Source organism: Flagellimonas oceanensis, assembly GCF_003992595.1.
Lineage (GTDB): Bacteria > Bacteroidota > Bacteroidia > Flavobacteriales > Flavobacteriaceae > Flagellimonas > Flagellimonas oceanensis.
On sequence record NZ_RZNA01000024.1, the window covers coordinates 57672 to 115342 of the forward strand.

A 57671-nucleotide genomic window follows, 5' to 3' on the forward strand; every position below is an offset into this window, starting at 1 on the left:
CACCTCCAAAAAGAACATAGACCTAAGCCTTTTCGGTACTGGGATAATTGAGTCCATTGGGATTGACAAGACATACAATGCCCAAAATTATGGAGATTTTGGCGGGGCCAACATTAATATCGTTTCCCGAAATTATACAGGTTCTGGGTTTTTGGAGCTTGGAGTTGGTTCAGGAGCAAATACTGCTGCTCTTGGGGCTGATGAGTTCTATTTGTATGATGGGCCCAATTTTACGGGCTTTTACAACAAAGAGATTTCAAACGACCCTTTTAACAATGGTTTTGACACCAGCTGGGACCGTGAAACCAGAAGTACTCCAATAAACTCAAATATTTCCCTTAAAGGAGGTGACTCTTATAATATTGGTGAAAATTCAAGACTTAACTTTTTCGCAGTAGGTTCCTTCAGCAATGGGAATTCCTATAGAGAAGGTTTGAACCAAGGTGCCCCTAACCTTGGGACTGCATTGCCAAACTCCGAGTTTGATTATCAAAAATATAGCTACACGACCGCAACTACCTTGATGGGAAATGTTGGCTTGAGATTAGGTTCTGCCAATGATATAAAATACAACTTCCTAATGCTGAACAACTCTGAACAAAAACATGAAGAGTTCAACGGTATTCTGGATAGGGAAGATGATGCCCCAAATGGTGGTGGTTTCATCCAAAGAAACACATTTGAAAGAACAACCCTAATTGTAAACCAATTGTTGGGTAACCATGACATTAGCGACAGTTTTGAGGTAAACTGGGGCGTAGGGTACAATACTGTGGAAAACTTAATTCCAAACCGTCGCCAGAACATTCTTTTACCCTATACAAACAATGATCCTGAAGGACCTAAATCCTTCCGATTGGTATCCGCGGCTTCTGCTAACCACAGATTCTTTCAAGAATTGACCGAAGATGAAATAGCTGCCAACCTTTCGACAACATTCAAGTTTAAAAAGAATGAGGAAGATGGGTTTGATGGAAAGTTTACCATTGGGTACAACGGACGTTTCAAAAATGTGGATTTTGAAGCTACGCAGTTCAACTATCAGATATTGAATGTTGCCAACCAGCCCTTTGTAGACCCTTACAATATTGATGCATACTTTGATGAGTATGGACCGGATTCAGGTTTCTGGCAGATTAGAACTTTTAGGGGAACCGCATCCACTGAAGGATCTTTGGATCCTCAAACTTATGGCGGCGAACAACAAATCAATGCTGGATTTGTTACTTTGGAATACAAATTCACTCCAAAATTCACCCTTTTTGCTGGAGCAAGAGGAGAACAAATCAATCAAACCATTGAATGGAGCACTGTAATCCAAGGAGATGACAGCAATGAATTGGACACCTTCGAGTTCCTACCATCTTTAGCTCTTAAATACGAGTTGAACGATAAGCAAAACCTAAGGTTTGCAGCAAGTAAAACCTACACCTTGCCTCAATTTAAAGAAAGAGCTCCTTTCTTGTTCCAAGAGGAAATCAACCAAGATACACAAGGTAACCCTGCACTTGAAAACTCAACCAATTACAATGTTGATTTAAGATGGGAGTTGTTCCCTTCTTCAAGTGAGCTGATTTCTTTTGCAGTATTTGGAAAATATATCGAAAACCCTATCAACACTTTCTTGATTGTATCTGCGGCCAACAACTTGAGCTATGCCAATACCGGCGACAGTGCTACGGCATTTGGTGCGGAGATTGAAGCTCGAGTGGATGTATTTGAAAACGAAAGAGAAACAGCAGAAAGCATGTTGACAAACAGACTCTCTGTCGGAGGTAATGTTGCTTATTTGAATTCGAATCAAAAATTGGATTATCAAAAAGTATCCGAGGAAACTGATTTTGCGGCAGCATTTACCAATACCGAAGCTCCTTTGCAAGGTGCCTCTGATTTCATTTTTAATGCAGACGTAAGTTACTACACCGAATTCTCCGACACTAAAAACCTAAGGACCACCTTGGCAGGAAACTATTTTTCCGATCGTATTTATGCCTTGGGAAGTACTGGTAGAGGACACTTGGTAGACAGAGGTTTTGTAACGCTCGACTTTATCAGTGCTCTTGAGTTAGGAGAACACTTCGGAATCGGCATGAGCGTCAAAAACATATTGAATCCTCTAGTGGAGCGTGTCAATGAAAATGCAGAGGGTGATTTGGATATGGAAAACCCTGCTATACCTGGCTTTTTGGAAGGAGGTCCTGTAACAGCCCTTTCCTATAAAAAAGGGGTGGACTTTAGCTTGTCTTTGTCCTACAAATTTTAATACCAATTACACGATAAAAATTAAATGTCAAATCTGAATTTTTTAAATCTAAAACTTATGAAAAAATCACTTTTAAAATTTTTACTAAGCTTTGCTGCTATTGCGTTAATCGCGTCCTGTAGTGGAGATGACAACGGCCCTACGCCTCCCGACGAACCTACATGTAGCGATGGTATCCAAAACGGAGATGAAACCGGAGTGGATTGTGGCGGTTCTTGTGAGCCATGTGAAGCTGCAGCGGTTGAACTATCCGGAGAGGTTACTGAGGATACAGAATTGGACGCTACTGTTGATTACAGCCTTACAGGAAGCTACATTGTTAAAGAAGGTGCTTCTTTGACTATTCCTGCTGGAACCGTAATCAAGGCTTCTGGTGGTACTGCTGCATTTATCGGAGTTGAAAGAGGTGCTCAAATCTTCATCAATGGAGAGGCTGGCAATCCTGTTGTTATGACTTCTGATGCTGCAAGTCCAGCTCAAGGTGACTGGGGTGGATTGGTTATCGCTGGTGATGCTCCTACCAACAAAGGTGTGGATGTAACCACTGAAATAGGTGATCTTACCTATGGTGGTGACAACGCTGCAGATGACTCTGGATCCATTACTTATTTGAGGGTTGAGTACACTGGTGCAACTTTCTCCAACGACAAGGAGTTCAATGGAGTTTCTTTGTTCGGTGTTGGTTCTGAAACAACTTTCGAATACGTTCAATCCTACAACGGTGGTGATGACGGTATCGAATTCTTTGGTGGTACTGTGGATGGAAACTACTTGGTATCTATCGGAAGTGGAGATGATTCCATTGATTTTGCCGATGGTTGGACAGGAACTGGTAGCAACTGGTATATTGCCGGTGGTGCCAAGGCTGGTATCGAAGGTTCCAATAACGGTGATGACGGTGATGCTACTCCTGTGACAACAACAACTTTGAGCAACATTACAGTTGTTGGTCCTGTTACAGAAGGTGCACTATTCTTTAAAGAAGGTGGTGGTAACTTTACAATTGACAACTTTTACGCATCTGACATCGACCTAGGTGTTAATGTTACGGATGGCGATGCTCCTGCCGCTGCACGTATTGAAAATGGCGACCTAACCATTAGCAATATTCAGTTTGCTGATGCTGCAGACGGTTTTGCTGCAACCAACTATGCTGGAGCCAACCAATCTTTCTACACAGAAGGAGTTGCTACAGGTGCTGGCAACGGTGCTGCTTCCCCTGATTGGGCTGCTGGTTGGACCATCGGATTGGAAAACAGTGCTTCAACAACCGAGAACTTGGCTGGTGAAATCACAGGTGATGTAGAGTTGGATGCCTCTATCGAATACTTCCTTACTAGTGGATTTATTGTAAAAGAAGGAGGTTCTTTGACTATTCCTGCTGGAACCGTGATTAAAGCTTCTGGTGGTACTGCTGCATTTATCGGAGTTGAAAGAGGTGCTCAAATCTTCATCAATGGAGAGGCTGGCAACCCTGTTGTGATGACTTCTTCCAGTGAAACTCCTGCTCAAGGTGACTGGGGTGGATTGGTTATCGCTGGTGATGCTCCTACCAACAAAGGTGTGGACGTAACTACAGAGGTAGGTGACCTTACTTACGGTGGTGAAAATTCTGATGATGATTCAGGTTCCATCACTTACTTGAGAGTTGAGTACACTGGTGCAACTTTCTCCAACGACAAAGAGTTCAACGGAGTTTCTTTGTTCGGCGTGGGTGCTGGAACAACTTTCGAATACGTTCAATCCTACAATGGTGGTGATGATGGTATCGAGTTCTTCGGTGGTACTGTGGATGGAAACTACTTGGTATCCATCGGAAGTGGAGATGATTCCATTGATTTTGCCGATGGTTGGACAGGAACTGGTAGCTACTGGTATATTGCCGGTGGTGCCAAAGCTGGTATCGAAGGTTCCAACAATGGTGACAATGGAGAAGCTACTCCAATGACAACTACAACTTTGAGCAATATCACAGTAGTAGGACCAGTTACTGAAGGTGCACTTTTCTTTAAAGAAGGTGGTGGTGTGTTTACAATCACTAACTTCTATACAAGTGGAGTTGACCTAGGTGTTAAAGTTACAGGTACCGATACTGCTGCTGAAGCACGTATTGAAGGTGGTGATTTGTCTATAAACCCAATTCAATTCGATGCAACTGCAATGGGCTTCTTGGCAACTGACTATGCTGGTATCACTCAAGATTTTTATACTGAAGGTGACAACACAGGTGCTGGTAACGGTGCCGCTCAACCTGACTGGGCCGCTGATTGGACAGTTGGAATTGAATAAGAATTAAATACAAACCAAATTTGGTTAAAAGCCTCCGTTAATCCGGGGGCTTTTTTATTTACATACACTTATTATTGGTTTAATATCAATGTAGTCCTTTTCGTATATTTTTATAATGAATTTAAAACATAGCCATTATGAAAAAAATCACGCTTTTGGCATTTTTAGCAGTATCATTTTCTTTTTCACAGACAATCGATTTTAAAAATTTTAAAGTCAACGAACCCTCAGGTCAAAACTTTTCCACTGGAACTAAATTTGATTTTGAATTTGAAATCAAAAGAGACTACACCTATTCAACACATGGATATCATGAAATCAGATTATCTGTTTACAAAGGCAACAATACATTGACCAGTAATAGAGTTTCATACAGTCGTTGGAATCGTGAAGATGACTATGATATTTATTACAGTAGCTATACCTTAAAAACTTGGTATAACTATTCCACACAAGGGTATTCAACAAACCCAGGTCAAACATTCACACTAAAGGTGGAATATGCGGGACTCACTGAAACCTATACCTACACATACCCTAACCCAGATACTGACGGAGATGGCATACCTGACAGCGAGGACGATTGCCCCAACGAGTCTGGTCCAGCTTCCAATGATGGATGTCCAGGAGAACCAGATCTGTCCATCAATTTAAATGGCTCCGTAATTAATAGCGATTGCTTTGGCTGTGATAATTATTTTAGCCAAATTGGAACAGACAGACACTACTTAAATAATCCCAGTGGAATGGCAAATATTGATGTATTAGTCCAAAACCTTGGCAATGCCTCTTCTACTTCCACTACAGTTGGGTATTATATTTCTGCAAATAACACTTTTGAAAGTAATTCAGATACGCGAATAAAAACATCCAACATTGGATCACTCGGTACAAACAGTGGAGATTATTCCTCTGTCACACTTTTTACATACGATTTTAACAGTGTCAGTGGTAATTTTTGGTTGCTGATTCGAGTTGACGATGATGATGACAACGACGAATCCAATGAAAATAATAATGTATTCGCTCTACGTTTTGCAATCAACTAAAAAGACTCAACAAATATAATATAACTCTGTCATAAGAAAACAAAACCCATAACATGAAAACAAAATCCTTCATATCAAATATATTCTCAATAAGCTTAATCATATTGTTTATATCATGCTCAAACGATGAGAGTTCCTTTAATGGGAACCCAGAAACACAACAAAGCATGGTAAAGGCTGATGCAGCCCTAATCGCTCTTGGCGAAAATACCCTTAGAGATAGTTTAAGCTTGGACTTGGTAATTCCAGAAAATGACTATGGTTTATCCAATACTGAGCCATTATTACTATTCCCGTTCTATAAATCCGCTGAAGCGGAATCTAAAACTTGGCTTCGTGTTCCAAATGTGCAGATTGAAAAAAATCTAAAGACTTATTATTCCAGAAGCAATGGTTTGACCCTTGTTCTCCATGCTGAAAAATTTGATAGCTCTATGCCCTACGGAAATAATTTGAAATTCAAGGAACTCAATATCATTGCGGTAAGACCGTCCAAAATATATGGGTTAACACGTAATGAGCTAGATGTAAGGGATTATAACCAAATGATAGACTATTTAGATTTAAAATAATAAAAACCGAGCGTTTGAATATTAAAATGGCGGGTAAGCATATCCGCCATTTTTATTTTATGGTTTCTTGTAATAGGTTGCATTTCATCGAAAAGTAACCCCCTAATCGTCAAATGGTTCAACAATCGCATCACTATTTTTATATATTTGTGGCATACCGTTTGCAACCATTAACGTATGAAGCACTTTTACCTAGTCATTTTTTTATTTGTCTGTTCACTCGGGTTTTCTCAGGAAAGCACCAGTTCCAGTGCGGATATTGACGGGTTTAAGCTCTACCCTAACCCAGTTACCCAAGGTAAGGTCTACATCGAGACTGCGGAAAACTCCCCAAAAAAAATCCTTGTTTTTGATGTATTGGGCACACAAGTGCTCCAAACCACCATTATTGGAAAGGAACTCAACCTCTCTGAACTTACCAAAGGAGTCTACATTCTTCGCGTTTTCGAAAAAAACAAGGTTGCCACTAGAAAGCTCATTGTGAAGTAGTTCACTTCATTTTCAACTGTTTTTCATACACCTAAACCACAGCATTCAACGCTTTACAACCCGTTTTAGTGCTTTCACAACATAAAATGGTCAACTTTCCCCTGTTTATCTACTTTTATATTGCACATATACCCCAAATCAGCTTGTATGAAGAAAATCTACTTTGTTCTACTTATGGCTTTACCATTACTTTCTTTCGGTCAAGACCTAGTGACGGTTAACAATGAGCCGGCACAAGAGCTCAAGGGTTTCAAAATGTACCCCAATCCCGCTTATGGGAGTGAAATTTATATTACCACGGAAACCAATGGAACCAAGGACATTAAGGTATACGATGTTTTTGGCGAAGCTGTACTGACCCAAAGAATCACCACCAACACCTTGGACATATCCCGATTGGTTCCAGGCGTTTATGTGCTTCAAGTAACCGAACGTAAAAAAACAATGACACGAAAACTCGTCGTCAAGTAAAATAAATAACCCCATATTTTTAAAGCCCTTTTCACGAAGGGCTTTTTTATTTTTGGGTACTTTTGGGGTTGAATGAAGCAGATTGATACCCATCGGATTTTCAACATCGCCAATGCTGATGAATTTGATACATCGGCACTGGATGTTTTCAGGTTTCAGTATGAAGGCAATAAGGTTTACCGAGATTTTTGTGATCACTTGAAAAAATCTCCTGAAAATGTTTCGCACCATCTGGAAATCCCCTTTTTGCCCATATCATTTTTTAAAACACACCAAGTGGTTTCAAGCCAACAAGAGCCACAAACCATTTTTACCAGTAGCGGAACCACCCAAAGCACCACGAGCAAACATTTGGTGCCCGACATCCAACTGTACGAAGAAAGTTTCCTTAAAGCATTTGAACTATTCTACGGTAAACCAGAGGAATTCTGTGTGCTGGCGCTATTACCATCTTATTTGGAGCGAGAGGGCTCATCGTTGATCTACATGGTCAACAGTCTTATTGAAAGGTCCCAACATCCCAATAGCGGGTTTTATCTTGACAATCTGGAAGAACTCCATCAAAAATTGCAGGAATTGGAGCAAAAAAACACCCAAACCTTGCTCATCGGGGTATCCTTTGCACTTTTGGACTTGGCCGAACAATTTCCCCTATCCTTAAAAAACACCATTGTAATGGAAACTGGTGGCATGAAAGGGCGTCGCAAAGAGCTTATCCGTGAAGAACTGCACTACATCTTGAAAAAGGGATTGGGTGTTGAGAAAATCCATTCTGAATATGGTATGACGGAACTGTTGTCCCAAGGATATTCCAAAGGAAACGGTATATTTCAAACCCCGCCTTGGATGAAAATCATAACACGTGACACCGAAGACCCCTTGACCATTCAGCCCAATGGAAAAACGGGAGGCATCAACGTAATCGATCTGGCCAACCTGTATTCCTGCTCGTTCATAGCCACACAAGATTTAGGGAAAACCCATCCAAACGGAACTTTTGAGGTGTTGGGCCGTTTTGATGACTCCGATATCAGAGGCTGTAATTTGATGGCGCTGTAAACTACTCCACTACGAGTACAAAATAGTTCTTTTTGCCTCGTTGAAGCAGCACAAATTTATCATTGATCAAGTCTGAAGCAGTTATCAAGTAATCCTCTTTCACTTTTTCCTTGTTCACGGAAATGGAGTTTTGCTTCAATTCCCTTCTGGCTTCCCCATTGGAACCTAAAAACTCCGTTTTGGCCGCCAATGCCCCGATCATATCCAAACCAGGCTCAAGTTCTTCTTTGCCCACCGTTGCTTGGGGAACCCCGTCAAAAACATCCAAAAATGTCTTTTCGTCAAGTTGTTTTAAATCATCCGAAGTGGATTTCCCAAAAAGGATGTTACTAGCTTTAATGGCATTGTCCAAATCCTCTTGGGAATGCACCATCACGGTAACTTCTTCCGCCAATCTCTTTTGCAATGCCCTCATGTGAGGTGCTTCTTTATGTTCAGCTACCAGACCCTCAATCTCCTGCTGGGTCAAAAACGTGAAAATTTTGATGTATTTTTCGGCATCCTCATCAGAAGTGTTCAACCAATATTGGTAAAATTTATAAGGAGAGGTTCGTTCAGCATCCAACCAAACGTTTCCACCTTCGGTTTTTCCAAACTTGGTTCCATCTGCTTTGGTAATCAATGGACAAGTAAGGGCAAAGCCTTTCCCCCCGCCGATTCTTCGGATAAGTTCCGTGCCCGTTGTAATGTTTCCCCACTGGTCGCTACCGCCCATTTGCAACGTACAATCATGGTTTTGGTAGAGGTACAGAAAATCATACCCCTGAACCAACTGATAGGTAAACTCGGTAAAAGACATTCCTTCCTTGGCGTCCGAAGAAAGACGTTTTTTCACGGAATCCTTCGCCATCATATAGTTGACGGTAATGTGCTTCCCAACATCACGGATAAACTCCAAGAACGAAAAGTTCTTCATCCAATCGTAATTATTGACAAGTACCGCAGCATTGTCCTCCCCACTTTCAAAATCCAAAAAACGACTCAATTGCCCTTTTAGGGCATCCTCATTGTGTCGAAGTGTTTTTTCATCCAACAAATTTCGCTCCGCGGATTTGCCCGATGGATCACCGATCATACCCGTTGCACCTCCTACCAAAGCATAGGGCTTGTGGCCAGCCAACTGAAAGTGTTTGAGCATCATAACGCCTACCAAATGGCCAATATGAAGAGAGTCCGCCGTAGGATCGATCCCAACATAAGCGGCTCGCATTTCCTCCATAAGGTGTTCCTCGGCTCCTGGCATCACATCGTGCACCATTCCCCTCCATTGCAGTTCTTGAACAAAATTCTTCGTCATGATCAGTTTTTTGGAATAGCTGCAAATATAAAATGAAGTTGGCATTTCCCTCAATTTTTCCACCACAAATAGGTACTTTTACCTTATGATTTTGGTTACAGGAGGCACTGGACTGATCGGTTCCCATTTACTTTTCCATTTGATCAACAATGGAAAGACCGTCAGAAGCAATTACAGGACCGAAGCGTCCATGGAAAAAGTCCACAAGGTTTTTGGGTATTACACAGACAATCCATCCGTTTTGATGGATAAAATTGATTGGGTAAAAGCCGATATTACCGATGTGGGTGGATTGGATTCCCTTTTTGAAGGTATTGAACTCGTTTACCATTGTGCGGCACTGATTTCATTTGACCCAAAAGATTACAAAACCTTGGAACGCACCAATGTGGAAGGCACGGCCAATATCGTGAACCTATCCCTTAAGCACGGCATAAAAAAACTGTGTTATGTAAGTTCCATTGCGGCCGTTGGTCCCAGCATCAAACAACAAGAAGTGACCGAGGAAAATGAATGGAACGAAGCTAAGGCCAATGTCTATGGAATCGCAAAATATAATGCAGAACTTGAGGTTTGGCGCGGTTCGCAGGAAGGACTGCCCATTGTAATTGTCAACCCTGGTGTGGTCATCGGGCCGGGTTTTTGGAAATCGGGCAGTGGTACCTTTTTCACGTATGCTTCCAAGGAAAAAACATATTTTATTCCAGGGGGCACCGGGTTTGTTACCATCAACGATGTGATTCTTGCTATGACCCAACTGATGGATTCCAGTATCCAAACCGAGCGTTTTATTTTGGTCAACCAAAATATGACCTACGAAGAATTGTTCCAAAAAATTGCTCCAAAACTGGGCGTAAATCCCCCAACCAAAGAGGTATCAAAATTTATGCTTGAGTGCTTTTGGCGTTGGGATTGGGTACGTAGTAATCTGTTTGGCAAAAGAAGGAAATTGTCCAAAGCTGTTGCAAAGGGGCTATATGATCAAACCACATATAGCAGCGAGAAAATAAAATCCGAGCTTGACTTCACATTCGAGGATTTGGACAAAAGCATTGAATTCTGCTGCGACAAATTTATTCAACAGACTTAACATTAATTGAGTCCCTTTTCTCCTTTACTTCCCTGAGGGAATCTTGACGCCTAAGATTTGCTGCGCGAATACTGTCATTTCTGCGTTCACCCCTGGCCTCCATGGTGTCTTTTTTAACCTGTATCCTAGCTTCAACATCTTCATAAATGGATTGGTATTCCAATGGAAGTGAAGCGTAGTACAAATCGCTTTCAGAAAATTGGGTGCTATCTATATCGTATTTTTCATAAAGGAACTCCATGACATCGATGCCTGAATCATTAAACTTGCTCACCGCACCCGATTTGGATGCATTCAAAATGGCAAGATCATATAGAATCTCGGTCATTTTCTCTTTAGCGATCAAGTTTTCAGGTTCCTCTACCACCTTTTCAGCACAGGCCACAAAAAGCATCAAAACCAATACAATTGTTACGATATATTTCATCTCCTAACGGTTAAATGTAAGCCTCTTCGCATTCTTTTCAGCACTGAACGAGCCATTTTCATAGGCCAACAATCCATTTACAAAAGTTCGTTTTACTTCGGAATCAAAAGTAACACCTTCAAAAGGAGACCATTCACATTTATAGAAAAGATTATCTTTTTTAACCTCATTTTTGGAATTGCGGTTGACTTGGACCAAGTCCCCATAATATCCTTCACGAATAAATCCACGACGATCGATATCAAATAATTCTGCAGGGTTGTGGCACATTTTCTCGACCATTTTCTCCAAACTGATGACACCTTCTTTCTCCTTTTGCAACATGGCCAACAAAGCATGCTGCACCAATGGACCGCCCGAAGGGGCTTTGGTGTATGGATTGTCCTTTTCTTCGATGGTATGTGGAGCATGGTCAGTGGCCACTACATCAATGCGGTCATCCAGAAGGGCTTCCCAGAGTCTTTCCCTGTCGTTCTTTGTCTTAACGGCGGGATTCCATTTGATATGTGTTCCTTTTTGAGCATAATCCTCATCTGAGAACCACAAATGATGGATACAGACCTCTGCAGTGATTTTCTTTTCTTCCAACGGAATCTGATTCGTGAACAAATCGGTTTCAATTCCCGTGGACACATGGAACACATGCAGTCTTGCCCCGGTTTTCTTGGCAAGGGCAATTGCTTTTGATGAAGACAGATAGCAGGCCTCTGCACTTCGGATGATGGGGTGCATCGCTATTGGAATATCATCTCCGTACATCTCTTTGTACTTCGCCAAATTGGCCCTTATGGTGCCCTCGTCCTCGCAATGGGCAGAAATGACCATCTCGGTATTACTGAATATTTTTTCCAACACCTCTTCATCATCCACCAACATATTTCCCGTGGATGAGCCCAAGAATAATTTTACGCCCGAACATGCATTCTTGTCCAATCGCTTCAATTCTTCCAAATTATCATTGGTGCCTCCGAAAAGAAAAGAGTAGTTTGCTGAAGAATCCTTGGCGGCAATGGCGAATTTTTCCTCCAATTTTTCAATGGTGGTAGTCTGTGGATTGGTGTTGGGCTGCTCCATGAATGTGGTTATGCCACCAGCGATCGCCGCTCTACTTTCCGTTGCAATGGTGCCTTTGTGGGTCAATCCCGGCTCCCTGAAGTGCACTTGATCGTCAATGACGCCCGGCAACAACAAATCTCCTTCCAAATCAATGACCGTGGCATTGGCATCGGATATATCAGTATCGATTCGGGCAATGAAATCCCCTTCCAGCAACACATCGGATTCAAAAATGCTGCCCTCATTGACTATTTTGGCATTCTTCAACAGAATCTTTGACATAACTAAAAGCTCTTTTTAAAAAATATACTCCTAAACTTCATGGCTATCACTCCAAAAATGGCCTCCCTGATGATGGCGGAATTCATTTTTGACTTTCCATTTACCCTATCTGTAAAAATAATCGAGACTTCCTCGATTTTGAACTTTTTGAGATAGGCCCTGTATTTCATTTCAATCTGGAAGGCATACCCAATAAAACGTACCCTGTCCAGATTGATGGTTTCCAACACTTTCCTTTTGTAGCAAACAAATCCAGCGGTCGGGTCGTGTACTTTCATGCCCGTAATCAATTTCACATAGAACGATGCCCCATAGGAAAGTAAAATCCTGGCCAAAGGCCAGTTGACCACATTCACACCTTTTTTGTAACGAGAGCCCACGGCCACATCAGCTCCATTGAGGCACGCCCGGTGCAATCGGGACAGGTCGGCGGGGCGGTGCGAAAAATCAGCGTCCATCTCAAAAATGTATTCATACCCGTTTTTCAGTGCCCACTTAAACCCGTGGATATACGCAGTTCCCAAGCCAGATTTTTCCTTTCGGACTTCCAAGAAAAGGCGTTCTGGAAATTCTTTTTGTAAGGTTCGCACACAATCCGCGGTACCATCGGGAGAGTTATCATCTACCACAAGTACATGAAAGTCTTTCTTGAGATCGAAAACCGTTTTAACGATTGCCTCAATGTTCTCGATTTCATTGAATGTGGGTATAATGACCAAGCCGTCTGCCATTCGCACTAGATTAGAATGTCAAAAATACGGTTTTCTATCTTGCTTGTGCAAGTTGATCATGGCAAGCTACACCCGTACTTGCCCAATATTTGTAACTTTGCCCATCTAAAATCACATTTTGATGTCTCAAAAGTTTCCTCGGCTTTTCTTTATTCTTTTAGCGGTTCTTTTTGCACTCAATCTTTTACAGGCTTCCTTTACAGAGCTTATCTACGATGAAGCTTATTACTGGTACTATGCCCAAGATATGGCCTGGGGATATTTTGACCATCCGTCCATGGTGGCGTTTTTGATCAAGCTCAGTAGTTTGCTTTTTGATGGCGAACTCGGGGTAAGATTCATGAGCTGTGTTTTATCAGCGGGAACCTATGTTTTGCTATGGCTATTGACCGATAATCCCAAAAAGAAGGATTATGTGATTCATTTTTTTCTCTTGGTGTTCTCTTTTACCTTGATGAATGCCTATGGCTTTCTTACCCTGCCCGATACATCCCTGTTATTTTTTACAGCGCTTTTCCTGTGGTTGTACAAACGTTTCCTGAAGGTTGAAGACACTGTTGCAACCATTGGCCTTGGGTTGGTCATGGCGGCATTGATGTACAGTAAATATCATGCTGTATTGGTGATTCTGTTCGTATTCGCATCCAACTACAAGCTCATTTTCAATAAAAAGGCATGGTTGGCCGTGATTTTGGCCTTGATTTGCTATACTCCACACCTTGTGTGGCTCTATCAAAACGATTTTGTATCTATAACCTTCCATTTGTACGAGCGGCCCAATCAAGCCTACTCTTTTGATGAATTCACACTAGGTTACTTTTTGAACATTGTTGCCATTATTGGTCTTTTGTTTTATTGGATTTATGGCGCGCTCTTCAAGTTCAAGGTCACGGATAAGTTTTCCAAAGCATTGGTTTACTTGGTCTATGGAGTATTGATTTTCTTTTTCATCTCCAGTTTCAATAGAAGGGTTCAGGCACAATGGGCCATAGTGATTACGATTCCACTGGCAATAATCGCTTTTAACCGTTTATTGGAAAACGCCAAAAGTAGAAAATGGATGTACCGAATAGGCATGGTAAGCTTGGTGCTTTTGATGTACGCAAGGGCATGGATGATTTACCAACCTTTATTCCCAATGTTATTTGAAACACATGGCAACAAAGAATGGGTAAACGACCTAAAAACAAAATCCGGTGAAGTGCCTGTCATTTTTGAAAATTCTTACCGTCGATCGTCCATGTACGAATTTTATTCCGATGTTCCTGCTATCTCGCTGAACAACTTCATGTATCGCAAAAACCAATATTCCATTGATGGTTCTGAAGAGCGTGTACGTGGAAAAAAAGTCTTGTATATCTCCAAATACAGAAAAAGTGGCGACATTTCCTATATGCATTTGGACAGCACGGTTTTTCACGGGATCTTTATGGATGATTTTCAATCATACCGAAGATTGAAGTGTATTGTGGACAAACCTGAAACCGGCATCCAGTATTCGTTAAAAGTTTACAATCCATACCCGTTTGATGTGCCTTTGGACCAACTGAAATACACCATTTCATACTCCAATGAGCATAAACAGGTAAAGCAAATGCGCTCCTTGAAAGTGAATCCCGTATCGCGGCAAGAATCTCTCTTGAAATCAAAGGATACCATTAACTATACTTTTGAACTTCCCCTATCCCAAATGGAAAATCCATCGTATTTTAGGATTGGGATTGCAGAGAACAATCTGCCCCCTGGGCTCAACGGCAAACCTATCAAAATAGAGTAATGGAACCCATTGAAAAGACAATCACTTCCTTGGATTGGATGACATTGACGTTATTCATGGCCCTGGTTGTTTTGGCATTGGGGAAATATCTGTACCACAGGAAATTTTTGAACTTCATTATCCTTCCATTCAATGATAAATACATCCTGCTCCACAATAAAAAAGGACAATTCTCGCATTGGTTCCATCTTCTGTTGACTGTGTTCCAACTCATCAATCTGTCGCTGTTCATCTTCCTGGTATCAAAATCTTTTGAACTCATACCATTCGAAAAGAACATTTCCACCTATTTTATCATCTTGGGCGCATTAACGCTATTCGAGCTGGTAAAGTTCTTACTCCAAATGCTCACAGGGATTGTTTTCAATAGCTTGAGCCTAATTGGAGGGCTTGTTTTCAGTAAGGTTTCCTACCTCAATTACAGCAGTATAGCAATGGCCATTGCCAACATATTGTTGATATACATCACAACAGACTCAAAAACAATAATATATGTAGCCATTTCAGTAATAATCCTCATAAATGGCATCGGTGGAATTAAGCTGCTAAAGAACCATCAAAAAGCACTGTTTCCGTATTTTATGTATTTTATTTTGTACCTTTGCACACTCGAAATTGCGCCCTTGGTGTTAATTGGAAGCTATTTAAAAGGTTGAAAACTTATGAAAGTAAAAACAATTTTGGTTTCCCAACCAGAACCCAAAGTCGAAAACTCACCCTACTCAAGACTGATTGAAAAAGAAAAGGTTAAAGTTGATTTTATCCCTTTCATCCATGTAGAAGGGGTAGAGGCCAAAGATGTTAGGCAGCAAAAAATCGACTTGAACAATTTCACAGCGATCATCCTGACCAGTAGAAACGCGGTGGATCATTTCTTTAGAATTGCTGAAGAAATGCGTTTTAAAGTTCCGGATTCCATGAAGTATTTTTGTCAGTCTGAGGCCGTTGCCTACTACCTGCAGAAATATGTGGTTTACAGAAAAAGAAAGATCTATGTTGGGAAAAGAACTTTTAACGAGTTGACCCCGCTGATCAAAAAGTACAAGGATGAAAAATTCCTATTGCCATCCTCTGATTCCTTGAAACCCGTAGTCCCTCAATTGCTGGATGAACTTGGGGTAAACTGGACTCGTGGTATCTTCTACAAAACGGTAATTAGTGACCTTTCTGACCTTAGGAATGTGTATTACGACATTTTGGTTTTCTTTAGCCCATCCGGCATTGAATCCCTTATGAAGAACTTTCCCGATTTTGAACAGAAAAACACCAGAATCGCCGTTTTTGGCAACAGTACGGTCAAAGCAGCGACCAATGCAGGCCTTCGGATAGATATTCAGGCTCCCACGCCAGAAACTCCATCCATGACCATGGCATTGCAGAAGTACATTACCAGCGTAAATAAATAAAAAACGAACTGGTTCAAAAAAACAAAAAGCCCCGTCCATGGACGGGGCTTTACTTTTCTAGAAAGCATATCGCTGTGGTCCTCCCCTTCGGATTTCCTCGCTGGCATATTCCTCGAACTTCTTGAAGTTCTCCCTAAAAGCGTTCGTGAGCTTGAAGGCTGTTTTGTAATAGGCTTCGTCATCGTTCCAGGTCGCCCTTGGACTCAGCACTTTAGTCGGTACTCCTGGACACTCCCTTGGCTGTGCCACTCCGAACACGGAATGGATATGGTATTTTTCGTAATTGTAAAGCCCCAGTTCCCCGCTCAATGCGGCACTGATCATAGCTCTGGTATACTTTAGCTTCATTCGGGTGCCCACTCCGTAGGGGCCTCCGGTCCATCCGGTATTGACCAACCATACGTCCACGCCGGATTCCTTCATCTTTCGGCTCAGCATCTCGGCGTATTTTGCGGGGTGCAAGGGCATGAAGGGTGCCCCAAAACAGGCCGAGAACGAGGGCTGTGGCTCCACCACGCCCGCTTCGGTGCCCGCCACCTTGGCCGTATAGCCCGAAATGAAATGGTAGGCCGCTTGGGCCGGGGTCAACTTGGAAATCGGGGGCAATACCCCGAAGGCATCCGCGGTCAGGAAGAATATGTTCTTCACGTTCTTACCTATTGATGGCTGTTGGATGTTCTCGATATGGTGGATGGGATAGCTTACCCTTGTGTTCTGGGTTATGGAGGTGTCCGTGAAATCAACTTTCCCATTCTCGTCCATTATGACATTTTCCAGAATAGCACCTTTCTTGATGGCCCCGTAGATCTCCGGCTCTTTCTCTTTCGATAGGTCGATTACTTTGGCGTAGCAACCACCCTCGAAGTTGAACACGGTATTGTCGGGCGTCCAGCCATGCTCATCATCCCCGATGAGTTTTCTGTTCAGGTCGGTGGAAAGAGTAGTCTTTCCCGTTCCCGATAGGCCAAAAAATATCGCCGTGTCCCCCGATTCCCCCACATTGGCGGAGCAGTGCATCGGCAGGGTGTTCCTATAGACCGGAAGGATGAAGTTGAGCGCGGAGAATATCCCCTTCTTGATTTCCCCCGTATAGCCCGTGCCTCCGATAAGGGCGATTTTTCTGCTGAAGTTCAGGATGGCGAAATTGTGCTGCCTTGTCCCATCGACTTTGGGGTCGGCCATGAACCCTGGAGCATTTACAACGGTCCACTCAGGGTCAAAGTCCTCCAGTTCCGCTTCAGTTGGGCGGAGGAACATGTTATGGGCGAACATATTGGACCAGGGATATTCGTTGATTACCCTGATATTGAGTTTGTAGTCAGGATCCGCACAGGCATAGGAGTCCCTCACATAAAGTTCCTTTTCGTTGAGGTAGGCGATGACCTTGTCATAGAGTGCATCGAAACTGTCGCTCTCGAAGGGGATGTTGATATCGCCCCACCAGACCTTGTCGGCAGTGATCTCGTCCCTCACGATGAAACGGTCCTTGGGAGACCGGCCTGTGAACTCCCCTGTGTTGACGGCCAGAGCGCCCGATGAGGCCTCCTTGCCCATTCCTTTTTCAATGTTAATGTCCTGAAGCGCTTCAGGGGATAGTTGGTAATGGATGTTGTCGTGGTTTATTCCGTAATCATTTAACGAAATCGTTTTCGTAACTGAAGCAGAATCCTTCATAGTTTTATTTTTATGTTGCTACAAAGCTAGAAATTATTCAGTTTTTGTCCTTTTAAAACCAGCTTAATTGACCTCTTTTTGGGTTAAAATGTGATATCCCAAATAAATCCATGCAGCGATTAGCAAAACACCTCCAATTGGTGTTAAAAAACCGATGACCTTAAAATTGAAGGAGGTTAAACTGTTCAATGCCAACAAATAAATAGAAAAGGAGAACAGTATCACACCTGAAAGCACCAGAGCAAATACTGTTTTCTTGGTCTTTGCTTCCATTCCATTCCATCCTCCCAAAAAAAGAAGGAACAAAGCATGGTAGATTTGGTATCGAACCCCTGTTTCAAAGGTAGCGACCGCTTCGGTATCCACCAGTTTTTCCAATCCATGCGCCCCAAAAGCACCGAGTATGATTGCCAACATACCCATCACTACCCCTATTAATAAAATTGTTCTGTTCATAACTTTATAAAGCTATTTTTTTAAAAATATAACATTTTAATACCTTAGTGACCATTCAATTCAAAAGTAAACAAAACACATGGTCCGTACTATTTTAGTTGTTGGAGCAGGTAAATCAACCTCATACCTACTAGATTATTTTCTTAAAAAGTCAGACGAAGAAAACATACATATCAAGATCGGGGATCTCCACCCCGAGAATATCCCTGATGCTTTTGCAAATCATCCCAACTGTACAGTGTTCGGATTGGATATTTTCAATGAAGAAGAAAGAAAAAAAGCTGTTTGCGAAGCATCCATCGTGGTTTCCATGCTTCCGGCCAGAATGCACATCAATGTTGCCCACGATTGCATCGAGTTTGAAAAGCACTTCATTACCGCTTCCTATGTCAGTGATGAGCTGAGAGCTTTGGATGCTGTGGTAAAAGAAAAAGGATTGGTCTTTATGAACGAGATAGGCCTGGACCCTGGAATCGATCATATGAGCGCCATGGAAGTTATTGATAGAATCAGGGATGCGGGTGGTAAAATGCTATTGTTCGAATCTTTTACCGGTGGCTTGGTCGCACCGGAGAGTGACACCAACTTGTGGAATTATAAATTCACTTGGAACCCGAGAAATGTGGTATTGGCAGGTCAAGGCGGAGCGGCTAAATTCATTCAAGAAGGCACCTATAAATATATTCCTTACCAAAAACTTTTCAGAAGAACCGAGTTTTTGGAAATAGAGGATTACGGATCTTTTGAGGTTTACGCCAATAGGGATTCTTTAAAGTATCGTGAGGCCTATGGTTTGCAGGATGCGCTGACTTTATATCGGGGCACCATGAGAAGAGTCGGTTTTTCCAAAGCATGGCAAATGTTCGTGATTCTAGGAATGACGGATGATAGCTATACGATTGAAAATTCAGAAGGAATGTCGTACCGCGAATTTGTGAATCTATTTTTGCCCTACTCCCCAACGGATTCGGTGGAATTAAAACTGAGGCATTACCTGAAGATTGATCAAGATGATATCATGTGGGGAAAACTGCTTGACCTGAACATTTTTGATGCCACCAAGAAAATCCCATTGAAAAATGCATCACCCGCCCAAATGCTACAATATATCTTAGAGGATAGTTGGACATTGAAAGAGCATGAAAAGGACATGATTGTGATGTACCATAAGTTTGGCTACGAGTTAGAAGGCGAAAAGAAACAAATTGATGCCAATATGGTGGTTATCGGGGAGAACCGAACCTACACCGCCATGTCCAAAACGGTGGGATTACCCGTTGCCATGGCCACATTGCATATTCTGAACGGGAAGATAACCACTCCGGGCGTTCAAATTCCTATTAACAAAGAAGTTTATAAACCCATTCTGGATGAGCTCAAGGCCAACGGCATTCAATTCAAAGAATATGAAAAGCCTTATTTGGGCTATAATCCTGATTCTGTTGCCAGTTAGTCTTTTTTATATTTTCAATATCTTTAGCTTCAAATCAAAATCGAAGTTGTGAAAAACAATAACAATTCAGTTAAGGTTGATGGAATTGACAAGAAAATCCTAAGGTATCTTATGGAGGATGCCCGTAAACCGATTCTTGAAATTGCCAGAAATATAGGTATCTCGGGGGCGGCCATACATCAAAGGTTGCGCAAATTGGAAAGCTCTGGACTTATTGCTGGGTCAAAATTTGTCATCAACCCCAGGGTTTTGGGGTATTCCACCATGGCATATATTGGCATTTATCTGGATAAAGCCATGGCCAATCCAAGAGCAGTAAAGGAATTGGAGCGTATTCCAGAGGTTTTGGAGTGCCATTACACCACGGGAAATTGGTCCATACTCATCAAAGTGCTTTGCAGGGACAACGAACATTTAATGCAGGTGCTCAACAAAAAAATCCAGCAAATCGAAGGGGTCTCACGTACAGAAACCTTTATTTCCTTGAACCAACAAATTGATCGCCAAATACAGATTTGATATTTGTATTCAATCTAAATAAATATTACATTTGACCCATGAATGTAATATTTCAGTCTACATATTACACCCTGTATCAGGCCAACAAGGAACGTTGTTTTTATCTCGATTTCGGACAAAAAACCGTTCGTATGTCCTTGTGCCAGTTATTGTCGCTCCGTCATAAAGTAATGAGCATAGCCATTGAAGATCATTTTGACAGCGAATTGAATACTCATGGTTTTGAGATTTTGATGCTTTGCAACAAAGAGCACCTCTTTATCCTGAACACCCTTGAGTTATTGGACCTTAAAAATCTCGTTGAAAACGGTTTCATGGCGATAGGACTTTCAACCAAACCCATGGTAGTTGGCCAATAGTCCTACTTCCTTTAATCCAGTCTTAATTGATTTCTAAATTATAGGTGTCCATATGTGAAACAGATTAAATTCTGTAACTTTATGGTACAATCACGTTAGAATACACATACTATGAAAGATATTGCAAGACAAAGCATGAGCATTAAAGTGGAATCCATGGATTTGCTCAACGGACAGATAAAAATGGAGGCCCATGCCTCTGCCACCTATTTGGCCATGGCTTCTTGGTGCGAACAAAACGGCTTTTTTACCAGTGCCAAGTTTTTCTTCAAACAGGCAGAGGAGGAACGTGAGCACATGATGAAAATTTTCAACTTTTTGGTGGATACCGGAGGTAACCCCATTTCTCCTGAAGTAACAGGAATCAATCATGACTATTCATCCATTGTCGATGTTTTTGAATCCACTTTGGAACACGAGGTCAAAGTGACGAAATCCATCCACAATATTGTAAAAAAAGCTAGAGAAGCGGGCGATATCGCCACCGAACGTTTCTTGGACTGGTTTGTTATGGAGCAAATTGAAGAAGAGAATACGATTAGGGACATTTTGGATATGATCGAAGTTACCGGCACCGAAGGTGTAGGTCTTCAAATGATCGACAACCAAGTTGCCAATTGGATCGAGTAATCCATTGATGGTATATAAAAAAGGGAGCCAATTGGCTCCCTTTTTTGTTTCATAATTTTATATACTCTTAATCTCTGCCACCAAATACTTGAAGTGCCCAGTACAATAGAGAAGCTAATGCACCCAACGCTGCCACCAGATAGGTTCTCGCTGCCCATTTCAGTGCATCTTCCGCTCCGGAATACTCTTCTTGGGTCACCATATTCTTTTGCTTTAGCCATACCAATGCTCTTTTACTGGCATCGTATTCCACAGGCAGGGTAATAAAACTGAACAAGGTCGCAAAGCCCATCATGATCAATCCGGCCACGGCGATATAAAAACCGATACCACCGGCAACACCAGTTGCAGCCATCAACATAATACCTCCAAACACCACCCAAGTGGACATCCCGGAGGTAACACTTACCACCGGAACCAATTTGGAACGCATGGTCAACCATTCATACGCTTGTGCATGCTGCACCGCATGTCCGCATTCGTGAGCCGCAACCGCTGCTGCAGAAGCATTACGTTGGTTATAGACTCCTTCACTAAGGTTAACCGTTTTGTTTTTGGGATTGTAGTGGTCCGTCAACATGCCGGGAGTGGAAATTACCTTTACATCCCTGATTCCATGGTCATCGAGCATTTTCTGGGCAATTTCTGCACCGCTCATTCCATTTCGCAAATGGACCTTTGAATATTTTTTGAATTTGCTCTTCAATCGGTTGCTCACTAGCCAGCTGACCAGGGCGATTCCACCAATCAATATATAATATGTCATCATAGCCTTATCTCTTTTATATGAATATAAATATACCACATAAAAGCAAAAACCCCGCCAAATTATGGCAGGGCTCTTATACTGTCAAAATGTTAGTTTCTTAAACCAACACTGGCTCTAATTGAAAGGTTTCAGCGATTTCTTTATAAACCACTTCGCCTTCAACTACGTTCAATCCTTTTTCCAAAGACCTATCCAGTTTACAGGCACTTCGCCATCCCATATTGGCCAATTTTAGCACATAGGGCAGTGTTACATTCGTCAAGGCAACAGTAGAAGTATAAGGCACTGCCCCTGGCATATTGGCTACACAGTAATGAACCACGTCATCTATAATATAAATGGGGTCCTCATGGGTTGTTGGCTTGGTGGTTTCCACGCATCCGCCTTGATCTACCGCTACATCTACAATAACGGTTCCTGGATGCATATCCTTGAGCATGTCCCTAGTAATCAAATTAGGGGCTTTTGCTCCTTTCAAAAGAACTCCACCGATAATTAAATCATTTGTTTTTATATGTTTTCTGATATTGAACTCATTGGAAAAACCAGTTACCACATGGCTCGGCATAATGTCGTTCACATATCTGAGACGTTTCATGTTCACATCCAAAATAGTTACTTGGGCACCCAATCCTGCTGCCATTTTAGCAGCCTGAATACCTACCGTACCCGCTCCAAGGACCAAAACCCGTCCTGGCGATACTCCGGGAACTCCTCCCAACAGTACTCCTTTTCCTTTTACAGGTTTTTCCAAATACTTGGCTCCTTGTTGGATGGCCATTCTACCGGCAACTTCGGACATTGGGGTTAACAAGGGCAAGGTACCATCCTCATCTTCTACCGTTTCGTAAGCAATACAAATAGCTTTGCTCTTAATCATGGCCTTGGTCAACACCTCGCTGGATGCAAAGTGGAAATATGTGAATACAATTTGTCCTTCCTGAATCAAACTATATTCTTCTGCAATGGGCTCTTTTACCTTAACGATCATGTCGCTCATGGCATACACCTGACCGATGGTATCCAAAATAGTGGCCCCAGCCTGTTGGTAATCCTGATTAAAAAAACCACTGCCCTCACCTGCGCCGGATTGCACATATACGGTGTGGTTGTTCTTTACCAATTCAAATACTCCGGAGGGCGTCATGCCGACCCGGCTCTCGTTGTTCTTGATTTCTTTAGGTATCCCAACAGTCATAATGTTGCGTTTAATGGTTTCTGGGTCCAAATTTGAACAAAATTTTTAAATATAAACACAAATACTCGACAAAAAACAGGGGTAACTAGTCAAAATAAACACATTTTAACATTTATACCATGTTTAAACACGGGGTTAAATTAATTTTAATAACATTTTTTGCTATTTACCCCTTTTATTTTAGGGGTTAATATTATTTAAAATAAAAAAGCATGCCGATTGGCATGCTTTTTAGGGGTATTTCTATAAAATTCGTATTGATTTTATAGTAAGGTGATGTTTTCGTCAACCTGAACTTGATTCAGGTTCCCATAAAACTGATTTAATTGTATGAGATTCCGAATCGAGTTCGGAATGACAGCAACGATTTATCGGATTACCCAACAATATTTACAATCTTTCCAGGCACTACGATTACCTTTTTCGGAGTTCTTCCCTCCAATTGGGCCTGTGTTTTTTCATGGGCCAGAACAGCAGCTTCAATATCCTCCTTGCTCATATCCAATGGCAATTCCAACTTGAAGCGCATTTTTCCATTAAAGGATATCGGGTATTCCTTGCTACTCTCCACCAAGTATTTCTCCTCAAACTTGGGAAATGGCGCTTCGGCAATAGAACCTGCATTACCCATACGGCTCCAAAGCTCTTCAGCAATGTGAGGTGCATAAGGTGATACCAAAATAGCCAAGGGTTCCAAAACAGCTTTGCTGGTACACTTTTGTGATGTCAACTCGTTGACACAAATCATAAAGGTGGAGACCGAAGTATTGAACGAGAAGTTCTCAATGTCTTCCTCTACCTTTTTGATGGTCTTGTGCAAGGTTTTGAGATTGTCAGCGGTGGGTTCCGCTTCGGCTCCGCTCAGCGACCCATTTGTATACAACTTCCAAAGTTTCTTTAAGAAGGAATGTACACCGGTAATCCCTGCAGTGTTCCAAGGCTTGGATTGCTCCAAGGGACCCAAGAACATTTCATACAAACGCAACGAATCCGCTCCGTACTCCTCACAAATGGCATCGGGGTTAACGACATTGTACCATCTTTTAGACATCTTTTCTACCTCCCGGCCAACAATGTATTTCCCTTCTTCAAGAATGAACTCTGCATCTTTATATTCAGGTTGCCAACTTTTTAATGCTTCAATATCCAACTCATTGGACACATTAATTAGATTTACATCGACTCTAAGTTCTTCGGTTGAATACTCATTTTTAAACCCAAACGATACATATTTTTTGGTTCCAGCAATTCTATATACAATTGCAGATGTCCCCGTAATCATCCCTTGGTTGATCAACTTTTGGGCAAACTCGTCTTTGGGCACATAACCCATATCGAACATAAACTTCTGCCAAAAGCGGGAATACAGTAAGTGACCCGTAGCGTGTTCACTACCTCCTATATATAAGTCCACATCTTGCCAATAGTTGATGGCTTCTGGAGAGAAAATTGCGTCATCGTTCCGTGGGTCCATATACCTATTAAAGTATTGGGAACTTCCAGCCCAACCCGGCATGGTGTTCAACTCCAAAGGAAAAACGGTTTTATGGTCAATCAAATCGTTGGAAACGACTTCATTTTTATCAGCGTCCCATGCCCACTCGGTGGCATTGCCCAGTGGTGGCTCGCCTGTTTCGGTGGGGAGGTATTTTTCCACTTCGGGCAATTGCAAGGGCAAATGCTCCAAATCGATCATTTGTGGCATCCCATCCACATAATAAACTGGGAAAGGCTCTCCCCAGTACCGCTGACGGCTAAATACGGCATCGCGCAAACGGTAATTTACTTTTCCTTCGCCATGTCCGATATTCTCCAACTCAGCGATAATTCTTTTCATCGCATCCTTATACGAAAGTCCATTTAGAAAATCGGAATTGGCGATTACCGTAGTTTCCTTATCGGCAAATGCCTCCTTGGAAATATCGACCCCTTCAAAAATATTGGGGATGTCTATATTGTAATGTTTTGCGAAATCATAATCACGTTGATCCCCACAGGGCACGGCCATTACCGCTCCTGTTCCATAACTGGCCAAAACGTAGTCGCCAATCCAAATTGGAATAGGTTCCTTGCAAAACGGATGCTCTGCATAAGCTCCCGTAAACACCCCGGAAATGGTCTTTACATCTGCCATACGGTCACGCTCGGAACGCTTTGCCGTAGCTTCCACATACGCATCAACCTCAGCCTTTTGTTCTGGCGTAGTGATTTTGGCCACCAACTCGTGTTCAGGAGCCAAGGTCATAAAGCTTACTCCGAAAATGGTATCGGGACGGGTGGTGAAGACTTCTATCTCGTAGGGTTCGACTGCGCTCGAAGTGACATCGTTACCCAAAACTCCATCTTGGTCGCTTCGACTACGCTCTGCGTCCAATACATTAAAAGTAACGGAGGCTCCCACTGAACGTCCAATCCAGTTGGTCTGGGAATCTTTAAGTGGCTGTGGCCAATCAATTTTGTCCAATCCGTCCAATAAACGTTGGGCATATGCCGTAATACGCATACTCCATTGCGTCATTTTTTTGCGAACCACGGGATGACCTCCACGCTCGGAAACACCGTTCACGATTTCATCATTGGCCAAAACGGTTCCCAAAGCGGGACACCAGTTCACTTCGGTATCCGCCAAATAGGTCAATCTGTATTTAAGAAGAATCTCTTGCTTTTCGGTGTCGGGATACCCATTCCAAGTTGCGGCATCAAAACTTGGTGTATCATCATCACAAGCGGCTTCAACATTGGCATTTCCTTCTTTCTCAAAAATGGAAATCAAACTGGAAATGTTTTCCGCTTTGTCGGACTTCTTATTGTACCAAGCATTGAACAATTGGATGAAAATCCATTGTGTCCATTTGTAATATTGTGGGTTGGAGGTACGCACTTCGCGGCTCCAATCAAAAGAAAAACCTAGTTGGTCCAACTGCTCACGGTACCTGTTGATGTTGTTCTCTGTGGTTATGGCTGGATGCTGACCTGTTTGAATCGCATATTGCTCCGCAGGCAACCCAAAAGAATCATAACCCATGGGGTGCAACACATTGAATCCTTTATGTCTTTTGTAACGTGAATAGATGTCCGTGGCAATGTAACCAAGGGGATGCCCTACGTGCAAGCCTGCCCCAGATGGGTAAGGGAACATCGACAATGCATAAAATTTAGGTTTATCGGAATCGTTGGATGCCTTAAAAGTTTCATTATCTGCCCAATACTTCTGCCATTTGGCCTCAATCTCGCGGAAATCGTAATTCATTGTTAATCTTGTTCAATTTCGTGTGCAAAAATAGGTTTAATCCCCTAAATACAATTTACTTTTCTATTTTTACGTACTGATTCTACTATATGAGCCAATATATTGAACGATATCAGCGTCGAAAACTGATTTCCTCCTACTTTTCCGTGGCTTTGAGCATTGCCCTGGTCCTGTTTCTTTTAGGTGTTTTGGGCCTTTTGGTGCTCAATACCAAAAAATTGGCGGACCATTTTAAGGAGCAGATCACCATTTCGGTGTTTTTGAAGGACAGTGCAAAGCCTGTGGAAATAGATCAGTTGCAGAAAAGTTTGGCCCTTGCGGAATACACCAAGTCGGCCGAATATATTTCCAAAGAAGATGCGGCTGAGCAATATAGCGAGGATATAGGGGAAAATTTTGAAGAGTTTTTGGGCTACAATCCCTTGAAAAATTCCATCGATGTGAATTTGAAGGCTGATTTTGTCTCTCCACAACAAATCGATGAGATTGCGGAAGACTTGGCAGCCAAGGCCTACGTGGACGAAGTGAGCTATGACAAACCTTTGATTTCTTTATTGAACAACAATGCACGGAAAATCAGTTTATGGATATTGGTGGCCAGCGCCATTTTCACGGTCATCGCGGTTTTGTTGATCAACAGCTCCATCCGACTGTCCATCTATTCCAAAAGATTCATCATCAAAACCATGCAGATGGTAGGGGCGACCAAAACCTTTATCCGAAGACCATTTATATGGACCAACATTAAACTCGGCATGGTTGGAGCTGTAGTTGCTTTGATCGGGCTTGGCGTATTGGTGTACTATATTGATAAAAATTTCCCCGAACTGAATCTTTTGCAAGATTATATCGTACTCATCATTTTGTTCGTTAGTGTATTTGGTTTGGGCGTTATCATATCGTGGGCCAGCACCCATTTTGCGACACAGCGTTTTTTAAACCTGAGGACGGACGATCTTTATTATTAACTTTGCAGCATGAGCAAGAAAAACAACAACAGTCAAAAACCTGCCAAAGAGTTTGTTTTCCAAAAGAAAAACTACCTCTTTCTATTTATAGGTATTGCCTTTATTGCCCTCGGATTTATTTTGATGAGTGGTGGTGGAAGCGACGACCCCGAAGTATTCAATCCCGAGATATACAATTTTAGAAGAATCCGCCTTGCACCGACCTTGATCCTTATCGGTCTTGGCATTCAGGTTTATGCCATTTTGTTGAATCCTCACAAGAAAAAGAAGGAATAATTGGAATTGATCGATGCTATCATCCTTGGAATCATTCAGGGATTGACCGAATTTTTACCTGTTTCCTCCAGCGGTCATTTAGAATTGGGGAAAGCTATTTTGGGAGCGCAGGCCGTTCCCGAAGAAAGTCTGTTGTTTACCGTAGTACTTCATTTTGCGACTGCATTAAGTACTCTAGTGGTGTTCCGAAAAGATGTTTTTGAAATATTGAAAGGCCTGTTTCAATTTAAATGGAACGAGGAAACCCAATTTTCATTAAAAATCATCATCTCCATGATTCCCGCCGCCTTGGTAGGGCTGTTTTTGAATGATTTTATCGAGGTGTTTTTTGATGGTGCCATCGTCATCGTTGGTATCATGTTGGTCATCACGGCATTCTTGCTCTATTTGGCAGATTTGGCCAAGACCACCGATAAAAATGTATCCTTCCGAAGTGCATTTGCCATCGGAATGGCACAGGCCGTAGCTATTCTACCCGGTATTTCCCGAAGTGGGGCAACCATTTCGGCTGCCGTACTTTTGGGGGTTGACAAGACCAAATCGGCACGTTTTTCCTTTTTGATGGTGGTTCCCCTGATTTTAGGAAAAGTCGCCAAGGATGTGATGGGCGGGGATATTACTTTTCAAGGCGATCAAGCTGTTGCCATGGGCGCAGGGTTTGTCGCTGCTTTCATCGCCGGCCTTGCCGCCTGTACTTGGATGATCAAGTTGGTGCGCCAGAGCAAGCTAACCTATTTTGCGATTTACTGTTTGGTTGTTGGCCTTATCGCACTTGCATGGAGCATTTGGGGATAGATCAGTATATTTGCCCAAAACCCCAAGTTTTTGAACACCAAAGAAGATTTTTTAAACGGTCAAATCCTTTTGATTGATAAACCGCTGGAATGGACGTCCTTTCAAGCGGTAAATGCACTTAAGTGGGCCATTCGCAAAAAATTCAGCCTTAAAAAGATAAAAATCGGCCATGCAGGAACATTGGACCCTTTGGCCACGGGGCTGCTGATTATCTGTACGGGGAAATTCACAAAAAAAATTCCAGAGCTTCAAGGACAGGTAAAAGAATACACAGGTACTTTCACGCTGGGCGCCACTACGCCATCCTATGATTTGGAGACGGAAGTGAACGAGACCTTTCCCACCGAACATATCACAGATGCATCCATCAAAGAAGTTACGACACAATTCTTGGGAGAGATTGATCAAGTACCCCCCATTTTTTCAGCCTTAAAAAAAGACGGGAAGCGATTGTACGAACTTGCCCGAGAAGGCAAACAAGTGGAAATAAAATCACGAAAAATAGAAATCTTGGAATTTGAGATTACCCGAATAGACCTCCCCGAAGTGGATTTTCGGGTGGTTTGCAGTAAGGGGACCTATATCCGTTCATTGGCGCACGATTTTGGCAAAGCTTTGGGCTCTGGCGCCTATTTATCCGAGCTCAGAAGAACCAAAATAGGTGATTTCAACGTAAATAATGCTACAAGCCCCAATGATTTCAAGGAAAAGCTTGAAGTAAATGCCTCGACCTAGGTAGGTTGGGATAAAATATTTTTGCAAAAAAGCGGTTATAGATAAACCATGAACTTAAACAAGAGCCAGTTATCACTTTTGATCACTTTCTTCGCTATGTCCATAGTGATTTTATTGCTTTTCAATATTCACTTAGGGGGTATACAAGAGGATGAGTACGTCATTGAAATGAGCTTGGCCGATGAGGATATCGAGAAACTTCTCGAAGAGGAAGAGGAACGATTGGAGGAAATGCAAGCCGCCAACGACCCCATTAAAAGCCACATGGCAGTCAACCAAACTGCAAAACCCAGTGTCGGGAATCCAGAACCTTTAAAAACGTTGGAGGAGCTCATGGAAGAACGGGCCATGAGTAGTGAAACTGGAGAATATGCGGATAATTCCGGTTTTGAAGAGCAATTGAAACAATTGCGCGCCCAACGTGATGAGAAAAAGGAAAAATTGGGCGAACGCGATGCTGAAAAAGAAGAATTTACCGATTACCTAAAAGATAGACGTACTTCCATTTCCTATTCCTTGGTGGATAGAAACGCATACCATCTTCCTCCTCCCATTTACACTTGTATCGAAGGTGGCAAGGTTGTAGTGAACATTTCAGTGGACGACAATGGCTATGTAACGGAAGCCAGCTTTAACGATAAAAGTTCGGGAACGAACAATGGCTGTTTGGTAGACAATGCCATTGCCTATGCGTTAAAAGCACGTTTTAGCCCGGATTCCAAAGCATCACAAATTGGAACCATTACCTATCTATTCCAGAGCAAGTAATTTTAGAAGGTCTTCCAGAATATTTTGACCCTTGTTTTTATTGTACCATACCTGAAGTTCTTGTTTGAACTCATCGGTAAGTTTTCCATGTTCTTTTTTGCAACCTTCCACCATTTGGGTAGCTATACTGGGGCGTGGTCCCCACTCGCCAACAATTTCGTTATTGGCTTTATCCAAAACAATGACTTTAGGAATCGAACGGGCGCCATTGGTAAGGAAAGCATCCATCAAATCGAGACTTTCGTCCCGCAGAACAACTTTTAGGGCAATATTTGGACTCGCTTCGGCTACTTTATTGATGATGGGCAAACTGGCTGCGGCATCTCCGCACCAGCTTTCCGTCAGGGCCAAAAACACCAGTTCCTTGTCATGAGTCTTCAATTTTTGCTGGATATCTTCTGGAATCTTGAAGGTTTTATCCCAACGGGCCATTCGGCGATCACCGAGTTTTGTATAATTGGCCATAGCTTCGGACTGATTTGGGCCAGTGGACTTGCCAATTTTGGCAAGTTGCCGCACCAACTCACTGTACCTTGGGTAATCCATTGCTTTTTTAATGTACTCCTGAACTATTTCCAATCTATTCTGCTCCAATACTTCCATAAAAAATGTTTTTTCAAAAGTACCAAGGACAATCTTCCTATTTGGTGACTTTTGTCATTGGTTGTTTTTACAACCTTTTCCTTACAATGTTTTTGGATTGATGGCCAAACTCTTGAACAACATGGCCTTGGTATAAAAATACTTGTTCTGCATCTCGTTCTGTTTCAGGTAGGCATCAATGAGTTTGCTTTCCCTGGAATTGATCAAGAAGAGGGAACTTTCCCCAAAACTGAACTTTCGCTCCTCAGCCTGCAACATTGTATTGTAATCTTTCACGATGTCGGCAATCAATCGATTCTGATCAGTAAAGGAATCCAGTTCATTGTAAATGGCGATGACCTTGTTCTGTATTTCCACTTGGGCATTGTCCCTTTCGTATTCCGCATCCCTGAGCTTGAACTTGGCCAGTTTTAAATCCCCGCGTTCCTTTCGAAGGAATATGGGCATTTGAAAACTCAATCCGGCCTTATAATTTTCCGTAACAAAGGAATTCATCAATTCGGGGGTCTCTGTGACAAAATTGTATTCCGCCTTGAGTTTGGGTAGTAGCTTATTCGCTTTTAAACGCTTGTCCACCGTCAAACCTTCAATTTTATAATCCAAGGACATCAACTTGGGGTGTGTTTCCAAATTGAAACTGTCCAAAGGCACTCCTTCTATTTCCAAAGTTGTATTGATATCCATTTCGGGCTCCACATTGGGACTGATTCCTGGTTGAAGCTCCACGGGCACATCCTCTATCCATAAGAAGTTGCTGAGCTCCAGTGATTTTTTCATCAGTTTCACCTTTGCCTGCTGATAGCCCAAATCCCTATTTCGAACGGCAATTTTTGCTTCTACGGTATCGATCATGGCAATGTCGCCTGCAAGGGCACTTTCCTTGATTCCTTGGAATCGTGTTTCCGCATTTTCCAGAAAATCTTCATAGACCTCAGCATCCCTGTAGGCCTTCAACCAATCAAAATAGGCCAATGAGGCATTGTACAAAACTTGGTTGACCTGCAGATCTTGGTCGACCTTGGTCTGCTCTCTGAACAATTTGGCTTTTCTTAAGGTTGCCATGCGCTCATTGATCCAAAACCCTTGCAAAACGGACATGGACACCCCTGCACTGTAGAGTCCATCTTCGGGCAAAGTTTCATCTGGATTCAGGTAATAACCTTCATTCTGCTGAAAATTTCCTTTCAATTCAATACCGAACCAGGTCGGAATCTTGAAGGTCGCATTCAATCGATCCCAATATTCGGTTCCTTTAAACTCTTTCCTATCAAAGTCAACCTCTACTTTAGGATCAAACCCTCCCCGAGCCTTCATCAAGTTGGCCTGCCCCATGGCTATGTTCAACTGGGCCTGCTTGGCAACGGGATGGTATTTTTTCACATAACCCAAATACTCCTTAAATCCGAGCACCAAGGAGTCTTGCTGTGCATAAAACATATGTACAGAAAAGAAAAAGAGGGTACAAAATAAAAGTAGTCTTCTATTTCTTCGCAGCATTTGCACTGGTGTTTTGGGGTTGATAATAATTCGGCGGGAAACCGTTCAACTGTCGCCACAACTCGAACCAAATCGGAACATCTTCCAATAAAGCCATGGTACTTGCGCCAGAACCTACACGAAGGTCTTCGGGCCATGGCGCTTCTTCCTCATCGGGTGCCAACAACACACGATACTTCCCATTGGGACTGATGAACGTTTCAATAGCGACCACTTTACCTCCGAATGTTCCATAGGAAACGTTCGGCCAACCACTGAACACAATGGCGGGCCACCCATCGAATTGGATACGCACTTTTTCGTCCACATGAATCAATGGAAGGTCTATGGGGTCTACATAGGTTTCCACGGCGATATCATAATCCGAGGGCATTATACCTACCAGTTGTGCGCCCTCTTTGAAGGTTTCCCCTATCCCAGACTGAATGGCCTTGGTAATATATCCATTTTGGGGAGCTCGAATGTAGGTCATATTGCTCCTCATCTCGTAATTGGTGTACTGGTTCTCCAGTTTGGTGACCTGTGCTTCGGAGTCAAACTGATTGGACTGAGCTGAATAGAGGTCGCTCTGCGCTTTGGAAATCTTATCGGTATACTCCGCTTGCACCCTATTGATCTCCACTTGCGCATTGATGACATCGTTTTTACTGCTCAACAATTTGTTCTCTTGGCTTATGAGTTTTGCTTGGGTCTCCTGTAGTTTCAATCGCTTTTCTTCCACATCGGTCACGGCCTTCAGCCCTTCCTGTTGCAATTTTTCCGTACGATCGTACTGGCGTTGGGCTATGGTAATATTGGTTTTTGCCGCCTCAAGATCAATACTATCACTTTTTACCTTTAATTTGGACTGCATCAGTTTGTTTCTGGCCTGTTCCAGCTTTAGGCCACGCTCTTGTTGCAGGGCTTTTATTTGCTGGGTCAAGGCTTTTACCTTTTCCTGGTATGATGTTACGGACATCGATTTTGCCTTGATTTGCTGTCCGGTACGTTCCACTAGATTGGGGTCGAAATACTCACTTTTCACCTCTGAGATATGTAGGATGGTGTCCCCTTTTTCGACATACTCCCCTTCCCTTACAAACCACTTCTCAATACGCCCAGGAATCGGGGATTGAATGGTCTGTGGCCTCTGATCGGGGGTCAAAGTGGTAAGATAACCTCTACCGGAAATGTTCTGGGTCCATGGTAGAAACATCATGAAAAGCACAATGATGGAAAAAGCTGCCAAAAAACGGTTGAATTGCTTATAGTGCCTTTTGTGGAAGACCTTTTTGCCCGCCTCGTAACCGGTAAGGTCTACCCTCTCGTTCAATTTATTATTTGAAGAAATATTGAGCATGAACTTTATTTTACGTTGATCAATCTACCTTTTTCCATCCGAATGATTTGATTGCAGCGGCTTGCCCATTTTGGGTTTTCACTGACCACGACCAAGGCCCATCCATTGGCTGGGTCTGTCAAGAAATCCATCATTCGTTCTGTTCCCTCTTCATCATATTGTTCCAAGGGATCCTTTAGAATCATAAGTTTAGGCCTTGTTACAATGCTTCGGGCCAACACTATTTTTCTGGAAATGAAATCAGGAATCTTTTTCCCTTCGGGATATAGAACGGTTTTCAGACCTTGGGGCTGTTCTTTCACAAATTCCGTGAGACTTACTTTTTCCAAGGCCCAATACACATCCTCCATGGGAATATCCTTGTTGCCAAAAGTGATATTGTCCAACAGGGTTCCTTCGAACGGGTACTCTTCGTTAAGGGAATGTCCCAAATAGGACCGGTATTGGCTAAGTTTTATACCCCGTAGGGCTACATTGTTCACATATATTTTACCCTCATCAGGCTCTAGAATGCCTGCCATCATCCTTAAAAGGGTGGACCTTCCCGAACCGCTTTTTCCTTGTACCAATAATTTAGTGCCTGGTTTAACTGTAAGCGACAAATGGTCTATGATTTTTTTGTCCAGTCCCGGAACTTTGTAAACGATATCCTCGAGCTCTACGGTCAAACCTTCGTCCTCCTTGAATGGTGTCTCACCGGTCTGGGGCTCTAGCTCTTTATCAACCACTTGGCCCATTTTTTCCAAGGAAGTCAATAGATCATAAACCGTTTCAAGACCTAAAATCATTTTCTCAACGGAACTGATGACCAATAAGATGATGATTTCCGCGGCTACAAACTGACCTATGTTCATCTGCTGATCCAAAACCAGCAGTCCACCGATCAACAACAAGCCTGCCGTTACCAGTACTTTAAAGCCGATCATTTGGATAAATTGCAAGACCAAGACCCTAAAATGACTTTCCCTTGCTTCCAAATACTCTTCGACCAAGGTGTCATTTTTGTCCAGAGCATGTGAGGTTTTTCCCGATAGCTTGAAACTAATAATGGAACGGGCAATTTCCTGTACCCAATGTGCAACTTTATATTTGATCTTTGACTCGTCCAAACTGGTATCCAATCCTCTTTGTGCTGTAAACTTGAATACAATATAGATGAGCAAGAGCAGCAATAATCCATAAATGATAAAGAATGGATGGTAAAAAGACAGCAGCAACAAACCAAAAACTATTTGTAACAATGCCGCAGGAAAATCAATCAAAATCTTGGATAAGGATTTTTGAACTGTAAGGGTATCAAAAAAACGGTTGGCCAACTCTGGTGGGTAATAATACCGGAGTTCGCTCATTTTTATTTTTGGAAAACGATAGGCAAACTCAAACGAGGATCTTGTGAAAATTTTCTGTTGAAGGTTCTCAATGATCCGTATCTGCATCAACTGGAGCACCCCCACAAAAGCGACCCCAAGGGTAACCAACACCACCAATACAATCCAAGACGTACTTACCCTGGCCCCTTGTATAAGATTGATTATCGCCTGTATTCCCAAAGGAAGGGACAGGTTGACCAATCCCGCAAAAATGGCGTAGTAGAATATTTGAAAAATGTCTTTTTTATCCAAGGCAAGCAGTCCCATGAGCCGTTGCCATGCGGTAAGTATTTGTTTAGCCATTCTCTTTTTTATTTAGTGTCCGGAATATGAGGTCCGTAAAAAACTCCGTAGGAGTAACTTTTTCGTTACAGTTTGTAAGTGTTGGGAAATGTGTTTTCAAAAAATGCTGATGCAATGAACCCTCCAGCACATTGCTGGCCATGCTTATGGGATAGGCATAGTTTTCGTCCACTGCTGAAATCATATCGCTCAAACGGTTGACCAATCTTTTACAGACAATGAAATAGCCATCCTTGCTTTCTTGATTGATTTCTTTGACCAAATAGGATTTTGAATATTCATTGATGATAAGCCTATTCAAAACCACTTCGTTCACATGTGTTATGGAACTGTCCTCCTCCACATTTTGAGTAAGAATCTCAACCGCCTTTTCCAATTTTTTCATTGGGTCAGAGATACCGTTTGTTGCAAACACCATGCGGTATTCTATCCATCCCCAATACCAAGTGGCCAAATAGAGCAACAGCTTGTGCTTGTTCTCAAAGTAACGATAAATGGAACTTTCATTGGAATTGATTTTCACACCCAATTTTTTGAATGTGAAACTTTCAAACCCCATTTCATCGATCATCAAGATACTTTGCTCAACTATGTTCTTGCCCAAGGTCGAGGACTCGGGGTCTTTTATATAAAGCTTTTCGTTCACTCCTATTTTAAGAGATTGCATCAGTAAATCCATCACACATCACTTTTAAAACTAATTCTCGCGAATATAAAAGTATTACTATTAATCTCTAATACTTTAACTTTCAATTAACTCTTGTGTTTTTCCCTTACTTTTGATATAAAACGAATGGTTATGGACAAACACAGATGTGGGTGGTGCGTAGGCGACACCCTATACGAGGCCTATCACGATGAGGAATGGGGCGTTCCGGTAAAGGACGATGACACCCTCTTCGAATTTTTGATATTGGAGACCTTCCAGGCAGGTCTGAGTTGGATTACCGTATTAAGAAAACGTGAAAATTTCAGAAAGGCTTTTGATTATTTTGACTATAAGAAAATTGCCGACTACAATCAATCCAAGATTGACATGCTATTGCAAGACCCCGGCATCATCAGAAACAAATTAAAAGTCAATGCCACGGTTTCCAACGCAAAAGCATTCATGGAAATTCAAAAAGAGTTTGGCAGCTTCAGCAAATACATTTGGGATTTTGTGGATGATGAACCCATCAAAAATGAATGGGCGAACTATAAAAATGCTCCGGCCACAACAGCATTATCGGATAACATCAGCAAGGATTTGAAAAAAAGAGGGTTCAAGTTCGTGGGAAGCACGGTAATTTACGCCCATATGCAAGCGACGGGCATGGTAAACGATCACGAAGTAAACTGTTTTAGGTACCATGAAGTGTAATTACATTCTTTTAATGCTTCTTGGTATGGTGCAGATATCCTTTGCACAAAACAAGTACGAGCGGGAATCCCGAATAGACAAAGAGGAATTTCCGAGCAAATCCTTTTCGCTTATCCAAAAGTATTTGGAGGATGCCAAAAGGGTCCGTTTTTACCAAGAAATGGACAGTACCAAAAAAAGTTACGAGGCAAAGTTTAAAAAAGGGAGGTTGCACTACAGCGTGGAATTCAACAAAAATGGCTCCTTGGAAGATGTTGAATTCAAAATAAAGGAAAGGGACATTCCCAATGACACCTGGGCCACTATTATGTATTACCTCGATGAAAATCATGCAAAGCCCCGGGTAAAAAAAATACAGCAACAATATTCCACACAAGAGGGTCAACCCACGGAAAAAACCTTACACAATGCTTTTCAAAACCTGATTTTACCTGAAGTAAAGTACGAATTGGTGTTTTCTGCCAAAAAAGACAAAGAATTCCAAGAATATGAAGCCCTTTTCGATTCAGAAGGACAACTGATACGCCTTCGTAAATCTTTCCCTCCAAGTTATGACCATGTACTCTACTAAGTGGTTTTCTTTTTTCGTCCTTTTTTTGTTGATGGTAAGCGTTCATGCCCAAGAAAACCTTACGGCTTACTGGCAACCACAAATTGCTGTCAATTACAAAGTGGTTGGCACCTATTCCCATAATTTCTCCGTGGCCAACCGAAATTACATTTACGATGATGAGGAACTTACCTTAAAAGGAAGGCAATTGGACCTTGCCCACTTTTCCAAACTTAAAATAAGGGACAACCAAAGTATTGCATCGGGGATCCAATATAGGTTCCGAAACAATTTTGAAGATAGGGAGAATGAACTGCGACTTACCCAACAGTACAACATTACCTACAAACCATTGGCTGTACGTTTTGGCCACAGAATACGTGCCGAGCAACGCATTACCAACTCGCTTACCATTCATAGATTTCGTTATCGCTTTGCATTGGATTTCCCTTTGATGGGAGAAGAACTGGATCCGGGAGAGCCTTATTTTGTGGGCAGTTTTGAAAATCTTTTGAGTGTGGCCAAACACAATGCCCCACAGTATGACACGAGGCTTTCCGGACAGATTGGTTGGGAGCTTAATGGAGGAGTGAAATTTCAAATGGGAGTCGAATATAGAATGGAAGATTACAGCTCCAATTTGCCACAAAACACTATTTTTCTATTGACAAGTGCACAATTATCCCTGTAATATTTCCAAAAAGTCTTTTCGTGGAACCGACTCGGCACCCATGCTCTCCAAATGATTGGTATGGACTTGGCAGTCAATGATTTTGTATCCTTTTTCCCCAAATTCCTGAGCCATTTGTATGAATGCGTATTTGGATGCATTTGGCCGTAAACTGAACATGCTCTCTCCACAGAAAACATGACCCAGATCAACACCGTACAATCCTCCTACAAGTTCTCCATCTTCCCAAACCTCGAATGACTTGGCATGCCCTTTTTTGTACAGGTTCATGTAGGCCGTTTTCATTTCAGGTGTTATCCATGTGCCATCTTGGCCTTTTCGTTCAATTTGGGCACAATAGTCCATTACCTGTTCAAAACAGGTGTTTTTGGCAAGGGTAAAAGTGCCATCGCGAATCACTTTCCGCATGCTTTTGGAAACCTTGACTTTATCGGGGTACAGAATCATACGTGGGTCCGGGGCCCACCAAAGAATCAAGGAATCATCATTGAACCAAGGAAAAATGCCATTTTTGTAGGCCAACAATAATCTTTCGGGTGACAAATCCCCTCCCACGGCGAGCAAACCATCTTCGCTGGCGGTATCAACAGGTGGAAACTCCAGTTTCTTACTCAAAAAATATAGGGGCGTATGTTCCAATGGCAATTTTTTCTAAAAATACAAATCCGGCTTAAAACAAGAAAATCCGAACTTAAAGTTCGGATTTTCATTGTTAAATGTATTTCTATATCCTACTAAATTCAATTAGAAAGGCAGATCATCATGATCTTCCTCGTTAAGGTCGTCGGCAGGCTCAAAAGCTTCCATTGGTGGAACGGGGGGCATATTGTCCGCAGCAGGTTCTGACTGCAAGTTTTCCATTCTCCACCCTTGGATGGAATTAAAGTATTTGGTCTCCCCCTGAGGGTTTACCCACTCCCTACCTCTTAGGTTGATACTGATCTTTACCATTTGGCCAACACTGTAATTGTCCAGCAAATTGCATTTATCCTGCACAAACTCAACCAATATATGTTGTGGATATTGTTCTTCGGTCGTTACGACCACCTCTCTTTTTCTGAAACCATTGTTACCGTATGTTTTGGTTTCATCTATCATTTTGATTCGTCCCTGAACTTCCATGCAATGTTAATTTTTGTTGAAAATCAAAAGTACATAAAATGAATTCCAATGGCATCCGTTATTTCAACTATCTATCAACATGTTTTCCAATTACCTATCTTTAAAACAGAATTTGACCAACAATGAACTTTAGCACTAAACGGAAAACCTCCAATATCATCTTGCTGATATCCGCATTCTTCATTGTGAGTCTTATTTTATGGAATACCAATAGTTTTTTTAAAAAATTCAAAGAGGAAGAACGGCTGAAAATGGAGATTTGGGCCACCGCCCAGTTGGAGCTTGTTCAATCCTCGGTTGACCAAGAACTGGGAAACCTTACCCTAAAGGTGTTGGGCAACAATACCTCAACTCCTATGATCTTGGTAAACGAAGAGGGGTCATACAAAACGCACAATATACCCGAGGACAAAGTAGCGGACAGTGCATACATCCAAAAAAAGATTGCCCAATTCCGAAATGAGAATGAACCCATAGAGATCATACAGGAAGAGGAATTGTTGGAAACCCTCTACTACGGCAATTCTGATGTGTTGAACAAATTAAAATATTATCCACTGGCCCTACTATTGATTATTTTCTTGTTCGCAGCAGTGATCTTCTTTTTCTTCCGAACCAACAAGGCATCGGAACAAAATAAACTCTGGGCTGGTATGGCCAAGGAAACCGCACATCAAATTGGAACGCCGCTCACCTCTCTACTGGGTTGGAACGAACTATTGAAATCGGAAGACATCAATCCCGAGGTTACCCAAGAGATCGCCAAGGATATTGACCGCTTACAAACCATCACAGAGCGCTTTTCCAAAATTGGCTCTGTTCCCGAATTACGCCAACACGATATCGTGGCCGAAACCAAAAAAGCTTACGACTACCTTAAACAACGTAGTTCCAAATTGGTACATTTTTCCTTTAGTTCCAATGTGGATGAAGCCCATGTACTTATGAACCCACCTTTGTACAACTGGAGCATTGAAAATCTTGTTAAAAATGGTATCGATGCCATGAAAGGCAAGGGCAACATTGCCATCCAAATTGAAAAAAAGGGGCAAAATATCTATATTCTAGTATCGGATACCGGCCACGGCATACACAAAAGTGATTTTCAAAACATTTTCAATCCAGGGGTCACATCCAAGCAAAGAGGCTGGGGATTAGGCCTTTCGTTGGTAAAAAGAATCGTTGAAGAGTACCATAAAGGAAAAATTAAAGTATTTTCGTCAAGTAAAGAAGGAACTATCATGCAGATTTCCCTACGAGCACTATAAAAATGAATTATGGCCAAGGAAAAACAACTTGTAATCCAAGAAGCTGATATTACCAACAACTGCCCCAAATGTTTTAATCAGGAACTCAAGATTACGTTTTACCAAAAACATACTTATAACGCACTGTACCACAGGACCACAGGCGTGGTTACCAATGAGATAAAATGCAAGAAATGCGACTCGATTATTTATCCCGTGGACTGGACTCCCGATATTGAGCGCGTTTTTGATTATTACAACAAACTGGTCAAACCGGACAGAACTGCCGTAAGGTTTACGATGCTTTTCTTTGTTATTCTTGTATTGATGCTATGTTTGGTAGCTGCTGGGGTTTATTTTTACTTGGAAGGCTTTAATTAAGGTAAGTCCTGATTTCTTCGGCAACCCTCTCGAACTCCTCTTTGGTCAATTCTTCCTTATGCTGAAATGTGGCATTGGCCATACTCTGAAGTGGAATAAGGTGTACATGTACGTGGGGTACTTCCAATCCAATTACGGACATGCCCACCCGTTTGCAGGGCACCGCTTTTTCTATGGCAAGTCCCACCCTTCTTGAAAAAGCCATCAGTTTCATGTATGATTCCTCATCAAGGTCCATGATCTTGTCCACTTCTTTCTTGGGCACACACAAGGTATGTCCCTTGGAATTGGGATTGATGTCCAAAAATGCATAGTTGTCATCATCCTCCGCAATTTTATAGGAAGGTATGTCCCCATTGATGATCTTTGTGAAGATACTGGCCATTTTGATTCGGTTTTAAAATAAAAAATCCCGTTTTTCAACGGGATTAAATATAACCAATTTAGTAACTGTTACTCTCGTGTGATCTCTAAAATTTCAAATTTCAGAGTTCCATTGGGCACCTTGATCTCAGCCACATCGCCAACTTCTTTTCCCAACAGTCCTTTTCCAATCGGGGATGTCACGGAAATTTTTCCCGACTTTAGGTCAGCTTCACTTTCTGCCACCAGGGTATATTTCATTTCCATGCCATTGGCTTGGTTTTTGAGTTTTACGGTGGAAAGCACCAAGATTTTAGAGGTATCCAATTGTGATTCATCAATCAAACGGGCATTGGCCAAGGTTTCTTCCATTTTGGAGATTTTCATTTCCAAAAGACCTTGGGCTTCTTTGGCCGCATCATATTCTGCGTTCTCGGAAAGATCCCCTTTGTCCCTTGCTTCTGCAATGGCCTGCGAGGCTTTGGGGCGCTCCACATCCTTTAATTGGTTCAATTCATCCCTTAACTTCTTTAATCCTTCGGGTGTATAGTATGAAACTTTGCTCATATCTTTAATTTTTAATGCAAAGAGACATTGAAGAAAATCAGAAAATTTCCCCAATGTACTCTTCCTACAAATACAAAAAATCCTCAACGATACCGATGACCTGCATGGTATTTTTGCGAGGATTTAACGCAAATATAGGCAAATTTTCATCAACTTTGCTCAAGAAACGTATTCAAACATCGACTATGAAGCACTTCTGGGCCATTGTGATTCTGGCGCTTATCTTGTCCTGCAGCTCGGATACCTCCAATCGAAATCCTTACCTGCCCGATGCTAGTTTTCGATTTGAGCTTAATATGAACCTTCCATTGTATAACGACCTCCAATACCCTTTGAATCCAATCTATGTCGGCAACACCGGTGTGGGTACTCGAGGTGCTTTTGTCATCAATACGGGGTCTGGTTTTATGGCGTGGGAAGCTAGTTGTCCCAATCATGCACCCAATGATTGCTCCACAATGACGATTGATGGACAAAATGTAGTTTGTAGTTGTGAAGAATATACCTATGAGCTTACGACGGGATTATTGTGGAGTACGCCCGATGATGAAAACCGGTACTATGGACTTCTTCCTTATAGAGCTACCCAAAGTGGGAACACTGTTATAATTTCCAATTAAATTTAAGAATGAAGTATAGAAAACTCGGAGAAACAGGAATACAAGTCTCTGAAATCTCATTAGGTACTTGGCAAGTCGGGGGGAAATGGGGTTCTGGTTTTGATGATAATCTAGCTGAACGCATTATACACGAAGCGATAGATGCAGGCGTAAACTTTATAGATACCGCAGACGTTTACGAAGCTGGGTCAAGTGAAGCTACCGTAGGTCGAGTTGTAAAATCCAGGTCGGAAGAGGTTTTTGTCGCCACAAAGTGTGGTCGGCAGATAAACCCGCACGTGAATAAAGGGTATACTGTGGACGTACTGCGAAAATATGTGGAGGACAGCTTAAGAAATACTGGATTGGAATGTTTGGATTTGATACAACTGCACTGTCCGCCTACCGAAGTATACTATCGACCCGAAATTTTTGAACTATTCGACCGATTAAAGGATGAAGGTAAAATAAAGAACCTTGGTGTCAGCGTCGAAAAAGTTGAAGAAGGCTTAAAGGCGATTGAATATCCGAATGTGAGTACGGTTCAAATCATATTCAATATGTTTAGGCAACGCCCTTCGGAGCTGTTTTTTGAACAAGTACAGAAAAAAAATATCGGTGTGATTGTGCGTGTGCCCTTGGCCAGTGGGTTACTTTCGGGAAAATTTTCTTCTGACTCCACGTTTGAAAAGGATGACCACAGAAACTTTAACAGAGAGGGTGCCGCTTTTGATAAAGGAGAAACCTTTAGCGGTGTCCCTTTTGATGTAGGTCTTCAAGCAGTTGATGAACTCAAGAAAATATTCCCTCAGAAAGAAAACCTTGCGCCTATTGCACTACGTTGGATATTGGATTTCCCCGAGGTAGGTTGCATAATTCCAGGTGCATCCAAAGTCGAACATCTTAAAAGCAATCTTGAGGCTGTGGAATTACCTCAGCTTACCAAAGATGAAAAGGTAGCTGTAAACCAGATCTATGACAGGCACATTAAAAAGCATGTGCACCAACTTTGGTAAAAACGATAGATAGCTTGTCATTTCCCAAAAGTTACTTTTGGATACTCTTCTATAAATAGAAACGGGATTCTGTATTTATGTTCAAATTACAGAATCCCGTTGAAAATTAAGCTAAAGCACCGTTCTCGACATAAATCTCTTCAATATTTGCTCGAATTGATTAAAAATTGACTGTCGCTCCCACAAGAAAGTTAATCCCTGCTTGCGGATAGTAACCGGCACCTTCGATGGTCGTGATAGTTCCTGGATTGGAGTAATCATCATCAAATGTATAGAAATATCCGTTGGAGACAATGTCCGCATCAAAAATGTTGTTCACCAACCCGGATAATTCAATACTCTTTATAAAAGAGTTCATATTGATGGTGTACTGCACATTGAAATCCGTCTGCGTGTAACTATCCAAAACCGAAGTCTCGGAATCAATGTTGCCCATATATTGTTTCCCTACAAATTTGGACAGCAACGACACTTGAAAATTAGCATTGGGCATATAGGAAATGATATTGCCCGCAATCAATTTTGGTGAATAGGCTATATTCGTGTTCCCTAAATCCTGAAGGACCCCATCCCTTTCAAAATAGAAATCAAGGTTTTTGTTATCACTCAAGGCGATGTTCGGTCTCCATCGGAACGAATTCGAAATATCGACATTGGCTTCGATTTCGAGGCCCAATCGGTAACTGTCCCCCACATTGGATCGAAGCGGAGCACCCACATCGTTCAATTCCCCTGTCAAGACCAACTGATCTTTATAGCGCATGTAATAGACATTGGTGTTCAACTGAAAGCTTGGGGAAACATATCGCCATCCCAGTTCAAAATCATTGAGTTTTTCTGGTTTTGGGCTTCCACTTTCGTAATCATTGCGGTTAGGTTCACGGTTGGCCCTGGCATACGAGAAATAGAAATTATTGTTGCGATTCAAGTCAAATGTGACTCCGGCTTTTGGGTTAAAAAAGTTGAAGGAGTCATCTACCAGACCTGTATCATCCCCGTTGGCTTCGTATGTCACTCCACGGTACTGTAGGTCTCCGAACAATGACCATTGGTCCGTCAACTTATAATTGGCCTTGGTATACACGTTAAAATCCGTTTTGGTGGAAGTGTCATCATAATACCTGTCCCCATATTCGCTATCGCTGGCATACTCGGCCCAAATGATTTCGCCAAAGTGGTCCCCTTTGTACTCATTGTAACCACCTCCCATGATCAGTTCCAAGTTTTCATTGTTGTAAGTTGCGGAAAAGATGGTTCCATAAAAATCATTGTCCAACCACCGACGACGAATCAAATCCGTGGTTTCCACCAAATTGCCATTTACTGTAATGGGCTCCAGGCCATAGGTTGCAAAATCGTCATCGTCCCTATATTGCTCAAAGTAACCTCGACCGCGTGTATAGTGTACAGCCAAATGGGTGTTCCAAGCGGAATTCCAGGTTTCATACCAGTGCAATTGAAAGTGGTCTTGCTTGTAATCGTCGACCTCATTATCATGGTATTGGGTTACACCATTATCATCGGTATACTCCCCTGCTGAATTGTAGGTACGATTGTTTTCCAACTGATCTGCTGTAATTCCGTTCCATGCTTGGTAGGTAACCTCGTGTCCGCCAAAAAGCAAAGCTTTAATCAAGGTATTGTCATCATTATACACACCTTGAAGGAAATAACCGTCCAATTCCGAAGCTGCCCTGTCCACATAACCATCTGAGGTAACGCGTGACAGTCGTCCAGAAAATTCAAAGTGGTCGTTCATCAATCCTGTACTGAACTTTACATTGTTCCGCAAGGTGTTGAAGCTGCCCACGGAAGTTGAGATTCGAGCATAAGCTTCTTCTGAGAAGGCATCAGTGAGCATGTTCAAACTTGCCCCGAAGGCTCCCGCCCCATTGGTGGAAGTACCCACACCACGCTGCAATTGCAGGCTTTGTGTGGAGGAAGCAAAATCGGGCATGTTCACCCAAAAAGTCCCTTGTGATTCGGCATCATTGTAAGGAACACCGTTGATGGTCACATTTACCCGTGTGGCATCGCTACCACGAACTCGAATGCTTGTATAGCCCACACCTGCACCAGCATCTGAGGTAGTGACCACAGCTGGCATAAAATTCATCAAAATGGGTACGTCCTGCCCCAAGTTACGCGGAGCCAGTTCCACTTTGTCCAAATCGGAAAAAGTAATGGGAAAGTCCTTGGTTACCCTAACGGCTTGCACCAGAACCTCATCCAACACCACTTTTTCGCCTTCAAGACTATCGATGGGTTCTTCTTGGGCACTTGCGGTCAATGCCAAACTAAAAATAGCTGTTGCGGCACATACCCTTTTAATGTAATTCCGATGGTTGTTTTGCGTCGGTCGCAATGAGCCAGAAGCGGCTCTTTTTTGAATAATTGAATAGAGTTTCATTCGTAAAAATGTTACGAATAAAAGGGGTCATTATTCTTTGTTAGTAATTGATTTTTGTTTCTAAAGAAACATAGAAATTCCAAGATGCGGCTTGCGCATTCCCTTGGCAGCATTACCCGCCCAGGTTCTTTGGGTATAATCTCAGCCTTTTTGGTAAAAAGCACCCCTTTGAGATGCCGCAAATGTAAGCTGCGATTATTGATTTTCATAAAATACCATTGGGAAATTTAACTTTTGATAACAACCATGCCCCCCAACCGCCTGCGTATATAAGGGTATGGACCCTAAATCAAAAAATAGGTTTACCCTTAAAATCATACTGAGCTATGCGGTTCTCGGTGTTCTTGCCATTCTTGCTGCATTTTTCATCTATGATGAGTTCAAAAGCTATGCTTCTGCAAAAAACCAGGGGAATAGCAATCAAAAATTACTGAAAACCAATAAATTGCTCACGCAGCTGTATGATGCTGAAAACCTTTCAAAATTGGCCTTGCAAACCAAAAAGCCCCAGGATTTGAAATCCTATTCGAGAAAAGTGGACTCCATTAACAGCTTCATCGACTCATTGAAACCACTTGCCCAAACCAACAATGGTAAATTGGACAGTGTGCAAGAGTTGTTAAAACAAAAGGTGTTCAATAATGCCGAACTACGCAAACTGAAGGTGCAGAATGAAAAAAGTGCTTCATTGGATTCGGTTTTGGATACTTTTCATGAAATGGAAGTGGACATGGGACGAATTACCCCTGAAACGTTTGCTCCCAATTTTCATCAATTGTCTCCGGAGGCACAGGAATCCATCAAAGCATATGTGGCATTGCTCAATAAGAACATCCCGAATTCGAATGGAAATACGGATGCCAACAATATCGATTCCATTTTAGCGATCTCCAAGTCCATCTTGGAAAAGGCCAAAACCGAGACCGCCACCACGGAACGTACTGTACTTCGAAAAGAGCTACAGATTTACAGGACCGACCTTGAACTGTCGCAAAAAATGCGGGGGATTTTATCTGACTTTGAACAGGAAATGGCCCAAAATGCCTACTTGGATAGCCTTCAGCAAGAACGAGCCCTTAAAAAAAGTTCAGGATTGGCCGTGGGAACAATTATCTTAGGACTTATCGTTGTGATCGTGTTCACCCTGATGATATCCAAGGATTATTGGAGAGTACAGCTATACCGGGAACAACTTGAAAGTGCTAAAAAGTATGCTGAATCACTTTTAAAAATTAGGGAACAGCTCATTTCAACCGTAAGTCACGACCTAAGAACACCCCTAAATACCATTAGCGGGTATTCGGACTTGATTGAACAAAGTGGTTTGAACAGCAAACAATTGAACTATCTGAAAAAAATCAAGTCCTCTTCGGCCTATGTGGATAGTTTGGTCAATGATCTCTTGGATTATTCAAAACTGGAAGCAGGAAAAATCAAACTGGACAACGTACCGTTCTCCCTGCATCAATCAATAGAGGAAGTTGCTGTTGATTTCGAAGAAATACCATCGAAAAAAGGGGTTGTACTACAATTGGAAATAGCGGAGGAATTGAAAACACCTATCAAAAACGACCCCTTTAGAATACGGCAAATACTTACCAACATCATTGGGAATGCATTTAAGTTCACAGATTCCGGCCATGTGAAGGTTTCAGCAAAAGTGATGGAAAAAGGAAAAGGCACATGGGCAAGGATCGATATAGAGGATACCGGTGCAGGAATACCGGTTGAAAAACAGGAAGCCATCTTCCAGGAATTTACACAAGCAGAGGTGACTTCCAACAAAAAGCAAATCGGTTATGGGCTTGGCCTTACCATTTCCAGAAAGCTGACGGAATTGTTGGGCGGCTCATTGAGCTTGAAGAGTCAGGTTGGGGTGGGCAGCACTTTCACTGTTCAGGTTCCCATAGAATTTTCAAAGATGGAAATGGATGAAAATGACTCCAAAGAAATTGCTCACGAACTAGAGGAACTACACGTTTTGGTTTTTGATGATGATGAGAACATGCTTGGCCTTATTTCGGAACTTTGCAAAGTCAACAATATCAAAACAACGACTTTTACAGGTCTTGCTGATTTTGATCTTTCAAAAACCCAACAATTCGATGTCGTTCTTACGGATATTCAAATGCCCGTTGCTGATGGATTCTCCGTCCTAAAAGCCATTCAAAACATGGGATACCAGAAACCCATAATTGCCATGACGGGACAACAAATCGGCAATAAAAGTGAATACTTGGACTCCGGTTTTTCCGAAGTTCTACAGAAACCATTTACGGCGAATTCACTCTTAAAAACCTTAAAACAGACAGAAAAGAAAACCTTTTCCAAGGGTTTACCTACTTCGGATTCTTCCGTGTTTACCCTCAGTAATATTTCACCTTTTTTGGATGACCAAGATGCCATTCAGGAAGTTTTGAAAGTGTTTCTGGAGAATACGAGCAAAAGTCTTGGACTCATGTTTTCGGCCGTTGGCAACAAGGACTATAACGATATCCGCGCAACATCGCATAAAATGTTGCCTATGTTTCGGCAATTGGAAGTACAACATGCCATACCCTTATTAGAGATTTTGGAAAACATTTCAGATGATTCAAAAGGAGAAAAAGCGTTCCATATTCTTTCAGAACTAAAGGAAGTTGTGGACAAAATGGAAAGCGACATCCAACAGTATTTGGCTAAACATTCAGTTGATATTGATTGATTTTGTTGTAAAGTGTCTTTCGCGTGATCTGAAGTAATTTTGCCGCTTTACTTTTGTTGAAATTGGTCTGCTTCAAGGCACTCATAATCCGCTCCTTCTCATAATCCGATTTAGAAAAAATGGCTTCTTCATCTTTATTCGCTCCTTCTACCACTTCATCGGCCAAAGCGTTTGGAAACATGGTTTCGGTTTCAGAAAAAAGAACGGCTCTTTTGATCACGTTCTTCATTTCCCTCAAATTTCCAGGCCAATCGTAATCTTGGAGTATCCTTTTGGTCTCATCCGAAAATTCCAATATGTTCTTGTCCAATTCTGAATTTGCCCTGGCCAAAAAGTAATCGGCAAACAACAAAATGTCGTCCCGTCTATCCCTTAAAGAAGGTACTTCAATGGAAAACTCATTCAGACGGTGGTACAGATCTTCCCTGAACTCGCCTTCTTCGGCAGCAGCTGAAAGATTTTCGTTGGTAGCGGCTATAATCCGAATGTCCAGTTCAATTTCCTTTGTGCTGCCCACACGTTTTATTTTACGTTCTTGAATGGCTCTGAGCAATTGCACTTGGTGTTCATAGGAGAGGTTGCCCACCTCATCCAAAAAGAGTGTTCCTCCATTGGCTGCTTCAAAATGGCCCTTTTTATCGTCTATCGCTCCCGTAAAACTGCCCTTTACATGTCCAAAGAACTCGCTGGTGGCAATTTCCTTGGGTATGGCGCCACAATCCACTGCAACAAATGGACGATCACTTCTTTTACTCGCCTTATGAATGGCATTGGCGGTCACTTCCTTTCCTGTGCCACTTTCGCCTGTAAGCAAAACGGACATATTGGTAGGGGCTACCAATTCCACATATTGGTGGAGTTTTTTGGATTTTTCTCCCTGTCCTTTTAGAAAATTGGTCTGCGCTTCTTCTCTAGGATTGGATTTTGGAGCTTGACCGGAAACTTTTGGTTCTGCTACCTTGGTATTCAGTGCATCCTTGATTACAGAGAGTATTTCCTCAGGGGTAAAAGGCTTTGAAATATAGTCAAAAGCTCCTTTTTTAATTGCATTTACCGCGGTTTTCACCTCGGCATAGCCCGTCATTAAAATCACTTGTGTCGCAGGAGAGTCACGTTTCACTTGAGGAAGCAATGTCACACCGTTTCCTTTGGGCAACCTTACATCTGACAAAATTATATCGAAAGTGGATTTGGCGAGAAGCTCTTCGGCCTCCTTAATGGAATAGCTGATGGATACGACAAAACCGTTCTTGGTCAAAAACTTTTGAAGCATTTGACAGAAGGCTGTATCGTCTTCAATGATTAGGATTTTGGGCATATCTCAGTTATCTAATATACGGCCCATACCTCTCTGGAGATTATATGTTTTTGATAAAATTATCACAAAAAAAGGGCTGCAAAATGCAGCCCTTTTCAACCAAACTAACTATCGTGGGGCGATAAACCTAATTACATGTCAATCCAGTTTCCCTCTGCATCGGCATATACAGTTCCCGTAGTGCCGTCTTCAAGGGTAAGATCCAATTTATATTGGTCTTTATCATTTTTGTAAGCCTTTGCGATTTTAGCCGTAGGATAGTTTTCTTCTACTGCTGTAGTCACCGCGGAAGGAAGATCGGATACATTGATTTCCTCGAAATCCCCAACTACGATCTCAATGGCGTTGTTTGCTTCCAATTTTGGAGTTTCCACATTGGCAAATGCTGTTATTCCTACAAATGATAGTACTGTTGCTAAAGCTAAATTTTTCATGGTATATGATTTTAATTGTTAAACTTGCTTATCTAACTGAAAACATAATGCCACTTCATTCTTTTTAGCTTAAATACACGCAAGTAACTAATTATCAATTGATTAACTTTTTATGCCGTTTTCAATGATTGTGTAAAAGTGTGTAATCCTATAAACAGTGTGTGTAAATTTTATACAAGAAAGGCTGCCGAAGCAGCCTTTCATATTTGCCAATTAATGGTCACAAGGAAAAAAGACCATGGTACAGATTGGCAGAAATGGATAATACATGGATAGTGTTTAGATAGCATCATCCTATTCTTGCATGTCCCTATCTTTATTTCTCCTTCTTAAGTACGATATCAATATGTACAAAGCCATAGCTAATGATATCAGATTTAAGAAAAGGACTATTTTGTATATCATTTTTACGTTGTTGCCACTGTTTCCGAATCCTATGAAAAGAAAGCCGTACAGAGTGCACGGCCTTCTCGCCAAATCAACCAACCTAGTTGCGACAACCCGCAAGGATTATCATAATTTAATCATGTCATCGAATAACAGTTTCGACTATACTTTTTTAGACACTCTTTTTTGAAGGAGGTCACATCATGGCACAAAAAAAGCCACTACTTTTTTTGCAGTGGCCTTAATCCGTTGTTTTTTAAATATTTACACCTGATGCGTAGGCTTTAAAAGGTCGTTAACCATTTTTACTGGGTTAAAGGTCACCAATGGAACTTCCACAAAAATGGTGTTCCAAAAAGCCATGGCACCGTTCCAAAGACCTGGCAACTCCAAAGCTTTCAGCTCCTTTCCTTCCTTGGTTTTTCCCGTGATGAACCCTTGCTTTGGATCTACGTAATCCAATAGGTTGAATTTTCCTCCTTTGTGGTTTCGGACCCCACATACCAAATCCACCGGGTTAAAATGCGTAGCATTCTGTAAAATTGCAGCTTGGTCATTATTGTCCATATCAATCTGGGCGGACTCTATGATCTGAAGCGAAATGTTTCCTTCCGAATCCTTGACCCAAAATGGACCTCCTCCGGGCTCTCCTTCATTCTTTACCATACCACAAATACGAATGGGACGGTTGATTCTGTCCTTAATCAAAGCTTTTTGTTCACCTACACTTAAATCATCGTAATTGTTGGGCATGCGAACATTGAGGTCCTTTTCCAAGAATGATTTTATTTCATCAGCCTTTTCTATGGACACATCACCTTCCAAAAGTTTGGCATAGGCAAATGCTTTGTCCTGGACTTTTTTAAGGACACCCGCCAACATTTTTTTGCTGTTGGACACGGTCTCCAAGTTTTTATCGATCACCACATTATCTATGTTCTTGATGAATATGATATCGGCATCCTGATCGTTCAGGTTTTCAATAAGGGCTCCATGACCTCCGGGACGGAACAAAATGGAACCGTCGCTGTTTTTGAAGGGTTGGTTCTCCATATCCACCGCAATGGTATCCGTGGATGGTTTTTGATTGGAATAAGACACATCGAAATTGGTATCCGTTTTCTTAGAAACCTTTGGACCTACCATTGCCTCTTCCTTGACAAACATCTCATCGTGCTGTTCCGATACGGTAAAATGAAGATTGGCTTTGCCCTTGGTTTTGGCATAGAGCGCTGCTTCCTTTAAATGCTCTTCAAATGGGGTTGCTGTGCTTTTTTCATATTTATGGAAAGGCAAAAGTCCTTTGGGATAAAACCCATAGTTCAACCCTTCTTCTGACAACATTTCCTTTACAAAAAGATAGGCTTCTTCGTCCTTGTTGGACGCTTTATCCCCGATTCTGGACATAATCAATTCATAAAAAGGAAAGTCGGAAAGATGCTCAGTAAACTTTTTTGCATCGGTATCTCCTGTGCGTTCTATATAGTCGGATAGTTTTTCTTTTGAGGGATCATAGCTGTCCAGAAAATTGAACATTGCCTTGAACATTCGTGATGCCGCCCCTGAGGCGGGCACAAACTTTAATAGTTCCAATTCCTTTCTGTTGTCCTCAAAATATTGAAGCAAATCCAATTGCTCCTTTTCCGAGAACCGAAGTATACCATTGCCCACCACAGCGGCCTGCGATAGCTGTACGAAAGGGATACCTTCTTTAAATGTTTGTATTTGGTTTGCTACTTTTTCTTTTGAAATTCCTTTGGAATCCAGTTGTTCCAAGTCTTTAGGACTTAATTCAATCATGTTTTTGGAGAAGTTTATCTATGTGTTCTACTGCTTTGGATAGCCTTGATGCTTTATCCCCCCTTAATTTAATGAATTTCCTGTTACTTTTCTCCAATGCCTCCTTGAAATGTGCAAACATTCGTTCTCTTTCGTCAGGTTTGTCCCTAAGATCGTCCGCTACCCATGGGGTATCAATATATGTCAAGAAGTATAGGTCGTAGGTGTTTTGAAGGGCATATTTTTCGATAAGCGGATCACATGTACTGTCGTAGTAGGCGTCAGAGTATACTTTGGTCTCCAATAAATCGGTATCGCAGATAAGTACTTTGTTCGCTTTTTTTGCCAATTCGTTCTCCAAGCGCATTTGTCCGTAGGCAATGGGCAACAAATCGTATGGTTCACAGGTTTTTTGCTCTTTGTCCCATTTATCTTGGAGATATTCACGGGCATATTCGGGCACCCATTCGGTATTGTAATGCTCCGCCAGTTGTTTGGACAATGTGGTCTTGCCCGTGGATTCCGGTCCAAAAAGGACCACTTTTATGAGGTTGTTGGGCTCTTGGCCAAGTTTTTCTTCCATGCTAGATATCCCTGTATCGCTAGAACAGTAAATATGAGGTATTGTAACGAGAACATTCCCCATCCCCTGTAGGCATACAAAGGTACGGTTATTACATCACCCAAAATCCAAAGGGTCCAGTTTTCAAGTTTTTTGTTGGCCATATACCACATTCCCGTGAAGAAAATGCCCGATGTGAATATATCCACATAATTGGTTGGACCTATTTCGGCTCCAAATGCTTTGTAAACACCATAGGTAACCAACATGGTCAATAGAAAAAAACCAAAACCCACCCATTTTTCCCGGGCATTCGTTCTTGTAATGTTTACCACCAATTCCCTGTTGTCCTTACGTCTGGCCCAGTTCCACCATCCGTAGATACTCATGATCGAATAGTAGAAATTCATCATCATATCGCCATACAAGCGATCAACAAGAAAAATATAAGTGGTTATCACCGTGGCCACCAAACCTGTGGGATACACCAAAATATCTTCTTTTTTGGCGTAGACAACACTGGCAATTCCAAAGAAAAAAGCAGTGGCTTCTAAAATAATCAGGGATAGTTCCCGGTCTTCGTACGGACCGAGGAAGAAATCAAAAATGGGGTTCATACTCGCTTCGGTCGGATTTTACCACTTTCATGGTCAGCACCACATGGTCCAAATTCTCAAAACTTTCCTTGATTTCGGAATTGAGCAATTCCATTACCTTGTCATAGTCTCCAAAAACTTGTGTGCTCAATGGATTCTCCATAACGGTCAAGCCAGAATCACGTAGTTTTTTAATAAAAGCAATAATCGGTGCTTCAAAATCATCCTGAAGAGGAGATAATGTAAGCTCAACGGATATTTTCATGGAGATTGTGGATTTAGCATGCAAAATTACAAAAAGGATTCATCAACCTCCCATCATTTTGAGGGCATATACACAGGTAAATCCTTCAAACTCCAAAAATTCAATTTCGTAATGGGACTTTTTGCCCTTGTAAAGTATCTCGGCAACGGTGCGGGTATCCTCAAAAGTAAAGTCCATCACGTTGATGTGCCGTAGAAAACTCAGTCCCTGTTGTGCATAAATTTTATAAAGGGATTCCTTGGCTCCCCATACTATGGTCAATTTTCGCATCAAAGCCTCGGAATTGGCCAAGGTTTTATACTCTTTGATAGGTGTGAATTTATGGGCAATCCTCAGGATTTTATCCCGTTGCATCTCAATATCAATACCTACCTCATCGGTTTCGCTGATGATGATTCCTGTGAAATTGTGCGAATGGGTAATGGATATGTGATTTCCATCTTTTAGATGCGGTTTCCCAAAATCATCATAGTACAAGTCGTGATCCACGTAACCTGCCTCTGCCATGAGGTGGCGAATGCTCAAAAAAGCCCTTCGGTGCGCCTCGGATTTCATACCGTCCATACGCTTCTGGCAGTGGTCCGTAAGCTCCACATCCTTAGAAAGTTCGCCCTCGGGCTCGGTCACTTTCCAAATGTAAACTTTGGTGGTCGGGGAAACTGTTATTGTTTTGTAAACGGGCATGAGCAAAAGTTAAGTGAATTCGTATCTTTGTCGCACGATTTAAGCGAAGCTACAAAAGTAAATTTATAAAAAGTATGAGCACAAAGACAATTCCATATGTACCTTATAAGGTAAAGGATATCTCTCTTGCAGATTGGGGAAGGAAAGAAATTGAGCTTGCCGAAGCTGAAATGCCTGGGCTTATGGCCTTGCGTGAAGAATATGGGAGCCAACAGCCTTTGAAAGGTGCAAGGATTGCCGGTTGTCTTCACATGACCATCCAGACAGCAGTATTGATCGAGACCTTGGTGGCCCTTGGCGCTGAAGTAACTTGGAGTTCTTGCAATATTTTTTCCACTCAGGACCATGCTGCGGCAGCAATAGCAGCAGCTGGTATTCCGGTTTATGCATGGAAAGGGATGACCGAAGAGGAATTTGATTGGTGTATTGAGCAAACCTTGTTTTTTGGAGAGGACAGGCAGCCATTGAACATGATCTTGGATGATGGTGGAGATCTTACCAATATGGTTTTGGACCAGTATCCTGAATTGGCCGGAGGTGTAAAGGGTCTTTCGGAAGAAACCACCACAGGAGTACACCGCTTGTACGAAAGAATGAAGAAAGGAACGCTACCGATGCCAGCCATCAATGTGAACGATTCCGTGACCAAGTCCAAGTTCGACAACAAGTATGGGTGTCGCGAAAGTGCCGTGGATGCCATTCGTAGGGCCACGGATACCATGTTAGCGGGGAAACGTGTGGTTGTTGCTGGTTATGGGGATGTAGGAAAAGGTACGGCAGCCTCTTTTCGTGGTGCAGGTGCCATTGTAACCGTTACCGAAATTGATCCCATCTGTGCATTACAGGCCTGTATGGACGGTTTTGAAGTGAAGAAATTGGAAACCGTAGTACCCAATGCAGATATCGTGATTACCACAACAGGGAATAAGGACATTATCCGTGAGGAGCATTTTAGAGCATTAAAGGACAAGGCCATTGTTTGTAACATTGGACATTTTGACAATGAAATAGATATGGCTTGGTTGAACGGGAACTACGGCGATACAAAGGATGAAATTAAGCCACAAGTGGACAAATATACCATTGACGGCAAAGACGTAGTGATTTTGGCAGAGGGAAGATTGGTCAACCTAGGTTGTGCCACAGGGCATCCAAGTTTTGTAATGAGCAACTCATTTACCAACCAGACTTTGGCCCAGATCGAACTTTGGAAGCACAGTGATAAATATGCCAACGAAGTATATATGCTTCCGAAGCATTTGGATGAAAAAGTGGCCAAATTGCACTTGTCCCGTTTAGGAGCCGAATTGACGGAGCTGAACCAAGAGCAAGCTGATTATATCGGTGTACAGGTTGAAGGACCATTCAAGCCTGAGTACTACAGATATTAAAAACAGAAAAGTTATAAAGCAAAAAACCCATGGTATTGACCATGGGTTTTTTATTTGTTATGGGTTGCATTAGTCGGCCAATAAAGTCTCGCCGTAGTAGCATGTCTTGCTTTCTTCCAACAAAGCCAACCCTTCTTCTCTTGTGCTCATAGGGTCTATCTTCACCTCCTCGCCATTGGGCATGTAAACAATATAGAACCCTTCTTCAAAAGAAGATAGTTTAATGATTTCTCCATTAGGGCGTACCGCGTTCCAGGACTTTTCATCTGGCTTGTACACCAAATCGATTTTTTTGCCTTTTTTAGGCCCATCCACAACGGTTACCTGCATTCTGTTCTTGGTGGCGATCATCTCAAATGTATTGCCATCATGTTCCACCATTTGCGTCTCGGACTCTCCATCTTTCATCGCGATTGGGTTGGATCCAGACCAAAACTCGATTACGTTGAAAATAATGGTATCTCCCAAAAAGAACAATCCGTAAACGGGAACAATGTTCAACCCCCAGAAAATAAGGTTGTCCAAAAATCTACTATTGGTAAGTCCTTGGTTCCAATCTTTCAAACTATTAAAAGCACTAAAAGAACCTAAACAGCTGGTAAACAAAATAGAGCAGGCAAGTAATGAAGAAATAATTGCTTTTTTCATGATATAAGATTTATAGTTAATGGTAATAAGGTACAAAAGATTATTGAAGATACCCATGCAGTGGATTGTGATTCCTATCTTTATTACTTCATAAAAAAGCAAAAAATGGAACATAATTTGTATGCCATTCAAAATATCGAAACCGTCGATTCACCATCGGTCGCACTGTATTTGGAGCACCTTAGCTATAATATCAATGAGATGATTTCACTGGTTGATGGAAAAACGGAACGGTTGATGCCACACATCAAAACCAATAAAATGCCCAAGGTCATGGAAAAGTTGTTGGCTTCCGGGATTTCCAGCTTTAAATCTTCCACCATTTCCGAAGCTGAGATTGCTGCGGAAGCGGGTGCAGCCTCTGTATTGATTGCCCATCAACTCGTGGGACCAAAAATCGACCGCTTTATCAATCTGGTAACGCACTTTCCCAACACACAGTTTTCCACCATTTTGGATAACGATGACAGTGCCGAACTTTTGAATCAAAAAGCTTTGGCAGCTGGGATGACCATCAATATTTATATTGATATCAATAATGGAATGGACCGTTCCGGTATTAAGATAGGAAATGGACTGGACGATCTTATGGCATTCTTAAATACGTGTAAGGGATTAAACTTTAAAGGCTTTCATGTATACGACGGCCATTTGCGGGACCCTGATTTTCCGGAAAGAAACACCAAAATCGAAAAAAGTCTGGAGGTAGTGACCACCTACTTTAAAGCGGTACAGGAGAAATTTCCTGATGCCCAGATGATTTGTGGCGGGACACCTTCCTTTACTTCACATCTTAAGGAAGACAACAGAATTACCAGTCCGGGAACCTGTGTGCTTTGGGACTGGGGTTATGGCGAAAAGTTAACGGAACAGCGATTTAAGCATGCTGCTCTTTTGGTCACGCGGATTATTTCCAAACCTACTGAGGGCATCATAACCGTAGATCTTGGACATAAATCCGTTTCGGCCGAAAACCCAATTGGCAAACGAGTAAAATTCTTGAACCTTGAAGGTTACGAACTGCTTTCACAAAGTGAAGAGCACGGGGTCATCAAAGTAAATGATTGGGAAAAATATAAAGTCGGGGATGTACTTTATGGCATTCCATATCACATTTGCCCAACCATTAACCTGCACGATGAAGTTTCCGTTATCGAAAATGGGAAAAAAGTGGACACTTGGGCAATTACAGCAAGAAAACGAAAACTGAACTTTTAATATAAAAGTTTCTTTACATCTATTTTGATGTCCACCCCACTGATTTGCTTGGCAAACGATTGTTCGATCAAGTAAAACAGGAGTGAAGTGGCTTGTTTGCTGTCCAGCCCATTTTTATGAATGTTCGAAATACAGTTCCTCCGCTCATCCGTCAAT

58 protein-coding genes (2 of these 58 cut by a window edge) are annotated in these 57671 nt (G+C 42.0%); 30 read left to right on the forward strand and 28 right to left on the reverse strand.

Annotation, left to right across the window (positions count from 1 at the left end):
- From EO132_RS07215 to EO132_RS07245, 7 genes are all read left to right on the forward strand, one after another.
- Nucleotides 1-2263: the 3' portion of a TonB-dependent receptor gene (locus EO132_RS07215; RefSeq protein ID WP_127137239.1), read on the forward strand. 587 nt of this gene lie to the left of the window's left edge; only the last 2263 of its 2850 coding nucleotides appear in the window; its start codon lies off the left edge, out of view; the stop codon is at nt 2261-2263.
- 57 nt (nt 2264-2320) lie between these two features.
- A complete protein-coding gene (locus tag EO132_RS19425; protein ID WP_205780330.1) occupies nt 2321-4552 on the forward strand; it encodes a hypothetical protein in 2232 nt (743 codons plus the stop codon).
- 137 nt (nt 4553-4689) lie between these two features.
- A complete protein-coding gene (locus tag EO132_RS19705) occupies nt 4690-5601 on the forward strand; it encodes a CARDB domain-containing protein (protein ID WP_127137240.1) in 912 nt (303 codons plus the stop codon).
- A 53-nt stretch (nt 5602-5654) separates the two neighbouring features.
- Nucleotides 5655-6173, forward strand: coding sequence for a hypothetical protein (locus EO132_RS07230; protein WP_127137241.1), 519 nt, complete (start codon nt 5655-5657; stop codon nt 6171-6173).
- Nucleotides 6174-6350: 177 nt separating this feature from the next.
- Nucleotides 6351-6662: a T9SS type A sorting domain-containing protein gene (locus tag EO132_RS07235; RefSeq protein ID WP_127137242.1), complete on the forward strand. Its 312-nt coding sequence runs from the start codon at nt 6351-6353 to the stop codon at nt 6660-6662.
- 147 nt (nt 6663-6809) lie between these two features.
- Nucleotides 6810-7133, forward strand: coding sequence for a T9SS type A sorting domain-containing protein (locus EO132_RS07240; RefSeq protein ID WP_127137243.1), 324 nt, complete (start codon nt 6810-6812; stop codon nt 7131-7133).
- A 72-nt stretch (nt 7134-7205) separates the two neighbouring features.
- Nucleotides 7206-8192, forward strand: coding sequence for a LuxE/PaaK family acyltransferase (locus EO132_RS07245; protein WP_127137244.1), 987 nt, complete (start codon nt 7206-7208; stop codon nt 8190-8192).
- Between the two features lies 1 nt (nt 8193).
- Here the strand turns inward: EO132_RS07245 and tyrS are convergent, their stop codons facing one another.
- Entirely contained in the window at nt 8194-9489 is a 1296-nt protein-coding gene (gene tyrS / locus EO132_RS07250) for a tyrosine--tRNA ligase (protein WP_205780331.1), read from the reverse strand.
- 85 nt (nt 9490-9574) lie between these two features.
- Here tyrS and EO132_RS07255 point away from each other — a divergent pair, with 85 nt between their 5' ends.
- Nucleotides 9575-10579 (forward strand): NAD-dependent epimerase/dehydratase family protein, encoded by a 1005-nt coding sequence (locus EO132_RS07255; RefSeq protein WP_127137246.1) that lies wholly within the window; start codon nt 9575-9577, stop codon nt 10577-10579.
- Here the strand turns inward: EO132_RS07255 and EO132_RS07260 are convergent.
- Genes EO132_RS07260 through EO132_RS07270 form a run of 3 tightly spaced genes read right to left on the reverse strand, consistent with a single transcriptional unit; the run spans nt 10563 to nt 13075 of the window.
- A complete protein-coding gene (locus EO132_RS07260) occupies nt 10563-11006 on the reverse strand; it encodes a DUF4296 domain-containing protein (protein ID WP_127137247.1) in 444 nt (147 codons plus the stop codon). The two genes, EO132_RS07255 and EO132_RS07260, sit on opposite strands and share 17 nt — an antisense overlap.
- A gap of 3 nt (nt 11007-11009) precedes the next feature.
- Complete coding sequence (locus EO132_RS07265) at nt 11010-12344, reverse strand: dihydroorotase (RefSeq protein WP_127137248.1); 1335 nt, start codon at nt 12342-12344, stop codon at nt 11010-11012.
- A 2-nt stretch (nt 12345-12346) separates the two neighbouring features.
- On the reverse strand, nt 12347-13075 hold the full coding sequence (locus EO132_RS07270) for a polyprenol monophosphomannose synthase (protein WP_127137249.1): 729 nt from the start codon (nt 13073-13075) through the stop codon (nt 12347-12349).
- A gap of 121 nt (nt 13076-13196) precedes the next feature.
- On the opposite strand from EO132_RS07270, the gene EO132_RS07275 reads away from it, so the two are divergent.
- Genes EO132_RS07275 through EO132_RS07285 form a run of 3 tightly spaced genes read left to right on the forward strand, consistent with a single transcriptional unit; the run spans nt 13197 to nt 16258 of the window.
- Entirely contained in the window at nt 13197-14852 is a 1656-nt protein-coding gene (locus tag EO132_RS07275; RefSeq protein WP_127137250.1) for a glycosyltransferase family 39 protein, read from the forward strand.
- A complete protein-coding gene (locus EO132_RS07280; protein ID WP_127137251.1) occupies nt 14852-15508 on the forward strand; it encodes a DUF4271 domain-containing protein in 657 nt (218 codons plus the stop codon). The genes EO132_RS07275 and EO132_RS07280 overlap by 1 nt, the downstream gene beginning before the upstream one ends.
- Nucleotides 15509-15514: 6 nt before the next feature.
- The gene (locus EO132_RS07285; protein WP_127137252.1) at nt 15515-16258 is read left to right on the forward strand and encodes a uroporphyrinogen-III synthase; all 744 of its coding nucleotides are present in this window, start codon (nt 15515-15517) and stop codon (nt 16256-16258) included.
- A gap of 57 nt (nt 16259-16315) precedes the next feature.
- On the opposite strand, the gene pckA is transcribed toward EO132_RS07285, so the two are convergent.
- Nucleotides 16316-17932 carry a phosphoenolpyruvate carboxykinase (ATP) gene (gene pckA, locus EO132_RS07290; RefSeq protein ID WP_127137253.1) on the reverse strand — a complete coding sequence of 539 codons (1617 nt, stop codon included), beginning with the start codon at nt 17930-17932 and terminating at the stop codon, nt 16316-16318.
- 63 nt (nt 17933-17995) lie between these two features.
- Entirely contained in the window at nt 17996-18388 is a 393-nt protein-coding gene (locus tag EO132_RS07295) for a DUF423 domain-containing protein (RefSeq protein WP_127137254.1), read from the reverse strand.
- Nucleotides 18389-18467: 79 nt separating this feature from the next.
- Here EO132_RS07295 and EO132_RS07300 point away from each other — a divergent pair, with 79 nt between their 5' ends.
- The 4 genes from EO132_RS07300 (at nt 18468) to EO132_RS07315 (ending at nt 21349) form a co-directional block, all read left to right on the forward strand.
- The gene (locus EO132_RS07300) at nt 18468-19841 is read left to right on the forward strand and encodes a saccharopine dehydrogenase family protein (RefSeq protein ID WP_127137255.1); all 1374 of its coding nucleotides are present in this window, start codon (nt 18468-18470) and stop codon (nt 19839-19841) included.
- A gap of 48 nt (nt 19842-19889) precedes the next feature.
- Nucleotides 19890-20360 (forward strand): Lrp/AsnC ligand binding domain-containing protein, encoded by a 471-nt coding sequence (locus EO132_RS07305; RefSeq protein ID WP_127137256.1) that lies wholly within the window; start codon nt 19890-19892, stop codon nt 20358-20360.
- A 38-nt stretch (nt 20361-20398) separates the two neighbouring features.
- Nucleotides 20399-20719 carry a hypothetical protein gene (locus tag EO132_RS07310; protein ID WP_127137257.1) on the forward strand — a complete coding sequence of 107 codons (321 nt, stop codon included), beginning with the start codon at nt 20399-20401 and terminating at the stop codon, nt 20717-20719.
- A gap of 111 nt (nt 20720-20830) precedes the next feature.
- Nucleotides 20831-21349, forward strand: coding sequence for a ferritin (locus EO132_RS07315; RefSeq protein WP_127137258.1), 519 nt, complete (start codon nt 20831-20833; stop codon nt 21347-21349).
- Nucleotides 21350-21416: 67 nt separating this feature from the next.
- On the opposite strand, the gene EO132_RS07320 is transcribed toward EO132_RS07315, so the two are convergent.
- From EO132_RS07320 to leuS, 3 genes are all read right to left on the reverse strand, one after another.
- Entirely contained in the window at nt 21417-22118 is a 702-nt protein-coding gene (locus EO132_RS07320) for a zinc metallopeptidase (protein WP_127137259.1), read from the reverse strand.
- 97 nt (nt 22119-22215) lie between these two features.
- The gene (gene ald, locus EO132_RS07325) at nt 22216-23316 is read right to left on the reverse strand and encodes an alanine dehydrogenase (protein WP_127137260.1); all 1101 of its coding nucleotides are present in this window, start codon (nt 23314-23316) and stop codon (nt 22216-22218) included.
- A 376-nt stretch (nt 23317-23692) separates the two neighbouring features.
- Entirely contained in the window at nt 23693-26566 is a 2874-nt protein-coding gene (gene leuS, locus EO132_RS07330) for a leucine--tRNA ligase (protein ID WP_127137261.1), read from the reverse strand.
- A gap of 89 nt (nt 26567-26655) precedes the next feature.
- Here leuS and EO132_RS07335 point away from each other — a divergent pair, with 89 nt between their 5' ends.
- Genes EO132_RS07335 through EO132_RS07355 form a run of 5 tightly spaced genes read left to right on the forward strand, consistent with a single transcriptional unit; the run spans nt 26656 to nt 30108 of the window.
- Nucleotides 26656-27534, forward strand: a complete 879-nt coding sequence (locus EO132_RS07335; protein ID WP_127137262.1) for a cell division protein FtsX — start codon at nt 26656-26658, stop codon at nt 27532-27534.
- A gap of 9 nt (nt 27535-27543) precedes the next feature.
- Nucleotides 27544-27810 carry a DUF3098 domain-containing protein gene (locus EO132_RS07340; RefSeq protein ID WP_127137263.1) on the forward strand — a complete coding sequence of 89 codons (267 nt, stop codon included), beginning with the start codon at nt 27544-27546 and terminating at the stop codon, nt 27808-27810.
- Entirely contained in the window at nt 27811-28605 is a 795-nt protein-coding gene (locus EO132_RS07345) for an undecaprenyl-diphosphate phosphatase (protein WP_127137264.1), read from the forward strand.
- Nucleotides 28606-28635: 30 nt separating this feature from the next.
- Nucleotides 28636-29340, forward strand: coding sequence for a tRNA pseudouridine(55) synthase TruB (gene truB / locus EO132_RS07350; protein ID WP_127137265.1), 705 nt, complete (start codon nt 28636-28638; stop codon nt 29338-29340).
- A 48-nt stretch (nt 29341-29388) separates the two neighbouring features.
- On the forward strand, nt 29389-30108 hold the full coding sequence (locus tag EO132_RS07355) for an energy transducer TonB (protein WP_127137266.1): 720 nt from the start codon (nt 29389-29391) through the stop codon (nt 30106-30108).
- Here EO132_RS07355 and EO132_RS07360 read toward each other — a convergent pair.
- The 5 genes from EO132_RS07360 to EO132_RS07380 all read right to left on the reverse strand — a co-directional run bounded on the left by EO132_RS07360 (nt 30091) and on the right by EO132_RS07380 (nt 35899).
- On the reverse strand, nt 30091-30711 hold the full coding sequence (locus EO132_RS07360) for a thioredoxin family protein (RefSeq protein ID WP_127137267.1): 621 nt from the start codon (nt 30709-30711) through the stop codon (nt 30091-30093). The genes EO132_RS07355 and EO132_RS07360 overlap by 18 nt on opposite strands.
- Nucleotides 30712-30792: 81 nt before the next feature.
- Nucleotides 30793-32208 carry a TolC family protein gene (locus EO132_RS07365; RefSeq protein WP_127137268.1) on the reverse strand — a complete coding sequence of 472 codons (1416 nt, stop codon included), beginning with the start codon at nt 32206-32208 and terminating at the stop codon, nt 30793-30795.
- Entirely contained in the window at nt 32192-33547 is a 1356-nt protein-coding gene (locus tag EO132_RS07370; protein WP_127137269.1) for an HlyD family secretion protein, read from the reverse strand. Before EO132_RS07370 ends, EO132_RS07365 begins: the two co-directional genes overlap by 17 nt.
- A gap of 5 nt (nt 33548-33552) precedes the next feature.
- Entirely contained in the window at nt 33553-35220 is a 1668-nt protein-coding gene (locus EO132_RS07375; protein ID WP_127137270.1) for a peptidase domain-containing ABC transporter, read from the reverse strand.
- Nucleotides 35213-35899, reverse strand: coding sequence for a TetR/AcrR family transcriptional regulator (locus EO132_RS07380; RefSeq protein ID WP_164732296.1), 687 nt, complete (start codon nt 35897-35899; stop codon nt 35213-35215). Before EO132_RS07380 ends, EO132_RS07375 begins: the two co-directional genes overlap by 8 nt.
- A gap of 120 nt (nt 35900-36019) precedes the next feature.
- On the opposite strand from EO132_RS07380, the gene EO132_RS07385 reads away from it, so the two are divergent.
- Genes EO132_RS07385 through EO132_RS07395 form a run of 3 tightly spaced genes read left to right on the forward strand, consistent with a single transcriptional unit; the run spans nt 36020 to nt 37824 of the window.
- Entirely contained in the window at nt 36020-36583 is a 564-nt protein-coding gene (locus tag EO132_RS07385) for a DNA-3-methyladenine glycosylase I (RefSeq protein WP_127137271.1), read from the forward strand.
- Nucleotides 36573-37154: a hypothetical protein gene (locus EO132_RS07390; protein WP_127137272.1), complete on the forward strand. Its 582-nt coding sequence runs from the start codon at nt 36573-36575 to the stop codon at nt 37152-37154. Before EO132_RS07385 ends, EO132_RS07390 begins: the two co-directional genes overlap by 11 nt.
- Entirely contained in the window at nt 37141-37824 is a 684-nt protein-coding gene (locus EO132_RS07395) for a DUF2490 domain-containing protein (protein ID WP_235856401.1), read from the forward strand. Before EO132_RS07390 ends, EO132_RS07395 begins: the two co-directional genes overlap by 14 nt.
- On the opposite strand, the gene aat is transcribed toward EO132_RS07395, so the two are convergent.
- Together aat and EO132_RS07405 are read right to left on the reverse strand one after the other, a co-directional pair.
- Nucleotides 37813-38439 carry a leucyl/phenylalanyl-tRNA--protein transferase gene (aat, locus tag EO132_RS07400; protein WP_235856402.1) on the reverse strand — a complete coding sequence of 209 codons (627 nt, stop codon included), beginning with the start codon at nt 38437-38439 and terminating at the stop codon, nt 37813-37815. The genes EO132_RS07395 and aat overlap by 12 nt on opposite strands.
- 129 nt (nt 38440-38568) lie before the next feature.
- Nucleotides 38569-38946, reverse strand: a complete 378-nt coding sequence (locus EO132_RS07405; RefSeq protein WP_127137275.1) for a DUF3127 domain-containing protein — start codon at nt 38944-38946, stop codon at nt 38569-38571.
- 122 nt (nt 38947-39068) lie between these two features.
- Between EO132_RS07405 and EO132_RS07410 the strand changes: the two genes are divergently transcribed.
- Both EO132_RS07410 and EO132_RS07415 read left to right on the forward strand, forming a co-directional pair.
- Nucleotides 39069-40214, forward strand: coding sequence for a sensor histidine kinase (locus EO132_RS07410; RefSeq protein ID WP_127137276.1), 1146 nt, complete (start codon nt 39069-39071; stop codon nt 40212-40214).
- Between the two features lie 9 nt (nt 40215-40223).
- The gene (locus tag EO132_RS07415; RefSeq protein ID WP_127137277.1) at nt 40224-40574 is read left to right on the forward strand and encodes a hypothetical protein; all 351 of its coding nucleotides are present in this window, start codon (nt 40224-40226) and stop codon (nt 40572-40574) included.
- Here the strand turns inward: EO132_RS07415 and EO132_RS07420 are convergent.
- Both EO132_RS07420 and greA read right to left on the reverse strand, forming a co-directional pair.
- Entirely contained in the window at nt 40567-40959 is a 393-nt protein-coding gene (locus EO132_RS07420) for an HIT family protein (RefSeq protein WP_127137278.1), read from the reverse strand. The two genes, EO132_RS07415 and EO132_RS07420, sit on opposite strands and share 8 nt — an antisense overlap.
- 68 nt (nt 40960-41027) lie before the next feature.
- A complete protein-coding gene (greA, locus tag EO132_RS07425) occupies nt 41028-41504 on the reverse strand; it encodes a transcription elongation factor GreA (protein ID WP_127137279.1) in 477 nt (158 codons plus the stop codon).
- A gap of 185 nt (nt 41505-41689) precedes the next feature.
- Between greA and EO132_RS07430 the strand changes: the two genes are divergently transcribed.
- A complete protein-coding gene (locus tag EO132_RS07430) occupies nt 41690-42124 on the forward strand; it encodes a Rieske (2Fe-2S) protein (RefSeq protein WP_235856403.1) in 435 nt (144 codons plus the stop codon).
- A gap of 8 nt (nt 42125-42132) precedes the next feature.
- Complete coding sequence (locus EO132_RS07435; RefSeq protein WP_127137280.1) at nt 42133-43119, forward strand: aldo/keto reductase; 987 nt, start codon at nt 42133-42135, stop codon at nt 43117-43119.
- Nucleotides 43120-43279: 160 nt separating this feature from the next.
- Here EO132_RS07435 and EO132_RS07440 read toward each other — a convergent pair whose 3' ends face one another.
- Nucleotides 43280-45529 (reverse strand): TonB-dependent receptor, encoded by a 2250-nt coding sequence (locus EO132_RS07440; protein WP_127137281.1) that lies wholly within the window; start codon nt 45527-45529, stop codon nt 43280-43282.
- Nucleotides 45530-45806: 277 nt separating this feature from the next.
- Between EO132_RS07440 and EO132_RS07445 the strand changes: the two genes are divergently transcribed.
- Complete coding sequence (locus tag EO132_RS07445; protein WP_127137282.1) at nt 45807-48233, forward strand: hybrid sensor histidine kinase/response regulator; 2427 nt, start codon at nt 45807-45809, stop codon at nt 48231-48233.
- Here the strand turns inward: EO132_RS07445 and EO132_RS07450 are convergent.
- From EO132_RS07450 to EO132_RS07480, 7 genes are all read right to left on the reverse strand, one after another.
- Complete coding sequence (locus EO132_RS07450) at nt 48208-49551, reverse strand: sigma-54-dependent transcriptional regulator (protein WP_127137283.1); 1344 nt, start codon at nt 49549-49551, stop codon at nt 48208-48210. The two genes, EO132_RS07445 and EO132_RS07450, sit on opposite strands and share 26 nt — an antisense overlap.
- 131 nt (nt 49552-49682) lie before the next feature.
- Nucleotides 49683-49985 (reverse strand): hypothetical protein, encoded by a 303-nt coding sequence (locus tag EO132_RS07455; RefSeq protein ID WP_127137284.1) that lies wholly within the window; start codon nt 49983-49985, stop codon nt 49683-49685.
- 651 nt (nt 49986-50636) lie between these two features.
- Entirely contained in the window at nt 50637-52172 is a 1536-nt protein-coding gene (locus EO132_RS07460; protein ID WP_127137285.1) for a DUF4301 family protein, read from the reverse strand.
- Complete coding sequence (locus EO132_RS07465) at nt 52165-52734, reverse strand: AAA family ATPase (RefSeq protein WP_127137286.1); 570 nt, start codon at nt 52732-52734, stop codon at nt 52165-52167. Before EO132_RS07465 ends, EO132_RS07460 begins: the two co-directional genes overlap by 8 nt.
- The gene (gene pnuC, locus EO132_RS07470) at nt 52695-53330 is read right to left on the reverse strand and encodes a nicotinamide riboside transporter PnuC (RefSeq protein WP_127137287.1); all 636 of its coding nucleotides are present in this window, start codon (nt 53328-53330) and stop codon (nt 52695-52697) included. Before pnuC ends, EO132_RS07465 begins: the two co-directional genes overlap by 40 nt.
- Nucleotides 53314-53574, reverse strand: coding sequence for a YkoF family thiamine/hydroxymethylpyrimidine-binding protein (locus tag EO132_RS07475; protein WP_127137288.1), 261 nt, complete (start codon nt 53572-53574; stop codon nt 53314-53316). The genes pnuC and EO132_RS07475 overlap by 17 nt, the downstream gene beginning before the upstream one ends.
- Before the next feature lie 42 nt (nt 53575-53616).
- The gene (locus EO132_RS07480; RefSeq protein ID WP_127137289.1) at nt 53617-54258 is read right to left on the reverse strand and encodes a 4'-phosphopantetheinyl transferase family protein; all 642 of its coding nucleotides are present in this window, start codon (nt 54256-54258) and stop codon (nt 53617-53619) included.
- A gap of 74 nt (nt 54259-54332) precedes the next feature.
- Between EO132_RS07480 and ahcY the strand changes: the two genes are divergently transcribed.
- Nucleotides 54333-55649 carry an adenosylhomocysteinase gene (gene ahcY, locus EO132_RS07485; protein WP_127137290.1) on the forward strand — a complete coding sequence of 439 codons (1317 nt, stop codon included), beginning with the start codon at nt 54333-54335 and terminating at the stop codon, nt 55647-55649.
- A gap of 69 nt (nt 55650-55718) precedes the next feature.
- Here ahcY and EO132_RS07490 read toward each other — a convergent pair whose 3' ends face one another.
- Complete coding sequence (locus tag EO132_RS07490) at nt 55719-56297, reverse strand: DUF3332 domain-containing protein (protein ID WP_127137291.1); 579 nt, start codon at nt 56295-56297, stop codon at nt 55719-55721.
- Between the two features lie 105 nt (nt 56298-56402).
- Here EO132_RS07490 and EO132_RS07495 point away from each other — a divergent pair, with 105 nt between their 5' ends.
- Nucleotides 56403-57515 (forward strand): D-TA family PLP-dependent enzyme, encoded by a 1113-nt coding sequence (locus EO132_RS07495; protein ID WP_127137292.1) that lies wholly within the window; start codon nt 56403-56405, stop codon nt 57513-57515.
- Here the strand turns inward: EO132_RS07495 and eutC are convergent.
- Nucleotides 57512-57671: the 3' end of an ethanolamine ammonia-lyase subunit EutC gene (eutC, locus tag EO132_RS07500; protein ID WP_127137293.1), read on the reverse strand. 593 nt of this gene lie beyond the right edge of the window; the window shows 160 of its 753 coding nt (coding positions 594-753); its start codon lies beyond the right edge, outside the window — the gene reads right to left on this strand; the stop codon is at nt 57512-57514. The two genes, EO132_RS07495 and eutC, sit on opposite strands and share 4 nt — an antisense overlap.

Coding starts and splice junctions, on each gene's coding strand:
- EO132_RS19425 (WP_205780330.1), top strand. CDS start 2,321: ATGAAAAAATCACTTTTAAAATTTTTACTAAGCTTTGCTGCTATTGCG.
- EO132_RS19705 (WP_127137240.1), top strand. CDS start 4,690: ATGAAAAAAATCACGCTTTTGGCATTTTTAGCAGTATCATTTTCTTTT.
- EO132_RS07230 (WP_127137241.1), top strand. CDS start 5,655: ATGAAAACAAAATCCTTCATATCAAATATATTCTCAATAAGCTTAATC.
- EO132_RS07235 (WP_127137242.1), top strand. CDS start 6,351: ATGAAGCACTTTTACCTAGTCATTTTTTTATTTGTCTGTTCACTCGGG.
- EO132_RS07240 (WP_127137243.1), top strand. CDS start 6,810: ATGAAGAAAATCTACTTTGTTCTACTTATGGCTTTACCATTACTTTCT.
- EO132_RS07245 (WP_127137244.1), top strand. CDS start 7,206: ATGAAGCAGATTGATACCCATCGGATTTTCAACATCGCCAATGCTGAT.
- tyrS (WP_205780331.1), bottom strand. CDS start 9,489: ATGACGAAGAATTTTGTTCAAGAACTGCAATGGAGGGGAATGGTGCAC.
- EO132_RS07255 (WP_127137246.1), top strand. CDS start 9,575: ATGATTTTGGTTACAGGAGGCACTGGACTGATCGGTTCCCATTTACTT.
- EO132_RS07260 (WP_127137247.1), bottom strand. CDS start 11,006: ATGAAATATATCGTAACAATTGTATTGGTTTTGATGCTTTTTGTGGCC.
- EO132_RS07265 (WP_127137248.1), bottom strand. CDS start 12,344: ATGTCAAAGATTCTGTTGAAGAATGCCAAAATAGTCAATGAGGGCAGC.
- EO132_RS07270 (WP_127137249.1), bottom strand. CDS start 13,075: ATGGCAGACGGCTTGGTCATTATACCCACATTCAATGAAATCGAGAAC.
- EO132_RS07275 (WP_127137250.1), top strand. CDS start 13,197: ATGTCTCAAAAGTTTCCTCGGCTTTTCTTTATTCTTTTAGCGGTTCTT.
- EO132_RS07280 (WP_127137251.1), top strand. CDS start 14,852: ATGGAACCCATTGAAAAGACAATCACTTCCTTGGATTGGATGACATTG.
- EO132_RS07285 (WP_127137252.1), top strand. CDS start 15,515: ATGAAAGTAAAAACAATTTTGGTTTCCCAACCAGAACCCAAAGTCGAA.
- pckA (WP_127137253.1), bottom strand. CDS start 17,932: ATGAAGGATTCTGCTTCAGTTACGAAAACGATTTCGTTAAATGATTAC.
- EO132_RS07295 (WP_127137254.1), bottom strand. CDS start 18,388: ATGAACAGAACAATTTTATTAATAGGGGTAGTGATGGGTATGTTGGCA.
- EO132_RS07300 (WP_127137255.1), top strand. CDS start 18,468: ATGGTCCGTACTATTTTAGTTGTTGGAGCAGGTAAATCAACCTCATAC.
- EO132_RS07310 (WP_127137257.1), top strand. CDS start 20,399: ATGAATGTAATATTTCAGTCTACATATTACACCCTGTATCAGGCCAAC.
- EO132_RS07315 (WP_127137258.1), top strand. CDS start 20,831: ATGAAAGATATTGCAAGACAAAGCATGAGCATTAAAGTGGAATCCATG.
- EO132_RS07320 (WP_127137259.1), bottom strand. CDS start 22,118: ATGATGACATATTATATATTGATTGGTGGAATCGCCCTGGTCAGCTGG.
- ald (WP_127137260.1), bottom strand. CDS start 23,316: ATGACTGTTGGGATACCTAAAGAAATCAAGAACAACGAGAGCCGGGTC.
- leuS (WP_127137261.1), bottom strand. CDS start 26,566: ATGAATTACGATTTCCGCGAGATTGAGGCCAAATGGCAGAAGTATTGG.
- EO132_RS07335 (WP_127137262.1), top strand. CDS start 26,656: ATGAGCCAATATATTGAACGATATCAGCGTCGAAAACTGATTTCCTCC.
- EO132_RS07340 (WP_127137263.1), top strand. CDS start 27,544: ATGAGCAAGAAAAACAACAACAGTCAAAAACCTGCCAAAGAGTTTGTT.
- EO132_RS07355 (WP_127137266.1), top strand. CDS start 29,389: ATGAACTTAAACAAGAGCCAGTTATCACTTTTGATCACTTTCTTCGCT.
- EO132_RS07360 (WP_127137267.1), bottom strand. CDS start 30,711: ATGGAAGTATTGGAGCAGAATAGATTGGAAATAGTTCAGGAGTACATT.
- EO132_RS07365 (WP_127137268.1), bottom strand. CDS start 32,208: ATGCTGCGAAGAAATAGAAGACTACTTTTATTTTGTACCCTCTTTTTC.
- EO132_RS07370 (WP_127137269.1), bottom strand. CDS start 33,547: ATGCTCAATATTTCTTCAAATAATAAATTGAACGAGAGGGTAGACCTT.
- EO132_RS07375 (WP_127137270.1), bottom strand. CDS start 35,220: ATGGCTAAACAAATACTTACCGCATGGCAACGGCTCATGGGACTGCTT.
- EO132_RS07380 (WP_164732296.1), bottom strand. CDS start 35,899: ATGGATTTACTGATGCAATCTCTTAAAATAGGAGTGAACGAAAAGCTT.
- EO132_RS07385 (WP_127137271.1), top strand. CDS start 36,020: ATGGACAAACACAGATGTGGGTGGTGCGTAGGCGACACCCTATACGAG.
- EO132_RS07390 (WP_127137272.1), top strand. CDS start 36,573: ATGAAGTGTAATTACATTCTTTTAATGCTTCTTGGTATGGTGCAGATA.
- EO132_RS07395 (WP_235856401.1), top strand. CDS start 37,141: ATGTACTCTACTAAGTGGTTTTCTTTTTTCGTCCTTTTTTTGTTGATG.
- EO132_RS07405 (WP_127137275.1), bottom strand. CDS start 38,946: ATGGAAGTTCAGGGACGAATCAAAATGATAGATGAAACCAAAACATAC.
- EO132_RS07410 (WP_127137276.1), top strand. CDS start 39,069: ATGAACTTTAGCACTAAACGGAAAACCTCCAATATCATCTTGCTGATA.
- EO132_RS07415 (WP_127137277.1), top strand. CDS start 40,224: ATGGCCAAGGAAAAACAACTTGTAATCCAAGAAGCTGATATTACCAAC.
- EO132_RS07420 (WP_127137278.1), bottom strand. CDS start 40,959: ATGGCCAGTATCTTCACAAAGATCATCAATGGGGACATACCTTCCTAT.
- greA (WP_127137279.1), bottom strand. CDS start 41,504: ATGAGCAAAGTTTCATACTATACACCCGAAGGATTAAAGAAGTTAAGG.
- EO132_RS07430 (WP_235856403.1), top strand. CDS start 41,690: ATGAAGCACTTCTGGGCCATTGTGATTCTGGCGCTTATCTTGTCCTGC.
- EO132_RS07435 (WP_127137280.1), top strand. CDS start 42,133: ATGAAGTATAGAAAACTCGGAGAAACAGGAATACAAGTCTCTGAAATC.
- EO132_RS07440 (WP_127137281.1), bottom strand. CDS start 45,529: ATGAAACTCTATTCAATTATTCAAAAAAGAGCCGCTTCTGGCTCATTG.
- EO132_RS07445 (WP_127137282.1), top strand. CDS start 45,807: ATGGACCCTAAATCAAAAAATAGGTTTACCCTTAAAATCATACTGAGC.
- EO132_RS07450 (WP_127137283.1), bottom strand. CDS start 49,551: ATGCCCAAAATCCTAATCATTGAAGACGATACAGCCTTCTGTCAAATG.
- EO132_RS07455 (WP_127137284.1), bottom strand. CDS start 49,985: ATGAAAAATTTAGCTTTAGCAACAGTACTATCATTTGTAGGAATAACA.
- EO132_RS07460 (WP_127137285.1), bottom strand. CDS start 52,172: ATGATTGAATTAAGTCCTAAAGACTTGGAACAACTGGATTCCAAAGGA.
- EO132_RS07465 (WP_127137286.1), bottom strand. CDS start 52,734: ATGGAAGAAAAACTTGGCCAAGAGCCCAACAACCTCATAAAAGTGGTC.
- pnuC (WP_127137287.1), bottom strand. CDS start 53,330: ATGAACCCCATTTTTGATTTCTTCCTCGGTCCGTACGAAGACCGGGAA.
- EO132_RS07475 (WP_127137288.1), bottom strand. CDS start 53,574: ATGAAAATATCCGTTGAGCTTACATTATCTCCTCTTCAGGATGATTTT.
- EO132_RS07480 (WP_127137289.1), bottom strand. CDS start 54,258: ATGCCCGTTTACAAAACAATAACAGTTTCCCCGACCACCAAAGTTTAC.
- ahcY (WP_127137290.1), top strand. CDS start 54,333: ATGAGCACAAAGACAATTCCATATGTACCTTATAAGGTAAAGGATATC.
- EO132_RS07490 (WP_127137291.1), bottom strand. CDS start 56,297: ATGAAAAAAGCAATTATTTCTTCATTACTTGCCTGCTCTATTTTGTTT.
- EO132_RS07495 (WP_127137292.1), top strand. CDS start 56,403: ATGGAACATAATTTGTATGCCATTCAAAATATCGAAACCGTCGATTCA.